The organism is Eoetvoesiella sp. (genome assembly GCF_035555955.1).
GTDB lineage: Bacteria > Pseudomonadota > Gammaproteobacteria > Burkholderiales > Burkholderiaceae_B > Eoetvoesia.
The window spans coordinates 1-51,836 of record NZ_DATMGA010000065.1; the positions used below are offsets into that span (position 1 = coordinate 1).

Here is a 51,836-nt window from a genome sequence, read left to right on the forward strand (position 1 = left end):
CCGTTCGTCAGTGAAATGTCCCGGCAGTACCCGCATGTGTCGCTGCGTGTCTTCGAGGGCGTCAGCAACGTTCTGCACGACTATATGTCCGCCGGGCTGCTGGACTTGTGCATCATGCCTTTCGACGGCGTTCCGACCAGCGGATACACACAGACGCCGCTGGTGCGCGACCCGCTCATCGTGGTGGGCACAGCCGCCGACGGCCTGCATCCCGACCGCCCGGTGTCGATCGGCGACCTGGACAGCAAAAAAATCATCCTTCCGGGGCGCAGCAACCCCTTGCGGCAGCAAATCGAACACGCCCTGCAGCGGCGCGGCATGACCTTCCGGCTGAGCGTGGAAACGGATTCCCTGAACCTGTGCATCGAATTCGCCCGCCAGGGTATAGGCATGACGATACTGCCCGCCTGCGCGCTCCAGCCGCAATGGATCGGGCCCGACGCCAGCTGGACCTGGCTGAAGGGCATTTACGTGACCTGGGCGCTATACAAGAATCAGACCCGCAGCCACTCCGAAGCCCTGCACGAAGGGGCCAGGCTGATCCCTTCGATACTGGCCAGGAGCTTTGCGACGCAAGCCTGGCCCGGAGCGGAATCCGCGGATCCCGCCGTCAGGTCCGGCGGCGAAGGCGGACTGCCCCGGGCCGCCCGACGGCAAAAAAGAAATCAATAACGGCCGGACAGCAGGCTGCCGGCATCCGGCACCTGGCGCTGCAGGCCCAGCACCTTCAGCATCTGGTACACCGTGCTGATGGCCGCCGTGGTCACCGGCAGGCCGAGCTGGTTTTCCACCTGCTGTACCGACTGGAACGAGGGCATTTGCACGCAGGCCGACAGCACGACGGCGTCGACGCCGCTGGTGTTCAAGCGCTTTACATGCTCGGCGGGGGCCAGGGGATTCTGGCGGCCCACTTCCAGGTTGTCGGGAATCTCCAGCGAAACGGCGTCGTGGACTTCAATGCCTTCGTTCTCGATGTAGTCGACCACCAGTTGGGTAAGCGGCTTCATGTAGGGCGTAAGAATCGATACCTTCTTGGCGCCCATGGCATGCAAGCCGTCGACCAGCGCGCCGGCGCTGGACACCACCGGGGCGGCCCCGCCATTGGCCGCGGTTGCCTCGTGCAGACGCTTTTCGGATTGGCGGTGATAGCCCAGGCCCATGCTCATGATGGCCACCAGGCAGGCATAGCCCAGCACATCGACGCGCGCGTCGGACAGCTCCAGCGCGCAACGGTCGGAGTCGGCGTCCATGGCCTTGAGCTCTTCGGCCGTGACTTTCTTCATGCGCATGCGGCTGGAATGGAAGGTGAAACGCTCGCTGAACATGGATTCGCGGCTGCGCAGCATGAGCGGAATCTCGGTTTCCATCGTGGTGTTGGAGCTGGGCACGATTTGGCCGATGCGGTAATTGCGAGACGTAGTATTGGACATATGGCGAGTACCTGAGAGAATAGTGATGGTAGGTTCAACCTATATCATCGGCCATCCAGACAGCGCATACCAATATGGAATTCGTCTTGCAAACCAACTTTTGCCTATAAAAGCTACGTGGAACTACGACAACTACGCTATTTCGTCGCGCTGGCCGAAGAGCTGAATTTCACCCGGGCCGCCGAGCGGCTGCACATTTCGCAGCCGCCGCTCAGCACGCAAATCGCGCAGCTGGAATCGGAATTGGGCGTCAAGCTGTTCCAGCGCAATAGCCGCAAGGTCAGCCTTACCGACGCCGGCGCCGTCTTCCTGCACGACATACGCCTCGTCCAGGGGCGGCTGCGCGAAGCCACGGAACGCGTCAAGCATGTGCACGCGGGCCTGGCGGGCCGCATAGAAATCGGCCTGTCGGGTTCCCACTTTCTGGGTCCATTGCCGAAATTCATCAATACCCTGTCCGACACCCATCCCGATATCGACGTCGTCCTGAACGAAATGGCGCCCAACGACCAGCTCGAGGCGCTGCGGGAACAACGCATCGACATCAGCATTTCGCGCCAATCGGTGGACGACGACCTGCTTTGCAGCCGCCTGCTTTGGCCCGACCCCCTGCTGGTTGCCCTGCCGCCGGGGCACAACCTGGCGCAACGCGAAAAACTGACGCTGGCCGAACTGGCGCACGAACGCTTCATCATGCTGCGGCGCGAAACCTCGCACTTCGCCGACCAGGTTTTCATGGCCTGCGCCGCGCGCGGCTTCCAGCCCAACGTCGTCCACAGCGTCGCCGAGGTTCCCGCCCAGCTAAGCCTGGTCATGGCCGGACTGGGCATCGCCCTGGTTCCCACCTCGACCCGCGGCCTCAAGCCCGAAGCCCTGGCCTTCTGCACGCTGGACGAGCCGGACATCCAGGCCCACGTCCACGCCATCGTGCGCAAAAACCACAAAAAAGCCGCCATCGACACCTTCCTGGCCCTGCTGCAAGCCCGCTAAGCCGCCCCGGCGGTCGCCACAACCCACGGACGCCCTCTCTACAGGCGTCCGAGACCCGAACACTACTTTCCTTTGCTCGCCTGGCACACGCCCGGCGCCGCGCTTGGGCGTTCTTGATTCCCACGGCCCATCAAGCGGGCAGATTGTATTGCTTCGCCTGCTGGCTTCTTCATCGGCCCCAAAAATCCTTCCAGCGCAGGAAAATAGTTCATACAGAACTAGATTCTGTATTTTGGCAGTAACTTTCATGACCGCAAGGCCTTGAGAATGCCAAAATCCAAAATAATCATCCGTAAATACCCTAATAAATAAAGTATTTCCTTGCCCGGAACAAAACAGCCATGCTAAAAAGCATTTGTTCTGTTTATTGAACTTAGTTCTACATAAAGAACAAACGAACAATCTGAATAAACGGCTGTACTGATGAACACCACCTCTCAAACACCCTCGACGGACAGTCTTCAGGATTTTGTCGAAACCATCCCGACGAACGAGCTTCCTCCCGGAAGCCTCAAGCGATTCGTCGCCGGAAACCGGGCCATCGCTCTGGCGAACATCGATGGAAACATCCATGCCTTCGAAGACCGCTGCCTGCATTGGGGGGTGCGCCTGTCCGACGGCTGCCTCGAAGAGAACGTGGTGCGCTGCCGGGCCCATGGCTGGAAGCACGATCTCGTCAAAGGAGAAGTCGCCGCTTCGGAACCCCCTGGCGACGAAGGCCGGCCGCTTGTCACCTTTACCACGCAAATCCGCGACGGCTTCATCTGGGTGGGCACAACCCCCCAACGCCGTCCCTGACCCATTACCGCCGCGTCACGCGGCACACAAAGCACTTGCTGCTAATCAACCGTAAGGAGAAGTTAAATGGAAAGCGCAGGCCAACTCAGCCATTCCGAAGTCATGGACATCGATACCTATTTCAAACGGCTGGTACAGCCCGAAACGCCCCCGGCCATCTGGCGCTGGGAAGATATCGTCAAAGTCATGGACGGCATGGAGCAAGACCCCAAACGCTATCCGACATACCGCCGCGCCGTTTGCCTGGTCAACAATTCCTGGGCCGGGGCGCCGGGCGCATCGCCCGCGATCTTCGCCGGTTTTCAGCGCTTCCGTCCCGGCGAGCACCTGCCTCCCCACAAGCACAACTCGGTGGCCCTGTACTACTGGGTTCAAGGCAAAGGGCGCGCCATCGTCAACGGCACCGAACTGCATTTCAAACAGGGCGACGTCATGACGTGTCCCGCCTGGAACGAGCACCAGTTTTTCAATGATGGCGATGAAGACCTGATCATGTTCTCCATCCACGACTTGCCGATCCTGGCGCAAATGCGCGCGCTGTTCTGGGAAGAACCCATGGGACAAGAAAACATCCAGCATATCGTCAAGTCCGAAGCCGCCTCCTGGAGCGCGGAGGAAACCGAGCAGGACGTGGCCAACCTCAAATCCATCCTCATCAAGACCGCTGCCTGACCCCTGCTTCCGGATGGCGTAGCCCCGCCTCGGACCACGCCATCCGGATCCCAATACCAGAAAGCGCCGCGCCACCACCGTTATTGAAGGGCTTCATCTTGAATTCATCGATCACTTTCCGAACTCACCCGCCGGCGGCGGGAACTCTGAGGCGACCCGGATCCGACGCCCCCTCGCCCGCCGTTGTCATTCTTCCCGCCGTGGCGGGCCTGAATCCTTATTGCGCCGCCGTTGCCGATGCCCTGGCCGAGCAAGGGTATGCCAGCCTGGCCATCGACTATTACGCCAGGCGAGGAGGGGCGCCCGACCTGGACAGCCGCGCCAAGGCCATCGCCGCCGTCGCGTCGCTGTCCGATACGGAAATCCTGGCGGACATCGAGGACGGCGCCCGTTATCTGGCGTCGCAACCCTATGTGGACGAGAGCCGGCTTGCCGTCCTGGGCTTTTGCGTGGGCGGAACGTATGCGCTTCTTGCCGCCTCTAGTATGGATATGTTCAGGTGCGCCATCACGTTCTACGGCCCCCCGAAATATAACGAGCTCAATGCCAATAAGCCGCTATCGCCCATGGATGCCATAGCGAATCTTAAATGCCCTTTGCTGGGCCACTACGGGGAGGCGGATACGCTGATTCCAAAGCAGCATGTCGAAGACCTGCGTACGAGGCTGGAAGCAAAACCGGCCGAAATCTATACCTACCCCGGCGCCGGCCACGCTTTCCACGAGGACTTCAGGCCCGAGGCCTATCGCCCCATTGCGGCCCAGGAAGCCTGGCAGCGCTCCCTGAGGTATCTGCACTGGTATTGCAAAAACTGATACGACACATGCAACCGCCTCGAAGCCGGATCCCCGGCCGGAGGGCGAATCATGGACACAAAACAAACTGGAGACAATTATGTCGCGCATTATCAATGTAGAAGACGTAATCGATGAACAAAAAATAGGGCGGTTCAATATCGTTCTGCTGATTTGGCTATTTCTGGTGTTGATGCTGGACGGCTACGACATTACGGCGGCCGCCTTTGCCGGGCCCGAGTTGGTCAAGCACTGGGGCGTGGCACGGGCCGACCTGGGCCCCATGCTAAGCGCCAGCCTGTTCGGCATTCTGATCGGCTCTTTCATCTTCGGGTATATCGGCGACCGTTTTGGACGCAAGATCGGCACCATACTTTCCTGCCTGGTCTTCGGGGTGTTTACCGTGGCGGTTGCGTGGTCGACCACGCTTGGCGAAATGGCGACGCTGCGCCTGCTTGCCGGCATAGGCATAGGTGGAATCTTCCCGAATGCCGTTGCCCTGAGCGCGGAATACGCCCCCAAAAGGCTGCGCGCAACCATGATCATCCTGATGTTCACCGGGAATACGGTGGGCGCGGCATTGCCGGGACTGGTTTCCATGCTGCTGGTGCCGACCCACGGCTTCCAGATCCTGTTCCTGGTCGGGGGCATCGCGCCTCTGGTTCTGGCGTTCTGTCTGTGCTTCGCCCTGCCGGAGTCCATCAAATTCCTGGCGCTGGACGAAAGCCGCAAAAAGCGCACCCTGCAAATGCTGCGCCGCCTGAAGCCGGATTTCGCCTTCGATGAAAGCGACCGCTTCGTCACCAATGAAGCGGCCGGCAGCAAATTCCATATCCGGCAACTGTTCGAAGGCAGGTTCGCGCTGGCAACCCCGCTGCTGTGGCTGTTGTTCGCCCTGAACCTGATGATCTTCTATTTCATCAACAGCTGGATGCCCACCCTGGCGGCGGCCGCCGACGCCCCCGCCGGCCACGGCGTGCTGGCGCTGACCATCTTCCTTCTGGGCGGAACCTGCGGAGGGCTGGCGCTGAGCCGGCTCGTCGACAAACAGGGCCTGAGGCCTATTTACATCATGTTCATCGTCGCCGTGCCGGTGGTCGCGTCAATAGGCTACCTGACCGTGGCATCGCCCGGGCTGCTGCTGGTTGCCGCTTTCATCGCCGGGTTCTGCGTGCTCGGCCTGCAATTCGGGCTGAACGCCACGCCGGGGCTTATCTACCCCACCTCGTGCCGCGCCAACGGCGCCGGATGGGCTTTCGGGGTCGGGCGCCTGGGCGCCGCGCTGGGCCCGCTCGTGGGGGGAATACTCATCGGGATGAAGCTGCCCATACAAAACCTTTACGTATTTGCCGCCCTGCCCCTGATCGTCGGCGCCATCGCCTGCTTCGTGCTCGACCGGGCTACCCGGCAAGCGCGGCAATCGTCGCCCCTCCCTCTTCCCATTATTGAAACCCAACTGGACTGAAGTCCCGCGCCCAGTCCACACGCACGGATTCCTTGCTCCAGGCAAGGGATCCGCCCCACCCGTTCAAGGATCCTGCATGAAAATCTGCCGTTTCAACGATAATCGATTAGGCATGGTCGAAGGCGACGCCATCGCCGACGTCACCCCCGCGCTTGCCGTCATCCCCCGGTATGGCTACCCTCTGCCCAATTTCGATCCTTTGATCGCCAATCTGGAACCGCTGCAAAAACGCATCCTGGAAATCCAGGCACAGGCCCCCCGCATTCCCCTGGCGCAGGCCACCCTGCTCAGTCCCCTCGCCAACCCCGGCAAAATCATCGCCGCCCCCGTGAACTACCAGAAGCACCTGGAAGAAGTGCTGAACGACAAAGACCTGCACCACGACGTGCGCATCAACCATATCCAGAAAGCCGGCTTGTTCCTGAAAGCGCCGAGCTCGCTCGTCGGCGCCGGCCAAGGGGTGGCCTTGCGCAAGCTGGATCGCCGGAACGACCACGAGGTGGAATTGGCCGTGGTCATCGGCAAGGCCGCCGACAACGTCAGCCGCGACGAAGCCCTGGACTACGTGGCCGGCTATTGCATCGGCCTGGACATCACCATCCGGGGCCCCGAGGAACGCAGCTTCCGGAAATCGCCGGACAGCTATACGGTTCTCGGGCCCTGGCTGACCACCCGGGACGACATCGCGGATCCCGGCCGCCTGGACCTGGAAATCTCGGTCGGCGGGGAAACCCGCCAGAAATCCAATACCTCGGATCTGATCATGGGTGTGGCGGACCTGATCGAATTCGCCTCGTCGTTCTACACGCTGCATCCCGGCGACGTCATCATCACCGGCACTCCCGCCGGCGTCGGGCCCATCCGGCCGGGTGACGTCATGCATGCGCGCATTCAGGGCCTGGGGGCCATGGATTGCGAATGCTACACTTTCCGCAAATGCTCCGGCGCCTGATCGTTACTCAACCACGCCCGAGCTTTTACGGCAATCAGCCAATCACCGAGCTTCCATGTCCATGCCGAATTCTTCCGTAATCGTTGACACAGCCCACAAAGTATCGACCATCGGGCTCGTCCCCGCGGTCGAGCGGGCCACCGCGATACTGAATTACCTGCAGGCCAATACCGATACGTCGGCGTGCACGGTGACGGGAATCGCCAAAGCCCTGAGCCTGCACAAAAGCAGTTGCAGCAACATCTTGCGCACCCTGGAATCCGCAACTCTCGTGGAATACGACCCGGACTCCAAATCCTATATGCTGGGCGCGGCGCTGATCGGGCTTGGCGCCACCGCGACCCGGCGGCGCGACATCCTGCAAATGGGCCAGCGCCCCATCGAGAACCTGGTGCGGCAAACCGGGCTAAGCTGCGTCACCTTCGCCCAGTTGCCCGACAAGAGCTTCCTTATCATCGCCCAGGCCGACAGCACCAAGGACGTCAAGGTCACCATCAATACCGGGCAATATTTTGCGCCCGGCACGCCGGCGCTTGCCCGGATCGCCATGGCCGGCATGACGACGGACGAAGTCGACGCCTACATCACCAGATACTGCCAGCCCCAGTTCACGGCCGTCACCAAAACCGAACGCGCGGCCATCTACCGCGAAATCGAAGCGATACGAACGCTTGGCTATGCCATCAGCCAGGGCGAATACTATGCCGGCAACACGGCCGTCGTCGCGCCCATCTTCACCGCGCAAGACGATGTCTGCCGCGGCATCGCCCTGATCGGCTTTACCAGCCAGATGAACAAGGACGACCTGCCCGCGCTGGGGGAAAAAGTAAGAGGCACCGCCCAGGCCATTACCCAGGCCGTCGGCGGGCACTATAAATTCCCGATTCAGGCCGCTGAATAACAAGCGGGCCCGACGAGGGCGAAGGCCTAGGGCCTGTTAACCCTTATTAAGGAGCCTCGTTAATGGCCCTGGCTGTCAGGCCGTGCCGTCCTTGACCGCCAGGCGCACGCATTCCAGCGCCTGCTCGACCGCCTTGGGATAGAGCTCGTCGTTGCGCCAGTACATGGACACCGACCCGAAGCCGTCCAGCGATATCGGCAGGATGCGCAGTATTTTCATATCGACCAGCATGACCGTCGCGCGGTGCGAGGCCGTGCCGATGGCGTCGCTGTTGTTGAGCAAGGTGATGTTGGCAATGACCGAATTGGACTCGATGTAGTGCGGCGGCAGGGTGTGGCCGGCCGCCGTCAGGGCGGCTTCCAGCGCGTTGCGGATCGGCGTGCGGCGCGGCCAGACGATCCAGCGGTAGGCCAGCACGTCGGCCCAGCCGATCTCCTCGCGCTCGAACAGAGGGTGCCCCGGCCGGGCCACCAGGTCGACGGGCTCCACGTACAGCACCTCGGTGCTGATGCTGGAATCATCGAACAAATCGTTGGCGCTGCGGCCTATGACGATATCCAGGTCGCCCTGCGACAGCAGCGACAGCAGCCTGTCCATGGTACCTTCCAGCAAGTCGATACGCAGATCGGGCATGCGTTCTGCAATGGCCAGGACAGCCCGGGGAGCAGCCTCGGAAGCCGCCGCCCCCGATGCGCCGATGGCCACCCGCCCGCCGCCGCCTTCGCGCAGCACGCCCATGTCGGCCACAGCGCGATCCAGTTGAGCATTGATGCGGCGGGCATGCCCGATAAGCGCTTCGCCATGCGACGTGGGAGTCAGGCCGCGCGCATGCCGCTCGAACAAGGTCAGGCCGATATCGCTTTCAAGCTCTTTCAGCCATTTGGACAAGCCCGGCTGGGTGGTATTGAGTAACGCGGCCGAGTGGCTGAGGTTTCGGGTTTGCGCCAGGCTGAGCAGAAACTTGAGGTTGCGCAGCCGGATGCGGTCGGTCCAGTCAGTTGCCATGCTGTCAGTTCGGTAAATGGAGAACCGCCCTAGCTTACGCCAGTCTCGGCATTTTCTCAGCGCCCGTCTTGCCATATCGGACAGAAATGGCTACATTATCGAAAATGAAGGATATTTTATAAAATCTTTTTCCGAGACAGCCATGACTACTGCTACCCGCGCCAATTATCGTGAAGACGTCGCCGGACGCGCCAACGTCGAAGATACCCCAGAATTGCTCGCCTATTACAGCGAACTTGAAAAACACCAGACCGGAGCCCTCTGGACCGTCGCCAACAAGATCGAGCCCTGGCAGCCCAAATCCAGTTCCGTGCCGGTGCTGTGGCGCTACCGCGACCTGCGCGAACATGTGCTGCGCTCGGCCGACCTGGTCTCGCCCGAAAAAGCCGGACGCCGCGTGGTCTACCTCAACAACCCTGGCCGCCAGGATGTCGCGGCGGCGGTGGGCTGGCTGTACTCGGGCCTGCAAACCATGCGTCCCGGCGAATTGGCCTCGGCGCACAAGCACTCGGCCAGCGCGCTGCGCTTCATCATGGAAGGCAGCGGCGCCTACACCATCGTCGACGGCCACAAAATGACGCTCGGCGCCAACGACTTCGTGCTTACGCCCAACGGCACCTGGCACGAACACGGCGTCAGCGAGGACGGCTCCCAATGCATCTGGCAGGACGGCCTGGACATTCCGCTGATGAACGCCCTGGAAGCCAATTTCTTCGTCGTCCACCCCGAACTGAACCAAGCCGTAACCTATCCCGTGGAAGACACCACGGCCGCCTGGTCGGCCGGCACCGGCCTGGTTCCGGCCAACGACACCTGGGCGCACGGCTACTCGCCGCTGTTCAAGTACGAATGGGAGCCCACCTACGAAGCTCTGGTGCGCTATTCCAAGGTGACCGACGGTTCGCCGTTCGACGGCATCATCATGAACTACATCAACCCCAAGACGGGCGGCCCCGTCATGCAAACCATGGGCGCCAGCATGCAGCTGCTGCGCCCGGGCGAGCACACCAAGGCCCACCGCCACACCGGCAGCTTCCTGTACCAGGTCGCCAAGGGCAAGGGCTACTCCATTATCAACGGCCAACGCTTCGACTGGCAGGAGCACGACATCTTCTGCGTGCCTTCGTGGATGTTCCACGAGCATGCCAACGCCAGCCAAAGCGAAGACGCCTGCCTGTTCTGCTTCAACGACATGCCCGTCATGAATTCCCTGGGCATCTACCGCGAAGAAGCGCTGGCCGAAAACGGCGGCCATCAAAAGGTCTAGCCGCAACCATCCGCATCGTCGGCGCAGCCGCGCCGGATGCGCGGCCCGGCCGGCCAGGCCGCACGCCAATACCTGTATTTCAATCCGGGCCCATCCACAAGCCCACAAGCATTCAAAACAAAGGAAGAACTCATGCGTTTAGTCACATACCGCGCCAATGTCCTGGAAGCCGCCCATCTTGGCGCTCTGGTCGACAACATGGTGGTCGACCTGGAACACCTTGGCGCGCTCAATGGCGTCGACCTGCCCGGCGACATGCTGGAATTCATCGACCGGGGCCCAAGCGCCGTCAAGACGGCCACCATGCTGCTGGAACAGAACCGCGCAAACTGGCCCGTGGGCACAGCGGTTCCCGTGCAGAACGTCAAGCTGCTGGCCCCCATTCCCCGCCCCCGCAAGAATATTTTCGGCATCGGCCTGAACTATGTGGAACACGTCGAAGAATCCAGCCGCTCGCTGGATACCTCGGCCGACCTGCCCAAGCAGCCCATCATCTTCACCAAGCCGCCCACCACCGTCATCGGCCCGGGCGACGCCGTGCAGCACAATGCCAAGCTGACCCAGCAGCTCGACTGGGAAGTGGAACTGGCCGCCATCATCGGCACGCAAGCCACGCGCATCGAAGAAAAAGACGCGCTGTCGCACGTATTCGGCTACAGCATCACCGTGGACATCAGCGCCCGCGACTGCCGCCGCGCCGGCCAATGGGTGTACTCCAAGGGCATGGATACCTACGCGCCCCTGGGGCCCTGCATCGTCACCGCCGATGAAATCCCCGACCCGCAAACCCTGGACCTGTGGCTGACCGTCAATGGCGAGATCAAGCAAAAGTCCAACACCAAGTTCATGCTGTTCAATGTGGCGCACCTCATCACCGACATCAGCGCCGGCATGACGCTGGAACCCGGCGACATCATCGCCACGGGCACGCCTTCCGGCGTGGGCGCGGGGCGCACGCCGCAGGAATGGCTGTGGCCGGGCGACGTCATCGAAGCCCATATCCAGGGCATCGGCAGCCTGCGCAATCCGGTCGTCGCCATCTAACGCGCTGCAGCCATCGCCGAACCCGTCAATCACGCAAGGATAGCCATGCTCAACCTTCCCAACGTCAAGGTCGCAGCCGTTCAGGCGGCGCCGGTTTTCCTGGACACCCAGGCAACCATCGACAAAGCCTGCGCGCTCATCGAGCAAGCTGCGCAGAACGGCGCGTCGCTCGTCGCATTTCCCGAGGTGTTCGTCGCCGGATACCCCTACTGGAACTGGATCATGACGCCCGTGGAAGGCAGCCCATGGTTCGACAAGCTGTGCCGCAGCGCCATCGAGATCCCGGGGCCTGAAATCCATCGGGTCGCCCAGGCCGCCAAGCAGCACGGCGTGCACGTCGTCATCGGCGTGAACGAGCGCAACAAGAACGGCATCGGCACGCTGTACAACACGCTGGTCTTCATCGGGCCGGACGGCAAGCTGCTGGGCCGGCACCGCAAGCTCATCCCCACCTGGGCCGAGAAGCTCACCTGGGCCAACGGCGACGGCGCCTCGCTGCGGGTGTACGACACGTCCATCGGCAAGCTCGGCGGGCTGGCCTGCGGTGAGAACACCAACACGCTGGCGCGCTTCAGCCTGCTGGCCCAGGGCGAGCTGCTGCACGTGGCCAGCTACATCTCCCTTCCGGTGGCGCCTCCCGACTACGACATGGCCGAGGCCATCAAGGTGCGCGCCATGGCCCACTCGTTCGAGGGCAAGGTGTACACCGTGGTGTCGTGCTCGACCATCTCGGATGAAATCATCGCCGCGTTCACGCCCAGCACTCCCAATGCCGAACAGCTGCTGCGGCGCAAGAACAGCGCCTTCTCGGGCGTCATCGGCCCGGACGGGCGCCTGATCGGCGAACCGCTCATCGACCAGGAAGGCATCGTCTACGCGGACGTCGACCTGGGCAAGTGCATCCAGCCGCGCCAAATGCACGACATCGTGGGGCATTACAATCGCTTCGATATTTTCGACCTGCGCGTCAACCGGCGCACCCAGCAGTCGGCGTCGTTCTCGGATCAGTCCGACAATGCATCGCTGGACTACGACGAGGAATCCGCCACCCGGGCGCAGGCATTCGACAACCTTGCCAATACCGCAAAATGATACTTCCCGCCGCCAATGCATCCGCCGCCCCGGAAAAAGCGCCAACCCTGGCGGAACAAGCCTATCAGGGCCTGAAGCGCGACATCATGTCCGGCGAGCTGGCTCCCGGCCAGGCATTGCGGCTCGAATTCCTGAAGCAGAAGTACCAGCTCAGCTTTTCGCCGCTGCGCGAGGCGCTCAACCGCCTGCAAAGCGAACGCCTGGTCGATGCATTCGCGCTCAAGGGCTTTCGGGTCTCGCCGCTGTCGGTCAAGGAAATGCGGGATTCCATCGACACCCGCATCTTCGTGGACTGCGAGGCGCTGAAGCGCTCCATCGAGCGCGCCTCGGATGAATGGGAAACACGGATCGTGGCGGCGCTGCATGCGCTGGACATCGCAACACAACGCCGCAATGGCGGGCAGGCGGGCGAAGATCAATACGATGTGATCGAGCAGCGCCACCTGGCCTTGCACCAGGCGCTGGTGTCGGCATGCGATTCGCGCTGGCTGCTGGATTTCTCGGCCCGGCTGTACGTGCAAACCGAACGCTATCGGCGTCCGATGCTGGCGAACACGGCCGGCTATGGGGCGCAGCGGGATGTTTCCAACGAGCACGAGCAGATCGTCGCGGCCACGCTAAAGCGTGACGTGGCGGCCGCCACTTCGCTATTGGCGGCTCATTACGAGAAGACAGCCTCCCTGATCGAGAGCTCGCTGACCGAGGCGTGACACGATTGCCTTCCTGGCCCGTGCAGCGGTTTTTAACACACGGGCGGCGGGGAGGCTGTGCCGCGCCGGCCCTCGTGACCGGTTCGGCGCACCAAGCGCCGAACACCGCGTCGTCCCGCTCGTCCGCCCCTCCGGGCTCCCTTCGCGGGCGCCTCGCTCGGCCCCGCAAGGGCCATCGCAGCACAGCCTCCCCACCACCCGCTGCAATATCGTTGTGCGTCTCATTGCCGGGACGCTTGGCGTGCTTGGCGTTTTGGCGTACCACTGACCAAAAATTGAAAGACCTCATGCGCCCGCCCGGCGCGGCCCGCCTGCCGGGCCGCTTGGGCATTGAAATTGCGCAAAGCCAAGCATAAGCTCGGCCTGGCACCAGCACAGCCCCATCTAAAGCAAGCCAAAGGCGAAGGCAGGCCCGCAGGGGGCCTGCCGGGAGCCGGGCGCAGCGATGCCTTCTTCGACCAGCCGAAAACCAGCAACGTGATCGCACAAACACAAAAACCAGCGGCATCAAAACACCGGCCGACGGACATCAGCAAAACGACGAGCTACTCAAATGCAGTGGTGTCGGGGCTGGGCTTCGATTTTCCGACTTTCGGGGCTGAGCGAGCCGGAAGCGAAGGGAGCCCGAAGGGGCGGACGAGCGAGGCGATGCGGTGTTCGGCGCGCGGGGCGCCGAACCGGTCACGAGGAGGAAAATTGAAGCCCAGCCCCGGCGCCACGGATCAAAAACGCTCGACACCACGGATTAAGAACACCCGCCATCACCAGACAAAACCCAAGCACCACGAATCAAAAGTTCTTTGATACGCTAGATAGCCAGCCTGTCAACGACGATCCCGCAGCCGGCTCCCGCCAACGCAGGAATCAAACCCCCAGATACTGGTTGACCAGCTCCGGCTGCTCCATAAGCTCTTGCGACGTGCCGTTCCAGACGATGCGGCCTTTTTCGATCATGTGGTGGCGATCCACCAAATGCCGCATCTCTTTCAAATTCTTGTCGATCAACAGAATCGTCTGGCCCTCGGTCTTGAGCTGATGCAGGCAGGCCCAGATCTCCTGGCGGATGACGGGCGCCAGCCCTTCCGTGGCCTCGTCCAGAATCAACAGCAACGGGTTGGTCAGCAAGGCCCGGCCAATGGCCAGCATCTGCTGCTCGCCCCCCGAAAGCGTGCGCGCCGATTGCGTGCGGCGCTCTTTCAGGCGCGGGAAAAGCGCAAACACCTTGTCCAGCGTCCAGTTGCCATTGTGATCGTTGCGCTCCGTCGCCACCAGGTTTTCCTGCACCGACAGCGACCCGAACACATGCCGCCCTTCCGGCACCAGGCCAAAGCCCAGCCGGGCAATACGATGCGGGCGAAGGCCGTTCAGCACCTTGCCGTCGAATTTGACCTGGCCGCCGCGGATGGGCAGCATGCCCATCAAGGTGCGCACCGTGGTGGTCTTGCCCATGCCATTACGGCCCAGCAAGGAAACCACCTGGTGGGTGGGGACTTCCATGTTCACGCCGAACAGGACCTTGCTGGCCCCGTAGCCCGATTGCAAATCTTCCGCCTGCAACATCAACCTTCTCCCAAGTACGCTTCGCGTACAGCCGGATGCTCGCGCACCTCGTCGGGCACGCCCGTAAAGATGGGCTGGCCGTACACCAACACGGTAACGCGGTCGGCCAGCGCAAAAACAATGTCCATGTCGTGTTCGACCAGCAGCATGGCGTACTGCCCCTTCAGCCCCTGAAGAATGTCCTTCATGAGCAGGGACTCTTCAGCCCCCAAGCCCGCCATGGGCTCGTCCAGCAGCAATACCGACGCATTCAGCGACAAGGCAATGGCCAGCTCCAGCTGGCGCTTTTCGCCATGCGCCAGCTCGCCCACTTTTTCGTTGGCGCGGTGCGCCAGCCCGACTTTGGCCAAGGCCTCGCGGGCCGGCTCGCGCAACGCCGGATCCTTGCGCGCATTGCGCCACAAGTTATAGCGTACGGACGACTGCGCCTGCACCGCCATGGCCACGTTGTCTTCGGCGCTGAATTCGTTGTAGAGCTGGCTGATCTGGAAGGAACGAGCCAGTCCGACCGAGGCGCGCTTGTACGCCGGCAGCCGCGTAATGTCGCGCCCGTCCAGCAATACCTGCCCCGAATCGGGGAACATCTCGCCGCTAAGCTGCGAAATGAGCGTAGTCTTGCCTGCCCCGTTGGGGCCGATCAGCGCGTGCAGTTCGCCCTGGCCCACGGTAAGGCTGGCGTCGTTGGTGGCAACCAGAGCGCCAAAGGCTTTGCGCAGGTTGCGGATCTCGAGTTTTGGAGGCTTTACGTTAGTCATAGTTTTTGCTTCCCGCCAGCCAGCCAAACAATCCCCGCTTGGCGTACAGCACTACCAGTATCAATATCGGACCCAAAAACAGCATCCAGTTTTCCGTCCAGGCCGTCAAGGTTTGCTCCAGGCCCAGGTAAACGGCCGCACCCAGTATGGGGCCGTAGATGCTGCCCATGCCGCCCAGGACGATCATGGCCATGAAGTCCCCGGACTTGAGCCAGGCCGCCATGTCGGGGCTGGCATACAGGGCGTAGTTGGCCCACAGCGCGCCGGCCAGGCCGGTGCCCGCCGCCGAAATCACGAAGGCGGTCAGCTTGTAGCGCATGGGGGCGTAGCCCAGATTGATGTTGCGCCGCTCGTTCTGCTTGAAGCCGCGCAGTACCATGCCGAAGGGCGACTGGACGATGCGCCGGCACACCCAGACCCAAATGGCCATCAGCGCAAAACACACGTAGTAAAAGACCGTGGGATCTTCCAGGTCGATCCAGGGCATCACGTTGCGGGCTGTCACGGACAAGCCGTCGTCGCCGCCGTAAAGCACCAGGCCCACCAGCACGAAATACAGCATCTGGGCAAAAGCCAGCGTGATCATGATGAACTGCACCCCCGAGGTGCGCAGCGACAAGAAGCCCATGATCAGCCCGACGACCGCCGCCAGCACCATGGCCAACGGCCAGATGATGAGCGCGGAATGCGAACCGGCCCAGCCGAAAATGGCGTCGCCCGCGTCCATGTGGAAGCCGATGATAGCCACTACGTAGCCGCCGATCCCGAAGAACGCGGCGTGGCCGAAGCTGATCATGGCCCCGTAGCCAAGTACGAGGTCGAGGCTGACGGCCGCCAGCGCATAAATGACGAAGCGCGTCGCCATGTTCGTGATGAAGCTGTTGCTGGTGACGTCCGCAATAAACGGCACCAGCAGCAACAAAACGAAGATGACGCCGACAATGAGGTTTTTTCTGTTCATGTTGACTATCTTTGCGCCGGAATAAGGCCGCGCGGCTTCACCAGCAACACAATGGCCATGAGAATGTAGATGCTGGCCGATACCAGGCTGGAGCTGACCGAGTCGCTGTATTGCGGCGGCAGCAGATGCGACATCCAGATAGGAATGTAGGCCCGCCCGATGGTATCGGTAATGCCCACCAGCAAGGAGCCCAGCAGCGCGCCGCGCACCGACCCGACGCCCCCCACCACGATGACCACGAAGGTGGTGATGAGCACTTTTTCGCCCATGCCGATTTCCACGGCCAGCAGCGGAGCCGCCATGACGCCGGCAAAGCCGCAAAGCAGGGCGCCCAGCGCGAACACCAGCATGAACAGCCGGCGGATGTTCACACCCAGCGCTTCGACGGTTTCGCTGTCGTCCGCCCCGGCGCGCACCAGCATGCCCACCTTGGTCTTGGAAATGAGAAACCACATGCCCAAGGCAACCAGCACGCCGGCGCCGATGAAGGCCAGGCGCATGATGGGGTAGTTCAGTCCGGGCAGAATCGGCACCGAGCCCGAGAACATGGGGGGAATCGCCACGAAGGGGGGGCTGCGCCCGAAAACCATGGTGACCAGCGCGTTGGTGAACAGCAGGACGCCCAGCGTGGCCAGCACGTGGTCGAGGTGTTCGCGGTGGTACAGGCGGCTGATGACCAGCCGCTCGACGATGAGCCCGTAAAGGCCTGCGCCCACCACCGCCGCCAGAATCGCCACGGTGAACGAGCCGGTGGCGGCGACGGCCATGGCCGCGCAAAACGCGCCCACCATGTAGAACGAGCCGTGCGCCAGATTGACGACATTCATGATGCCGAAAATCAGGGTCAGCCCGGCCGACAGCAGAAAGAGCAGGGCGCTGTATTGCAGGCCGTTCATGGCCTGCTCAACCAACATATACATAGCAGTGTCCGGTATGCTTTGCGCCTGCCGGGAGGACGCATCCCCCGGGCAGGCGCAAAGCAGGGCTTTAACTAGGCTTACTTATCCATCTTGCACAAAGAGGCGTAAGGGTCGCCATGATTCTTGACGATGACGTTCAAGGGTTTGTAGTCCAGCTTGCCTTCGGCGTTAGGCTCGACCTGCACCAGATACCAGTCCTGGATGGGGTACTGGTTGGGGCCGAACTTGAAGTTGCCGCGCACGCTTTCGAAGTCGGCCTTGCGCAGCGCCGCACGGAACTGGTCGGGCTTGCCCTTGAGGTCGCCATTGACGGCCTTGAGCGCCGAGCCGATCAGGCGTGCCGTGTCGTAGGACGTGGCCGCGTACACCGTAGGACGACGGTTGTAGGCCTTTTCGAACGCAGCCACGAACTGCTTGCTGGCGGCATTGTCCTGCGAGGCCGTCCATTGTGTGCTCAGGTAATAGCCCTGGCCCGCCTGGCCGGTGGCGGCCAGCATGCGGTCGTCCATGGAGTACAGCGGGGTAACCATCTTGATGGTCTTGTTCAGGCCCGAATTGGCGAACTGCTTGGCAAAATTGATGCCGGCGCCGCCGGGCAGGAATTCGAAAATGCCGTCGGGATGCAGCGAACGGATGCGCGCCAGTTCAACCGAAAAGTCGGATTGGTCGAGCTTGGTGTAGATTTCGGCCAGAATTTCGCCCTTGTAGGCGCTCTTGAAACCGTGCAGGGCATCGCGGCCCGCCTGGTAGGCCGGCGCAATGAGCACCATTTTCTTGACGCCCAGCTGATTGGCCGCCATGGCGGCGGTATCGCTGTACGAGTCGTTCTGCATGGCCACCGAGAAGAAATTGGGGTTGCAGGCCTTGCCGGCGAAGTTGGAGGCGCCAGCGTTCAGGCTGACGTAAAAACCGCCGTCTTTCACGACGCTCGGCGCCACGGCAACCAGAACGTTCGAAAAGTTGATGCCCGTGAACAGGCGCACGCCGGACTGCAGCATTTTTTCGGCCGACTGCTTGCCCGAGCCGGGCTTCAGGCCATCGTCCTCGATCAGGACGTCCACCGGCACGCCGCCCAGCTTGCCGCCGTCTTGTTTGACCGCCAGCATGAAGCCGTCGCGCTCGTCTTCGCCGATATAGCCGGCGGGCGTGGACAACGTGGTGATGAAACCAATTTTTACGGGCTCTTGCGCGGAGGCGACGCCGCTGGCGCATAGCACGGCTGCTGCAAAGCCGCTCAAAGCTAGTTTACGAAGCATGTTATCTCCTTGATTTTCACCGACATTTATCTGGATGCGTCGGTGATGTTAAACGAATCTTTCGAACTCCAGGACTTTCCATAGAAATCGGAATGCCATGCATTTCGAATCCCAAATGGTGCGCAACGGATTTAAAGGGTCAATATTTTCGAAAGTTTATATGTTTTTATAAAAAGCAACAAGAAAGGGATGGACAACCACCACTGCGGGACTACGCAGCCGGCAATGAAATGCCGGCGGTCAATGCCGTGAATCCAGGCCCGCTCCCGGATTCCGGCCAAAATCTCGCCGACGGCCGAAGCCCGACCCGTCAACGAGGCTCGAGACAGTTTTCCTTGCGCCAGCCGTACAGCCACTCCAGTCCGCTATAGAACTGTTCTTGCGACTTGCCCTTCCAGAGCAGGTTCCGGACTGTCCGCTCGACGCCCTTGGCATGGTAGATGCGGCCCATTTCGCGGGTGGACCACACCACACGCGCAGTACGGGGAACCCGCAGCGATTCGTAAAGCCTGAAGGCGGCGTCCAGGTCGCCCTGGCACCGGCCCACCGCCTCGCCCAGGGTCACGGCGTCTTCCAGGGCCATGCAGGCGCCTTGCGCCATGTACTGGGCCATGGGATGGGCGGCATCGCCCAACAGGGTGCACCGGCCGCTGCCCCATTCGTCCACGGGGTCGGCGTCGGCCGTGGCCCAGCGCCGCCAGGAGGTAGGACGGTCGAGCATCTGGCGCGGGCGCGCATGGATGCCTTCGAAATAGGAAAGCACTTCTTCCTTGCTGCCGTCGGTCACGCCCCACTCTTCCTGCTCGCGGCTATGGAAGGTAACGACCAGGTTGTACTGCTGACCGCCGCGCAAGGGGTAATGCACCAGGTGGCAGCGGGGGCCGGCCCACAGCATGGGCGCGTTCACCCGCAAGTCCTCGGGCATGTTTTCCAGCTCGACCACGGCGCGGTACACCACATGGCCGGTTACCCGGTGGTGGCGGCCGATGGTCTTTTCGCGAACCACCGACTTGACCCCGTCGCAGCCCACGACGGCATCGGCGCTATAGACATTGCCGTTGGTGTCGACAACCTCGACGCCATCCGCCTTGACCTTGACGTCGGCCACGTGCGTGGACGTCTTGAACCGGATAAGGGGGTCATGCTGAACCGCTTCGAGAATCGACAAGTGGATGTCGGCCCGATGGATGACCCCGTAGGCGCCGCCGAAACGCTTGCGGAATTTCTCGTCGGTCTCGATGCGCACGACCTCGGTGGCATCGACCGCGTCCATCATGATGATGTGGTCGGTAAACACCGCGCGCCGGCGCGTGGCTTCGCCCGCGCCCAGGGCATCCAGCGCATTGAAGGCGTTGGGCCCCAACTGGATGCCGGCGCCGATTTCACCGATGTGCGCGGCCTGCTCGAGCAGCAGCACCTCGATGCCCTGCCGGGTCAGGGACAACGCAGCGGCCAATCCGCCAATGCCCCCACCGACAACAATAATTTTTTGCTTCGATTTTTGTCCAGTCATTTTCGTCTTCCACATTCAAGTCCGGCGCGCCGCGATATCGGCCACAACCAGCATGAACCCGGGCATTGCCCATGCCCGGATTTCACAACGCACTATTTCTGAAAATCAGGCTGCTGCGCAGGCGCGGCTTTCTGGAAAGCCGGCAGCGCGTTGCAATGCTCGTACACCGCCATGATGCGCGGAAACTTCTGCACATCGCAGCCCATGCGCAAGGCATTGGCCACTTGCGGCACCAGGCAGCAGTCGGCCAGCGACACCTGGCCGCCAACGCAATACTGCCCCGACCCGGTGCGCTCGAGCAGGGCTTCCAGCGAGGTAAAGCCTTCATCGATCCAATGGTGATACCACTCGTTCTTTTTCTCGTCGGAAACGCCCAGCTCCTTGACGAGATAGCGCAACACCCGCAAGTTGTTCAACGGATGCATATCGCAGGAAACCAGGTTGGCGATCTCGAGCACCCGGGCGCGCGGCTGAGGCTCCTGGGGAATCAGGCGCGGCTCGGGAAACTTGTTGTCCAGGTAGTCGATGATGGCCATCGACTGGCCCAGCTGAAAGCCGTCGTCGTCCAGCAACGGCACGCTGGCGCTGGGGTTCTTGGCCACGTAATCCGCTTCCTTTTGCTGCATGACGCGGATGTTGACGGGATGAAAGTTGTAGTCCTGGCCCTTTAGCCCCATCACGATGCGCACACGGTACGACGTGGAGCTATTGAAGAAGCTGTACAGATCCATGTTTACACCACTTTGACGGTGATGCTGCCCAGGCCCTCGACCGAACCCACCATGGTCTGGCCGGCCACGACGGGGCCGACGCCTTCGGGGGTGCCGGTGTAGATGATGTCGCCTTCTTCAAGCTTGAAGTACTTGGACAGGTAGCTGATGGTTTCGGCAACCGACCAGATGAGCTTGTCCAGGCTGCTGCCCTGCTTGCGCGTGCCATCGACGTCCAGCGTAATGGCGGCCTTGTCGATGTTTTGCACCGAGGCGGCGGGATGGATGGGGCCGATGGGGCCGCTTTGGTCGAAAGCCTTGCCCAGTTCCCAGGGGCGGCCCATTTCGCGCATTTTCATTTGCAGGTCGCGGCGCGTCATGTCCAGCCCGACCGCGTAGCCCCAGACATGGCTCAGCGCGTCTTCGACGCTGATGTTCGAACCGCCCTTGCCGATGGCGGCGACCAGTTCGATTTCATAGTGGTAGTTGGAGGTTTCCGAAGGATAGGGGATCTCCAGCGTTTCGCCGTAGGCAACGGGAATGACCGCATCGGCCGGCTTGCAAAAGAAGAACGGCGGTTCGCGATCGGGATCGAAACCCATTTCACGGGCATGGGCGGCATAGTTGCGGCCCACGCAATACACGCGGCGTACGGGAAAGGTATCGCTGCTGCCGACGACGGGCACGGCAACGGTGGCGGGAGGAGTCACGACGTATGACATGGGTGTAGACCTCTTGAAAACGGGAATGGGGAAATGCCGGTTATATGCTCAGCGCAGGAAACGACTTCGACGGCAAGTTGTGCCTGGCCCAATGACATTCCTGGCGCCACAAAGACGCGGGCCGCCGGAATAGTCACAGCGGCCCGGCTCTGGCAAACGCCCAGTTTCGTGGCGCACAGGCTGCTTAGCCTGACTATACGGTTTTTGAGCGATTCTGTGTGGGTTTTGGTATACGATTATTTATGAAATATAAATATGAAACATACAATAAATTACATACCGAACTGGCTTAGCCTTCATTTTTCCTGCCTCAAGCCAGCCCCGCCTCGCGCAATTTCATCAATTGCTCGGGCGTCACGCCAATGGATTCCAGCACTTCTTTGGTGTGCTCGCCCAGCTTGGGTCCCAGCCAGGCGGTCTTGCCCGGCGTGGCGCTAAGCTTGGGCACAATGCCCGGCAGGTCGATGGGATTGCCATCGGGCAGTTGAAACCGCTGGATCATGTCGCGTGCGCGGAAATGCGCGTCGTTGTAGATGTCTTCGGCCGTATAGATGCGACCGCACGGCACGGAAGCCGCTTCCAGCACGCCGAGTATGGTTTCCAGGTCGTGCCTGCCCGCCCATTCCTGGATGGCGTTGTCCAGCATTTCGGTGTGGCGCACGCGCCCGTCGTTATGCTCCAGTTCGGGATTGTCCGCCAGGTCCTGGCGCCCAATTGCCGCCATCAGGCGCTTGAAGATACCGTCGCCATTGCCGGCAATGACGACATAGCGTCCGTCGCCGCACAAATAGGTATTGGAAGGCACGATGCCCGGCAGCGCGGCGCCGGTGCGCTCGCGCACGTGGCCCGTCATGGCGTATTCGGGAATCAGGCTTTCCATGACCGCCAGCACGGCTTCGCTCAGCGCAACGTCGATGAATTGGCCCTTGCCGCCGTTGGCCTTGAGGTGATGCAGGGCCATGAGCACGCCGATGACGCCGTACAGGGATGCCAGAGTGTCGCCCAGGCTCACGCCCACGCGCACCGGCGCGCGGTCCTGGAAGCCCGTTACATAGCGCAGGCCGCCCATGCATTCCGCAATGGCGGCAAAGCCCGGCCGATGGCTGAACGGGCCCGTCTGCCCATAGCCCGAAACGCGCAGCATGATGAGCTTGGGGTTGACCGCCGAAAGCTGCTCCCAGCCCAGGCCCCATTTCTCCAGCGTGCCGGGCCGGAAGTTCTCGATGACGACGTCGGCTTCGGCGGCCAGCTTGCGAACGATTTCCTGCGCCTCGGGCGACTTCAGATCCAGGGTCACCGATTTTTTATTGCGGCTTTGCGCATACCACCACAGCGACGTGCCTTCGTGCAGTTTGCGCCAGCTGCGCAAAGGGTCGCCCCCTTTCGGGGACTCGATCTTGACGACGTCGGCGCCGAACTGGGCCAGCAGGGCGCTGGCATAGGGGCCGGCAATCAAGGACCCAAGCTCAAGAACCCTGACGCCCGCCAAAGCCTGTTCCTGTTTCGCTTCCCGGTTTGATTCCTGAGCTGTCTGAGTCATTGCTTGATCCTGTTTGAGCGAAGGGCGGCATCTCGCCGGCCTGGGCAAATATACGTAAAACCGCAAACCATGCGGCATCCATTATAAGTAGCGCGAACGCCGGATACCGAGGCACCCGGATCGCCCGGCATCAGGCGCGTTCGAACAGCCAGGGTTCTTGCCGGCGGCGCTGCGCCTCGTAGGCGCGGATTTTTTCAATGGCGGACAAGGTAAGGGCAATGTCGTCCAGGCCTTCCAGCAAGCTGCGCTTGCGCGCGGGCTCGATATCGAATTTCCACGCTTTTCCCGACGGAGCCCTGACCGTCTGCGTGGGAAGATCGATCGACAAGCGGTAGCCCACGTTGCGGCTCACGGCATTGAACAATTCGTCCACGATGGCCGTGTCCAGCACAATGGGAAGCAGGCCGTTCTTGAAACAATTGCCGAAGAAAATGTCGGCGAAGCTGGGGGCGATCAAGGCCCGGAAGCCATAATCGTGCAGCGCCCAGGGAGCATGCTCGCGGCTCGAGCCGCAACCGAAATTCTCGCGCGTCAACAGGATCTGCGCGCCCTCATACCTGGGCTCGTTCAAGGAGAATTCCGGATTCGCGCGGCGCGACTTGGGATCCTGGCCCAGCCCGCCGGGGTCGAGAAACCGCAGTTCATCGAACAAATGGGCACCGAATCCCGTACGCGCTATCGATTTGAGAAACTGCTTGGGCACGATGGCATCGGTATCGACGTTGCGGCGATCCAGCGGAGCGACCAGGCCGTCGAGCGAAATGAATGCTTCCATGGTTGCTCCTTACCAGTTCGTTATGTCGACAAAGCTGCCGGCGATGGCGGCAGCCGCGGCCATGGCGGGGCTGACGAGATGCGTGCGCCCTCCCGCCCCCTGCCGGCCCTCGAAGTTGCGGTTGGAAGTCGAGGCACAGCGTTCGCCTTTTGCCAGGCGATCGGCATTCATGCCCAGGCACATCGAACAGCCAGGCTCGCGCCATTCGAAACCCGCAGCGGTGAAAATCGTATCCAGGCCCTCGCGCTCGGCCTGCTCCTTGACCAGGCCCGAGCCCGGCACCACCAGCGCCTGCTTGATGGTCGGCGCCAGGCGCCTGCCCTTCACCATGGCGGCCGCGCTGCGTAGATCCTCGATGCGCGCATTGGTGCAGGACCCAATGAAAACCTTGTCGAGCTGTATTTGCGTCATGGCCTCGCCCGGCTCCAGGCCCATATAGGCCAGCGCCGATTCCATGTTGCGGCGCCGCACGGCGTCCGACTGCAACGCGGGATCCGGAACGCTGCCGTCCACCGGCACGACCATCTCCGGCGAGTTTCCCCAACTGACCATGGGGCGCAAACAGGTGGCGTCGACCTCGAGGGTTCGGTCGAATTGCGCGCCCTCGTCGCTGTGCAAGGTTCGCCAGTACGCCATCGCCGCGTCCCAGTCCGCGCCCTTGGGGGCCAGCGGCCGGCCTCTTACGTAATCGATGGTCTTGTCGTCCACGGCGATGAGGCCGACTCGCGCGCCCGCCTCGATCGCCATATTGCACAGAGTCATCCGGCCTTCCATGGATAGCGAGCGGATCGTGCTGCCGGTGAACTCGATGGCATAGCCAGTCGCCCCCGCCGTTCCCACCTGCCCGATGATCCAGAGAATCAGATCCTTTGCCGTGACGCCGCGTGGAAGCTCGCCATCGACGTTGATTTGCATGGATTTCATCCGGCGGATGGACAGGCATTGCGTTGCCAGCACATGCTCGGCCTCCGACGCCCCGACACCGAAAGCCAGGGCCGCAAAAGCCCCATGCGTGCTGGTGTGCGAGTCTCCGGCGACCACGGTCGTGCCGGGCAGCGTCGCGCCCTGTTCCGGGCCGATGACATGAATGATGCCCTGGCGCTTGTCGCCCAGCTTGTATTCGGTGATCCCGAACTCGTCGCAGTTTTTCGTAAGCTGCCTGACCTGAATGCGCGACAGGGCGTCGACGATGCCCGCTTCGCCCGACACACGTTCCGCATGAGCCGTCGGGACGTTGTGGTCGGCCGTCGCCAGCACGGTTTCGGGGCGTCGCACCTTGCGGCTCGACAAGCGCAGCCCCTCGAACGACTGCGGGCTGGTCACGTCGTGCACGAGCTGGCGGTCGATGTACAAAAGGGAAAGACCGTCCGACGTCTCGTCGACCAGATGACGCTGCCAAAGCTTTTCGAACAAGGTCAATGCTGCTGCCATGGTATTCAACCCGCTAAAGGAAACTGGAAGCCGCGCACGGTGCTGCGACGGTGGATCAACGGCATGAAGGGCTGGCAGCCTGCCTGGCATTGCCCTGCCCGCCTGGCAACGGATAGCGCCGGGTCGACGGACCCGCCTTCACCACTTGCCCGGGGATGTCATGCTTGACCATGGCGGGCAAAAGCCTTGCCAGTTCGAGCAGGCCCTCCAGATCGACGCCGCTTGCGTAGCCCATGGCGTTGAACATGTGCACCAGATCCTCGGTGCAGACATTGCCGCTAGCCCCCGGCGCGAACGGACAGCCGCCCAATCCGCCGAGCGAGGCGTCGAAGCGGTCGATGCCCGCCCGCAACGCGGCCAATGCATTGGCCAGGCCCATGCCGCGCGTATTATGAAAATGCGCCGTGAACACCAGGCCGGGCCAGCGATCGCGCACCACCTGGCAAACCTCGCTGACTTGCCGCGGATTCGCGACACCCGTCGTATCGCATAGCGTGACGCCCTGCATGCCGATATCGGCGAACCGGTCGACGATGTCCAGCACCCGCGCCAAGGGCACATCGCCTTCGAACGGGCAGCCGAATGCCGTGGACAGCGAGGCGTTCAGGAACGCCTTGCCGTCCACCGCCCTGGCGATTTCGGCGAACTGATCCAGCGATTGCCCGGACGTCATGCGCAAGTTGGCCATGTTGTGGCTTTGGCTTGCGGACATCACCATATTGACTTCGTCCACCTTGCAGGCCAAGGCGCGCTCACAGCCCCGCATATTGGGCACCAGCGCCGCATACTGAACTCCGGGAACCCGGTCGATCCGGCACATCACGGCTTCGGCATCCGCCAGGCCCGGAATGGCCTTGGGCGACGTGAACGACGTGACCTCTATCTTGGCCACCCCGGTGCGGCTCAACGCATTGATCAGTGCGATCTTCTGTTCGGTGGGAATGAACTCCGGCTCGATCTGGAATCCATCCCGCACCGACACCTCGTGAATGTAGACGCGGGAACTCTCGGAGGAACTCATGGCCGGCCCCGTGCGCTATGCGGCCCGGACGGCAACTTCCATGCGTCCGATCTGGTCGAATTCCGCAACGATGAGGTCTCCGGCGTGCACCGGGCCCACGCCTTCGGGGGTGCCGGTAAAAATGACGTCGCCCGGATGCAGGGTATAGAAGGAGGAGGCAAATTCGATAAGCGCCGGAATGTCCATGAGCAAGTCCCGGGTGTTCGCGCTTTGCCTGACTTCGCCGTTGACCGTAAGCTGGAAATCCAGGCTGGTCGGGTCGGGAAGTTCGTCCGCCGTGACGAACCAGGGGCCCAGCACGCTGTAACTATCGACCGACTTGCGCAGGCTGCGCTCTTCGGGGCCGCGCACGGTCATGTCCAGGCCTATGCAATAGCCCGCGATATAACTCCATGCATCGGCGCGGGAAATTCCAACCCCCGGCTTGCCGATGACCACCGCCAGTTCGATTTCGTGATCGTTGCGCCGTTCGGGGTGGCGTATGGCCACGCCTTCGCTGGGCCCCGCCATGGAGCTGTTCGCTTTCAGGAACAGCCCGATGCGCTGGATTTCCTCGATCTTGCCGTTGTGGTGGACACCCGCATCGGCGCGGGCCTCTTCAAGATGCTTGGTGTAGTTTACCGGGGCCGCCACCAGCTTGCCGGGATTGGCAATGGGGCTGAGCAACTGCACGTCTTCCAGGGCCAGCCGGGCGGCCGACGGCAGAAGCTCATCGATGCACTGGCGCACCTGCCCAAGATTGGCAATGAATGGATCGAAACTTGGCAGTGGATAACGGCTGGACGGCAAGACATCCAGTGCCGCCGTAACATCGAAAACCGACCCGCCATCGACCACTCCCAGGCGATCCTTGTTAAACCGACATATGCGCATGATGTATCCTCGTTAGAAAAATCATTCTCTGGCATTGCTAAGGCAGCCACAATGCCCTACCCTTAATAGCCTGAATTGCCTTTTTAAATACAGTCCGCAACCCACATCCCATGGCCAACCTCGACCTGTCGGATTTCCTCATCCTGAAGGAAATCTATAAAACCCGAAGCGTCTCGGGCTCCGTCAGCCATGTGGGCCTGAGCCAACCCGCCATCAGCGTGCGCCTGGGCAATCTGCGCACGCATTTCTGCGACCCGCTATTCGTCAAAACCCCAGAGGGGATGATGCCCACCCCCCTGATGCAAACCCTCATCGCCCCCATAGAACAGTTCCTGGATCTGCTTGGGCCGAATCGCGGCCAGCTCGTCCACTTCGACCCTGAAAGCTCGCTGCGCAGGTTCCAGCTGGGACTGAGCCATGTGGCCCAAATAGTCATGCTGCCCGAACTGCTGACCATCTTCGAATCGGCCGCGCCGCACGTCCAGATCGACTCCACCGACCTGAACGACCAAACCCCCCTGGCCATGGCGCAAGGCGAAATCGACCTTGCAATCGGCTATGCCGCGGAAGTGAACACGGGTTTCTACCAACAGCGGCTGTTCGCCGAACATTACTCCTGCATTGCCAGAAAAGAGCACCCGCGCCTTACCGGCCAAACACTAAGCACCGAGCAGCTCCTGAAAGAAGAGTATCTGTCTCTCGTCGCGCCTGGCACCGGCCATTCGTTGCTGGACAAGCATTTGCACACCCAGGGCATAAGCCGCACGATCAAGCTCCGGGTCTCCTCGTTCCTGGGGCTCGAACAAATGATCGTCGCCACCAACCTGCTGGCCATCGTTCCCGCCCGCCTGGCCAATACGCTGGCCAAGAGCGGCAGGGTAAAGGCCTTCGAAATCCCTTTCCCCACCCCCGTCTACGAAGTCCGGCAATACTGGCACGAACGCTATCATCACGACCCGGCCAACCGCTGGCTGCGGCAAATCATTTTCAATACCTTCGTCGACCTGCCTCCGGTTGATCCGGCGCAAGACGGCGATCCCGCGGACAACCAGCACTAGCGTCCGCCACCGCTCGGCGCATCAGGCCGCCGCCCCGCTGACGACGGGATTGGTGCCGCCATTCCAGATCCAGTCCAGGCACTTGTAGGAGTCCTCGGAAGTCCGCCCTTCCAGCCGCATGTTGCGGACGTCGCGCTCGATGCCTTCTTCGTGATAGAACTTCCAGACGTCCCGGCACTCCAGCTGCATGCGCGCCGTACGCATGGCGCGCCGCTTCGAGAACTCGGCGAAAGCGCGTTCATAATCGTACTGCTCGAGCAGGTTGGTAATGCAACCGGCGTCTTCGATGGCCATGCCCGCGCCCTGCGCGTACGACTGCAGCACCGGGTGCGCGGCATCTCCCAGAAGCACGACACGGCCCCGGTTCCATTGCCGAACCGGGTTCCGGTCGGCGATCACCCAGCGCCGCTCCAGATCCATCAGGGCAAGAATGCTCTTCAAGGCCGGGTGGGCGTTGGCATAGACGTGCTGGACGTCTTCTTCGTGGGTCACGTACTGGTCGCCGTGATTGGGCGCCGGATCCTTGAACACCGCGACGATGTTGAACAGCGTGCCGTGCCGAAGCGGATAGTGCACCACATGGTAGCCGGGCCCGCCCCACAGGACGACGTCCTTCTTGTGGGGGAAGTCGGCGGGGATGTCCTTCATGTCGACGATGGTTCGATGCGCGACATAGCCGATGGGGTGCAGCTTGTCGTTGACCAGGGCATCGCGGATCCGGCTCTTGAGGCCGTCGGCGGCGATCAGCGCCGCCCCTTCGAAAGTGCGGCCGTCGGCGCAAGTGACGCGCACGCGGTCGCCCAGATCCTCGTGGCTGGTCACGCAGGCGTTCACCGTGATCTCGACGCCGGGCGCCTTGAGGCATTCGTCAAGCAGGACATTATGGATGTCGGCCCGATGCACCACGACGTAGGGATTGCGGAAACGCTGCTTGTAATCCGGGGTCGTCACGGGAATGTCGATCAGCGTCTCGCCGCTGTCCGCGTCGGTCATGACGACGGAATCCGGGAAGTCGGCGATCGCCCTGACGGCGTCGCCGACGCCTAGGCGGTCGAAGACGTTGAATACATTGGGGCCCAGCTGTATGCCGTAGCCGATGGCGGAAATTTCATGCGCCTGCTCCAGCACGTGGACGGAACGGCCTTGACGGGACAAGGCGATGGCTGTCGTGAGACCACCCAGACCGCCCCCCGAAATCAAAATGGTGTCAGACGTGCTCAACACTGTCTCCTTTATCGTAATGGCATGAAAAGCCGCCGCAAAACCTGGCAGGCTTGTGGCGCCATCGTCGGTGATTTGCTCGCCGACCGTCAATAAAGCAGTGTTGATTGCCGCTATTGGGAATTCGAATACGCAACGCCCACGAACGCCGGAAGATCAGAGATCTGTTAACGCCTCTCGAACGGCTCGGGCTGAAAGGGGGGGCCGCTACCTGCTGGCGAAAGGAGTATTTAAAAATGCGATAAGCCTTATCAAGATTGCCTTATTGCCCACATGAGGACAATGGCCCAGACTGAGCTCGACATCCGCGGGAACCCGCATGGGCACACACGCCGCACCCGGGAAAACCCGAATCAACGCCAAGGAAGACAAAATGGAATTGTTGTCGCAAACGGATAAACCCGCATCGTCTGAGCGCCAGTGTTTCTACGAGAAAATCGGCGGCGCCAACGTGACCCCGCTATGGGAAGTGCTGCACGGCATCATCACCGCCAAGCCCAATACCCCCTGCCTGCCGCATCTATGGAAGTGGCAGCAAATGTGGCCCTGGCTGCTGGAAGCCGGCAGCCTCATCACCGCCCAGGAGGCGGAGCGGCGCGTTCTTGTGCTGGAAAACCCCGGCCTGCGCGGCAAGACCCGCATCACGCACAGCCTTTACGCAGGGCTGCAGCTGATCATGCCTGGCGAAATCGCTCCGGTGCACCGCCACTCCCAGTCGGCGCTGCGCTTCATCCTGCAGGGGCAGGGCGCCTACACGGCCGTCAACGGCGAGAAAGTCACCATGAGCGTCGGCGATTTCGTCATTACCCCCTCCTGGGCCTTTCACGACCACGGCAATACGTCCGACGAGCCCATGGTCTGGCTCGACGGGCTGGATCTGCCCATCGTCGAAGTGCTCGATGCGCAATTCATGGAAAAGGGCCAGGGCCTGTTCCAGCAAACCAGCCAAAGCGCCAATACCAATCTTGCCAGGTTCGGCAACACCATGAAGCCGGTCGAGTACCAGGCGCGCTCTCACACTTCGCCGCTGTTCTGGTACCCCTACGATCGCACCCGCGAAGCGCTCGAAACCCTAAGGGTCAATGACGAGCCGCACGCCTGCTGGGGCCATAAGCTGCAGTACACGAACCCGATCACGGGCGACTGGGCCATTCCCACCATGGGCACGTTCATGCAATTGCTGCCAGCCGGGTTCGCCGGCGCCCCTTACCGCTCCACCGACTCCACCATTTACGCCGTCGTCGAAGGACAAGGCCGGTGCCGTATTGCCGATCAGGTTCTCGAGTTCGGTCCCAAGGACGTGTTCGTCTGCCCCTCCTGGATGCCTTACCGGCTTGAGGCGGACAGCGACACGGTGATGTTCAGCTATTCCGACCGGCCGGTGCAACAGGCACTGGATCTCTGGCGCGAAGCCATGGAATAGCCAAAGCGGCTTTCATAACTAAAACCTCGGAGACTCTACATGCAAAACGCATCCCCCACGCTTCGCCGCCTGCGCGGCCTGCTCGCCCAAGACCGCGCCACGGCAACGTCGAAACAAAAGCGGTCTTTCCTGCAAGTCACGGCAATCGCCGCCGCGCTGGCGCTGGGCGGCCTGCCGGTCGGCAACGCCGCGGCCGCACAGGACACCTTCAAGGTGGGCCTCATCCTGCCGATGACCGGACCGTTCGCCTCCACCGGACGGCAAATCGAGACCGGCGTGCAAACCTACCTCAAGCAATTCGGCACTGAAGTGGACGGAAAGAAAGTCGAGATCGTGCTGCGCGACGACGCCGGCGATCCCGCCAACACCAAACGGCTGGCCCAGGAACTGCTCGTCACTGGCAAGGTCAACGTGCTTGCCGGATTCGGCCTGACGCCGCTGGCCCTGGCCGTCGCGCCCATGGCCACGCAAACCAAGACGCCCATGGTCATCATGGCGGCCCAGACCCTGGTCGTCATCAATGCCACGCCCTATGCCGTCCGCACCAGCGGCACCATTCCCCAGGTAACCATGGGCACCGCCGTGTGGGCCGCCAAGCACGACATCAAAAAGGTCGTCACGCTGGTCCCCGACTACGCGCCGGGCTACGAGTCGGAAAAGGCCTTCAAGGAATTCTTCAGCGGGTCCGGCGGGCAGATCATCGACGAAATTCGCGTGCCGATGGCCAACCCCGACTTCGCACCTTTCCTGCGCAAGGTTCGCGACCTGAAACCCGACGCCCTGTATGTGATGCTGCCGGCCGGCCCCGGCGCAGCCCTTCTCAAGGAATACGCGGCGCGCGGCCTGGCCAAGGCGGGCATCAAATTGCTGGCCCATGGCGCTGTCACCGATGACGACTATCTCAATTCAGCCGGCGACGAAACGCTGGGCACCATCACATCGGACTACTACTCGGCGGCCCATCCTTCCGCCATGAACAAAAAGTTCGTTGCCGACTTCGAGAAGCTCAGCAAGGGCAAACGGCCCAATTTCTTCGGCGTGGCGGGCTACGATGGCATGCACGTCATCTATAACGCCATAAAGACCACCAAGGACATAAAAAGCGGCGATGCCCTGCTGGCCGCCATGAAGGGCCAAAGCTTCGAAAGCCCGCGCGGGCCGGTTACACTCGATCCCAAGACCCGCGATTTCATCCAGAACATATACGTGCGCAAGGTGGAACGCGTCGACGGCCAGCTGTACAACGTCGAGTTCGACACCATCAAGAACGTGCTGAACACGGGCAAGACCGAATAGACGCAAACCACTCTGCAACCAGCTTAAGGAGCCAATCATGTTTCTCAAAAATGCCTGGTATGTTGGCTGCACGCCGGATGAAATCGACGGAAAACCCTTGGGCCGTCGAATCTGCGGGGAAAAGGTCGCCTTCTTCCGGGGGCCGGAAAACAAGGTCGCCGCCGTCGAGGACTTCTGTCCTCACCGCGGGGCGGCCCTGTCCCTGGGCTTCGTCCAGGACGGCAACCTGGTCTGCGGGTACCACGGCCTGGCCATGGGCGCCGACGGCAAGGCCGCCTCGATGCCCATGCAGCGCGTGGCGGGCTTCCCCGCCAACAAGACCTTTCCGGTGGTCGAGCGCTACGGTTTCATCTGGATCTGGCCCGGAGACCCCGAACTCGCGGACGAATCGCTCATTCCCCACCTGGAATGGGCGGACAACCCGGACTGGGCCTATGGCGGCGGCATGTACCATCTGAATTGCGACTATCGCCTGATGATCGACAACCTCATGGACCTGACCCACGAAACCTACGTCCATCCGGAAAGCATCGGCCATCACGCCATCGACAAGGTTCCCGTCAACACGGTCGTGCAGGGCGATAGCATCGTTACCAGCCGGTACATGAGCAATATCGTCGCCCCGCCCTTCTTCCAGCTGCAATTGCGCTACAACGGCATGCCCGCCGACGAGCCCATGGACCGATGGCAGATCTCGCGATTCACGCCTCCGGCCAACATTCTGATCGACGTCGGCGTCGCCTTCGCGGGCAAGGGCGGCTTCGAGGCCGCTCGCGAGGACAAGATCGGCACCATCGTGGTCGATTTCATGACCCCCGAAACCGAAACGTCCCACTGGTATTTCTGGGGCATGGCGCGCAACTGGAAGCCGGACGACGCCGAAATCACGGAGATCATCCGTCAGGGCCAGGGCAAGATCTTCCACCAGGATCTGGCCGTGCTGGAAGCCCAGCAAAAAAACCTTTCCGAGTATCCGGGCCGTCACCTGCTCATGCTGAACATCGACGCGGGCGGAGTGCAGTCGCGGCGCGTGCTCGAAAGGCTGGTCAAGAAAGAGAACCTGGCGGACATCGAAACCGCCTGAACCCCATCCTGGGAGCGTCCTCTACCCTCGCTCCCAGTACCCCGCCATCATGTCGCATCGCCGAAAACAAGCTGGCTGGTAAGCGCCGATACATCGGGCAGCTTGTCTATGGTCAACACCGTTTCAGCCAGCCGCGCCTGCCGCTCGGCGTCAAGCACACCTTCTGCGCAGATACGGAATTTTTCTTCCACATCGGCATCGGTCATGGGCTTGTCCGGACCCCCACGGTAGTTTTCGTCAGCCCATTGGATCAGGGTACGGCCATCGTCAATGTCCACTTCGATGCGCGAGCGAATCTTGTCGTATCCTTTGGCATCGATTTCAAGATCGTTGTGCAATTCAACAAGACCTTGCATTGCCTGCATTTCCGGCGACTGGATGAAGGCATCACTGAACTCATGATGGCTGGCGCGCCCCTTGAGCACCAGCATGGCCAGTAGCGCGGGCATCGAAAATTTAGCCTCGAGGTGAGTCCGTGCCAGCGGATACCGGATTGGTTCGAGAATATTCTTACCCGCATGCAAGCGGATCGCCCTGACTCGACCAGCCTTCAGACCATGCTGCTGGATCAACGCCAGCATGGCATCCATGGTCTGGTGGGTAAGAATGCCGGAAGGAAACGGCTTGATGCTGACGCCAGGCTCTATGATGGTAAGGATTCGTCCGAAACCTTCCCGCGCTTTCGACTCATCCAGGCCCTCTCCCATAACGGAGAAAAACCCCCACGGCCCATCAAGGGCCTGAGAGTCGGCCGTGTACCCGCGAGCGGCAAGCAATGCAGCGGTAACCCCGTTTTCCGCCGCCCTACCGACATGCAGCGGCTTGGTCATCGTGCCGAAATTGACGCGGATCCCCGCAGCCAGGCTTGCTGCAATGCCCAGCGCATTGGCGGTTTCCTTACGGCCAAGGCCGAGCAATTTTGCGGCCGCTACACATGCTCCGAAAGTGCCTACGGTCCCACTGGAGTGATGTCCGCGACGATAATGGCGCGGCCGCATCCACTCGGAAATCTTGCACTCGACTTCGAATCCGGCCTGGAATGCAAGCATGAACTGCCGGCCGCTCACCGCACCGATACGCTGCGCCACCACGATGGCGGCAGTCAACGGCGGCACGGTGGGGTGGGTCAACAGCCCGTATATATGCTCAGGATCCCTCGACACTTGGGTGTCGTCCCAATCATGCGCATGCCCTGCCGTTCCCAGTACGCGCGCCGCCAGAGCGGCGGGTACCTTGATGTCGCCCGCACCCAGCAATAGTGCTTCAGGCCGCCCTCCTTGCTCTCTGGCCTGCTCAACCAGAATACGCGTGCACGGCTCAGAGGCACCAGCCAGATATAAACCGACGGCGTCGAGCATGCAGCGGCGTCCAATTTCAAGCGCCTTTTCAGGCAGCATTTCGTAGGAAAGTTGATCTATGAAATCAACGGCCTGAACGGTAATCCCGGGCAGCGGCTGAGTGGATGGGCTTGGCACGATCATTTCGGATTTTCCCCAAAAATGAAAACAGTTATATATGGTTTATTGATATTTGATTGTTTATTGTCGACAATAATATAGGTGACAATTCTTATAAAGCGAAGCATCCAAACGCAAGCTATTGGAATTGCCCACGCTCAAAAAATGGAGAACCCAGAGTCAAGCCGTCGCGGTATTGGCCGGCTGTGGCACCTGCAAAGACTTCATGAGCCGTTCTTGACCGCGCCTTACGTGCTCGGTCATGGCAAGAGCCGCCCGATCTGGATCTTTGGTAGCCAAAGCATCCACAATCAGCTGGTGCTCTTGATTCGACACGGAGAATCCCCCTCCCCGCGTCAAACCCCTACGCCGGATAAGTAGTGTTTCGTTCATGAGCCGGCGGTAGATTTCCAGCAGCTTCTGATTACCCGCCATTTCGGCGATACGATCATGGAAGCTCATATTGAGGGAAAAATATTCCTGAATATTCCCGCTGGAATAACAACGTTCCATGGCAACGATCCGCCCCTGCAATTCACTGATTTGGCCTTCTGTTATTTGGGGAGCCAGTATGCGTCCGATCAGATCATCGAGCCCAGCACGAACTGTATAGATCTCTGTCGCTTCCGGGATGCTGATTTCACGGACATACACGCCTCGATTGCGGGTAAAGCGAACGAGCTTGGCTTCTTCGAGCCCCCGAAAAGCCTCGCGGATGGGGCCTCGGCTTACGCCCAGTTGCAAAGCGAGCTCAGCTTCACCGAGCTTGTCGCCAGGTTCGAACGTACCGTCGAGAATCATTCGGCATATTTCTTGTTGAATAGCCCCAGGAAGGGAACTAGACCGAAGTATGCGCAACGTCGACACGTCGTTATTCAAGACTATCTCCTAGACTCGCTCTCATTTTCGTCGAACGGCAAGTTTGGATGCGCGGTTCCATGCATATGGGCGCAAAGTGTCCAGCGCGCTGGAAACCGCACCCCAAATACTCTTTGTCACTGGCACAACCGTCGATTTTATCAAGTTTCCCTGCTGGTATTAGACGCCGCCAGCCCAATTGAATGGTCGTACGGCCATTTCGCAAGCCATTACCACCATAAATCATGATGCTTCAAGAGCAAGCATTGCCTGCATCTTCCCTGAGCGTATATTAACTCAATAAACATATTGTAGACAATAGTATTGAAAACATTTTGATTACCGTGTAGATTAATCCCTAGGAGTCAAGCAGCGGCACAAAAACACCATCTCGGAGAATTGCATGGGGACACGCAAACTCGCAATCCTGGACGACTATCAAAATGCGGCGCGAACGGCGGCGGATTGGTCCGCCATCCAGCAGCACGTGGATATTCAAGTATTCACACAGCCCTTTTCCAGCGAGGACGATGCCGCCGAAGCCCTGCGTGATTTCGACATGATCGGCTTATTGCGCGAGCGCACACCCCTTCCGGCCTCCCTTATTGCCCGACTCCCAGCCCTGAAGTTCATCTGCGCCACTGGAACGCATAACCGTACGCTGGATTTAGCGGCGGCGCACAAACACGGGATCACGGTGTCCTGCACACGCAGCGGGTCCAGTGAATTTCCGACAACCGAACTAACCTGGGCCTTGATCCTCGCTGCGGCCAGGCACCTGCCGCAAGAGGATCGCGCGCTGCGTTCGGGAAGGTGGCAAACAACGCTTGGCTCCACCCTGAATTCAAAAACCCTGGGCATTGTCGGGCTTGGCCGCATTGGTCGACAGGTAGCACACGTCGGACGCGCCTTCGGGATGAACATTCTTGCCTGGAGCCCTCGCCTGACTCCCGAACGCGCGCAGGAAAGCGGCGCCTCCCTGGCCACCAAGGACGAGCTTTTCAGCCGCAGCGACGTCATCAGTCTGCACGTCGTGCTCAACGACGCTACACGCGGTCTCGTCGGTGCAACGCAGATCCAACGCATGAAGCGAGGCGCGCTTCTCGTCAACACGTCTCGGGGCCCTCTCATCGACGAAAAAGCGCTGATCGAGGCGCTCGAAGCCAGGAAAATCAATGCCGCACTCGATGTCTTTCATCAAGAACCTCTATCACCAAGCCACCCCCTCCTGTCTCTGGACAACGTGGTGCTTACCCCCCATCTAGGCTTTGCCGTGCAGGAGGTGTACTCCGTCTTCTATCACGATATGGTCGAAAACATTTCCGCCTATCTCGCGGGGCGGCCAATCCGGCTGCTCGACGATCCATCAACCCACTAGTCACTACAGACGGAGGAAGACGCTCTTCAAGCAGAAGACATTCCCCGCTCCTTATGGCTCTTATGGATAAGGTATCTCGAAGATGAAGCCGAACCTCGAAAACAACCACGGCCCGGCACTCGCAAGCCTATCTTTTTCCCGCCACATCCCTGCCTTTCTGTCGGGCGAGGATTCACCGCGCCATCTTCTGGAGCGATGCCTGGAGGAAATCGCCCTGCGCGACGATGCAATCCATGCCTTCGTCAATCTGAATATCGATGGTGCCCGCCACGCAGCTGACGACGCCAGTGTCCGCTACCGGGCCGGGCGACCGATTTCAGCGGTGGACGGGATGCCTTTCGGCATCAAAGACATTATCGAGACTCGCGATCTGCCAACCGAGATGAACAGTCCGATATTTGCCGGCTTCCAACCAAGACGCGATGCTGCCTGCGTTCTGGCTCTCAAGCGTGCCGGCGGCGTGCTCCTCGGCAAGACCGCAACAGCCGAATTCGCCTGCGGCCGCTCGCCTCGCACCCGCAATCCGGCCGATACGACACTGACTCCGGGCGGATCATCCAGTGGATCGGCCGCCGCCGTAGCCGCAGGCATGGTTCCCGCCGCGCTTGGAACTCAAAGCCAGGCATCCACCATTCGGCCCGCCTCCTACTGTGGAGTGTTCGGCTTCAAGCCCACACACGGCCTGCTGTGTATCGACGGCGTCGCGCCGCTGGCGCCCACACTCGATCACCTTGGGATCTTCACCCTGAATCTGGCCGATGCCTGGGCGATCACGACAGCAATCGCTGCCGCCGCGCCGGGACGGATCGGCCTGGATCTCGCCACGAACACGCCGCTTCCCGCACCATCGGCGCCCAGCACGCTGGTGCGCCTCGACACCCAAGGCTGGCAGGAAACCGACGAAGCATCCAGGATCGCCTTCGAAAACATGCTGCATGCTCTGCAATCGGCTGGCGTCGCCATTGCGGATCGCCGCTCCGATCCGGAAATCGACAAGCTCGAAGATCTTCTCCTTGAAGCGGACAAGGCATCGATCCCCATCTATGCCTATGAAGCGCAATGGCCGTTGCGCGCCTACGCTGCGACCGGAGAATTCCTCGTCGGCGAACGGATCCTCGAACTCATTTCAATCGCCGACAACACATCCCGAACCCAATATGAAGAAGCTCTGAGTATCCGCGACAAGCTGCGCACCGCCATCCTCAAGCTGCGCACTCGCACGCAAGGGTTCATTACGCTGGCGTCGTCGGGCCCCGCCAAGGCCGATATCGCCTACACGGGAAGCAGATCTTTCGCCGTGCCTGGAACCCTGTCAGGCATCCCCGCCGTTTCACTGCCCTTGCTGCAGAGCGGAGGCCTCCCCCTCGGACTGCAGTTGCTGGGATTCCCGGGCGAAGACGACCGCACCATCGCTCTGGCGCGATGGCTTCATGCATCTACAACCGAATTCAAGCGAGACATACCATGACAAGCACCGTTTTCAAATCCTACGACCAGGCGAATCTTGATCGCGAATACGATAATGCCGCCAAAATCTCCCCCGACACACTCAAGGCCTATCGCGCGCGATGGGCGCAACAAAGCGGCCACGCGCGCGACACCATTGCCTGCGACCTGGACCTGCCTTACGGAAACGCCCCCGGCGAGCGCCTCGACATCTTTCGCCCCGCCGAGCCGAAATCCGCGCCAGTGCATATCTATATTCACGGCGGCTACTGGATCAGCAACGACAAAAAAGACTGCTCGTATGTCGCGCATGGTTTCGTCGGCGCCGGCTTCGTCAACGTGATCATCAACTACGGACTGATACCCAGCATCAACATGGCCGAACAAGTACGGCAATGCCAGGCCGCAGTTCGCTGGGTCGCCCGGAACATCCATCGTTACGGCGGCGATCCCGACCAGATTTACGTCACCGGCCACTCAGCCGGAGGCCATCTAGCCTTGATGCTGCTCTGCGACCCGCAACTCGAAGCCGGAAGCATCAAGGGCATAACCAGCCTTAGCGGCCTATACGATCTCGAGCCGGTGCGGCTCAGCTTCGTCAACCAAAAAATAGGCTTGAGTCCGAACGATGCGGCAAGCCTGAGTCCGGTCATGCAGACTCCAAGCGACCCCTCATGCCGCCTTTTGCTGACCGTAGGCGACAAGGAAGGCGAGGAATATCTACGGCAAATGAACGACTTGGCCACAGCCTGGCGCACTGTCATGCCGAACTTGACAAGCGTCGTCATCCCAAACACCGATCATTTCAGCATGCGGGCCGCACTGGATGATTCCACCAGCCATATTTCCCGGCTCATTTGGGAAAAGATGGGGGCTGGCCACCCATCAGGCCATGCCGCCAAGTGACCCAGGAGAACAGCAATGCCCATCATTGATGACCATCAACTCGCCGTCTGGCGCGAGATACTCCAATTATGCAAAGTGCAGACCGGTGAAAACCTGATCGTCTTGACAGGTGAGACCAGCCATCCGAAAAACATCGACCTCGCGATGCGCGCGTCGGCGGCAATGGGTGCGCATCTCTGCCGCATCGATGTCCCGCCCGTCGTCGGCGGCGGCGCTTTCGGACAACGATCCGATGTCGCCGCAACACCGATTTCGGGCCACCGCATGGTGATCGATACGCTCAAAAGAGCCGACATGGTACTCGACCTCGTAGGCCTGCTGCACTCGCCGGAGCAACTGGAAATCCTGGCGGCGGGCACGCGCATGCTGATGATCATAGAACCTCCCGATGTCTTGGCCCGCCTGACGACAAACGCCGACGACAAGCACCGGGTCCTGGCAGCGGCACGGCAACTGCGAGCCGCCAAAGTCATGCACGTGAGCTCGGATGCCGGCACGGATCTGACGATGCCTGTCGGCCAGTTTCCCATCGCTTCGCAATGGGGATATGCCGACGAACCAGGACATTGGGATCACTGGCCCAGCGCATTCGTCTCGACCTGGCCAACTGAAAACCTGTCGCATGGACGCCTCGTCATCGATGAGGGAGACATGATGTTCCCGTTCAAGTCCTATGTGCAATCAAAGATCGTACTCGACATCACGGACGGATTCATCACCAGTATCCAGGGCGGATTCGACGCCAAATATCTGCGCAAGCATCTGGAATCATTCAACGACCCAAACGCATTCGGCATCTCGCATGTCGGCTGGGGCCTGCACCCCAAAGCCAGTTGGGGAGCTCTGGGGCTACGCGACAAGGTTCAGTCTCACGGCATGGACTCGCGCTCTTTCATGGGCAATTTCCTTTTCTCGACCGGCCCAAACTCGGAAGCCGGGGGCTCCAATCACTCACGCTGCCATATCGACATCCCCATGGCCGACTGCTCCGTATCGTTGGATGGAGTGCCCATAACCGACCATGGCGAGGTTCTACCATCAAACACTGGATCCACCCATGCCTAGTGCTTCGATAACCCTATCTTCGACACCCGCGGCGGCACGACACAGCGATTTCCCGCTGATCGAAGCCAGCAACGTCACCGTCGGCTTTACAACAGGCTCTTGGCTACGGCCCATCTATCAGGAGGTCCTGTCCAACGTCAGTCTCACTGTGCGCAAAGGCCGCTTCGTGACACTTTTGGGACCATCCGGTTGTGGGAAGAGCACACTGCTGAAAACCCTCGGCGGCCTCGTCGCCCCATCAGGCGGCAGCATCATGATCAATTCGCAGCCGGTCTCCCATGCACTGGAAGACCACGAAATCGGCCTGGTGTTTCAGGATGCCGCGTTGCTGCCATGGAAAAGCAGCCTGGCAAATGCGGCATTTCTATGCCAGTTGGTGCGCGACAGGCACACCACCCAATCCGCTCTGCAGCGAGGCCGAGAAATGCTGTCGCTTGTAGGACTTTCGGGCAGCGAGAACAAGCTCCCCAACCAGCTTTCAGGAGGCATGCGGCAACGGGTTTCGATTGCGCGAGCCCTCGCGCTGGATCCCGAAATCCTGCTGATGGACGAACCATTCGGGGCGCTCGACGCCATCACGCGCGACCAACTGAACTTTGCGCTACTCGATATCTGGTCGCAGACGCAGAAAACCGTCATCTTCGTTACGCACTCCATTTCGGAAGCCCTGCTTCTTTCCGATGAAATTCATGTAATGGGCGTAAAGCCGGGCCGGATAATTGAAAGCATCGAGGTCGACCTGCCCCGGCCTCGAACCATGGAAACATTGGAAGAGGCGCGCTTCAAATCCTACGAACGCGAGTTGCGCAAATTATTGATGACCGGACATGGTGAATGAACATGACGACAACCAACACCAAGGGAAATCCCGACATCTCCGTGGCCGCCATCACCCGACGCGGATGGCGGGAAATCTCCCCTGCAGTCTTTGCGGTCGTCGGCACTCTCATCCTTTGGGAGTTGGCCGTCAAATGGTTGAAGGTTCCAGAGATCATCATCGCGGCGCCCTCATCCATCGGCCATTCCCTCGTTCACAACGCGAAATTATTGGCCGACTCTTCCGGCGTCACTCTGGCCATCATCGTATACGGTTTTGCATTGTCGGTAGTGTTGGGCATCGTGCTTGCATTGCTGCTCGTGCGGTTCCCAACCGCGTCACGGGCGGTCTATCCCTTGGTCGTACTGTTCCAGACCGTGCCTAAGGTCGCACTGGCACCGATCTTCGTAATCTGGTTCGGCTACGACTTGTCGCCGAAGATACTGCTGATCATCGTCATCAGCTTCTTCCCAATCAGCCTCAACATGATAGCCGGCTTACGCAGTGTCGATCCAAATCTGCTGCTTCTGATGCGATCCATAGGGTGCTCCAAAACAGAAACCCTGCTACGTGTCATGGTGCCAAGCGCCCTTCCCAGTCTGTTCGCAGGCCTCAAGATCGGCGTGACCTTTTCCGTGATCGGCGCGATTGTCGCCGAATTTTCCGGTGCCAATCGCGGACTGGGCTATCTCATACAGTTTGCATCAAGCCAGCTTGACACACCACTCGTGTTCGCAAGCCTGGTTGTCGTATCCGCAATGGGCGTGGCGCTTTTCTATGCCGTCGCGCTGCTCGAGCACTTCATCATCCCCTGGGCGTCCAGCTCGGAAATCTAGTCCAACAAACCAAGGAGGCGGGACATGAAAAACTTCAGGAAAATCGGTTGTACCCTTTTCGCTATATCGGCAATACTTTGGGGAAGCAACGCTCTAGCCAACGACAAAGTCACCGTTCAACTCGACTTCGTCCTGCGAGGAAACCACGGCATCTTCTATGTCGGCAAATCAGAAGGCTTCTTCCAGAAGCAAGGTATCGATATCGTGGCCATCAACAAGGGCACCGGCTCCGTCAATACCATGCGCCAGGTCGGCTCCGGGGCCAGCGAATTCGGATTCGGAGATTTACCGACCCTGGCTATCGCGCGCTCGCAAAAAACCCCTGTGGTCGCCATTGCGGCCGTCAATCAGAAGAATCCCACCGCCATTATTTCGCTGGCCAAGACAAAGCTGGATACCCCCAAGGATCTGGAAGGCAAATCTATCGGCGTATTTGCCGCCGGCTCGACTTTCTTATTCTATAAAGCATTTGCCTCCGCGAATAAGCTTGACACGAGCAAAATCGAAGTCCGCACCATTACACCGCCCGCGGAAAATTTCCTGTTGCTCGGCCGCGTCGACACCATACCCGGTTATATCGACGCGGAATTGCCAGAGCTTGAGGCCAAGGCAGGAGGCCCCGGTTCGTTGCACGTGCTTCTAGGATCGGAAAACGGGGTTGCCGCCTTTGGCTCGGGCTTGCTCACCTCCGAAAAAATGATTGCGGAAAAACCCGATCTGGTTCGCCGCTTCGTCCATGCCTACCTGCAGGCGCTGGCGTTCACCATCAAACATCCCGGCAAGACCGCCGATGCCATCATCGCGGATAATCCAGAATACGCCAATCGGCGCAACGTCCTGATCGCCCAACTCAAGGCCGATATCGCCAAAACATTCACTAGCGACGCCACTCGCGAACACGGGCTTGGTTACATGTCCGACAGTACGGCAAAAGCCACTATCGACATGCTGGTGGAACAAAAGATGATTCCAGCTCCCATTGATGCTTCAAAAGCATTCGACAACCAGTTCATCCTGGACGCGCCAAAGATGTAGCCGCCAAACGGCTCGAAGCCGAGAGGCCCCCCTAATTCGATCTTTTCCCTCTCGCCCACACCGGAATCGTCAAGCTATGGTCGCGTCGCCTTGCCCGCTGCGCCGCAAGCCCTCGGCAACCAAGCCCGAGCGCTTGGCGAATTCCAGGTAGGCTTCCAACAGCCTGGATCCGGCCTCGCGGCCCTGAGGGCAGCCCATTGCCTGCTCGATGACGGTAAAGCGGTCGTCCAGCACGCGGTATCCCGCGTGCTCTTTTGCATGCGCTTGAAGCGGCTGGCGCACGCCGGCGGCGGCGTCCAGGCCCAGATCCGCAAATTGCTCCATGGCATCCTCCGAAAGAGGCAGGCGCACGATGGCGGCATGTTTGAGCGTGCGGGTCAGGAAAAGGTCGTATGCCGCCCCCTTGCCCACGGCAACCTGCACTCCCGGCGCATCCAGGTCTTTCACGCTTCGAAAGGCGGAATCCCCGCGAACCAGATAAGTGCCCTCAATAAACACGTAGGGCGCCGTATACGCGATGCTTTCCGCCCGCTTGGGATCAATGGCCAGAAAAGCGACATCCCATACGTCGGCCTGGGCGATCTCGACGACCTTGCCGGCGGTGTCGAAAGCATGAAATTCGACTGCAACGCCCAGGCGCTGGGCAAGGCCCCGGGCCAGATCGGCACTGACCCCGCGCGGTTCGCCGGAAACAGGATCGCGCTGTGCCAGAACCGGGTTGCCGAAGTTCATCGCAGCACGCAGTTTTCCGTGAGGCGCCAACTGTCGAATCGCCTGCGCATCGGCGTGCCAGTCCGGCTCGGTGAAATCATGACTCGTCATACCACATTCCTTTGATACTGGATGAATTTTGCATTATCGGGCCATCCAGCCGCCCCGTGCGAAAAAAAAGCCCCGAGGGAAAATCCCTTGGGGCTTTGTGCATTCAATGCGAAGCGGACTGGCGACACGCATGGCGCCGCCACCGGCCTGTATTAGATGACGCGTGCGGCTTCGAGCAGACGCACCACCGTCCACGACTTGTCGCGGCTGATGGGGCGGCCTTCTGCGATTTCCACAGTGTCGCCTTCGTTGTATTGGTTGGTTTCGTCATGCGCCTTGTACTTGTTGGAGCGGATGATGATTTTGCCAAAAACAGGGTGCTTGACACGGCGCTCGACGCGAACGACGACCGTCTTGTCCATCTTGTTGCTGACAACCTTGCCAATAAGGGTGCGTTGGTTCTTGACTGCTTGGGTGTTTTGAGTTTCGCTCATTTTACTTTCCTGCCTTCTCAGTCAAAAGGGTGCGGACGCGCGCGATATCGCGGCGAACCTTGCCCAGTTGGCTGGTATTGGAGAGCTGCTGAGTGGCACGCTGCATACGCAGGCCAAATTGTGCTTTGAGCAGGCTCTCGAGCTCGGTCTTGAGCTCGGCGGCATCTTTGGAACGGAGTTCGCTGGCTTTCATGAGGTCTCCTTAAGCGCCAATGTGACGCGACACGAAGGTCGTGGCGATCGGCAGCTTAGCGGCGGCCAGGCGGAAAGCTTCACGTGCAAGCTCTTCGCTTACACCTTCCATTTCATAGAGCACCTTGCCGGGTTGAATTTCTGCGACCCAGTACTCGGGATTGCCTTTACCGTTACCCATACGAACTTCGGCAGGCTTCTGCGAAATGGGCTTGTCCGGGAAAATGCGGATCCAGATACGGCCGCCACGTTTGATGTGGCGGTTGATCGCACGACGGGCAGATTCGATTTGACGAGCGGTCAGGCGGCCACGACCCGTGGCTTTGAGGCCGAACTCGCCAAACGATACCTGTGCACCGCGAGTAGCCAAGCCGGTATTGCGGCCCTTTTGCTCTTTGCGGTATTTTCTGCGTGACGGTTGCAACATGTTTATTCTCCTTCAGGCGCTGGCGCAGCGGCGTCAGGCTTGCGGGGTCCACGGCCACGGCCGCCCGCGGGGCGACGGCTGTCCGGACGGTCGCCACGAGGCGCACGGCGGGGACGGCGTTCGTCGTCGCGAGGCGCTGCGGTTTCAACGGGCATTTCGCCGTTGGGCAGCATGTCGCCTTTGTAGACCCATACTTTGATACCGATGATCCCGTAGGTCGTTTGCGCTTCGGCAGTACCGTAGTCGATATTGGCGCGCAGGGTATGCAGAGGCACGCGGCCTTCGCGATACCACTCGGTGCGGGCGATTTCAATACCGTTCAAACGGCCCGAGCTCATGATCTTGATGCCCTGGGCGCCAAGACGCATGGCGTTCTGCATGGAGCGCTTCATGGCGCGGCGGAACTGGATGCGCTTTTCGAGCTGCTGGGCGATCGAGTCGGCGATAAGCTGAGCGTCGGTTTCCGGCTTGCGGATTTCCTCGATGTTGACGTGCACGGGCACGCCCATCAGGCGCTGCAGATCGGACTTGAGGCTTTCGATGTCCTCGCCGCGCTTGCCGATTACCACACCCGGACGAGCCGAGTAGACGGTAATGCGTGCATTCTTGGCCGGACGCTCGATGACCACGCGGCCAACGGAAGCGCTTTTCAGCTTTTTCTTGAGGTATTCGCGTACGCGGATGTCTTCGGCCAGCATGCCGCCGAAGGCCTTGTCGTTAGCGTACCAACGCGAACTCCAGTTGCGGTTGACCGCGAGGCGGAACCCAATCGGGTGTACTTTTTGTCCCATTGCGACTCCTTAAGCCCCGACCTTGACCACGATGTGGCAGGTCTGCTTCTCGATACGGTTGCCACGGCCCTTCGCACGGGCGGAGAAGCGCTTCATCGACTGGCCCTTGTCCACGTAGACCGTGGTGACCTTGAGTTCGTCGATATCGGCGCCGTCGTTGTGCTCGGCGTTGGCGATCGCGGACTCAAGCGCTTTCTTGAGGATGCCCGCGGCTTTCTTGGGTGTGAACGTCAGGATATTCAACGCCTGAGCCACCGACTTGCCACGGATGAGATCCGCGACAATACGGGTTTTCTGGGCGGAAATATGGACGCCACGAATGATTGCAGTAGTTTCCATCACTTACCTCTTCGACTTCTTGTCCGCCGCGTGACCCTTGAAGGTACGGGTCAGGGCGAACTCGCCGAGCTTGTGACCGACCATGTTCTCGTTGATGTAAACGGGAACGTGCTGGCGGCCATTGTGCACAGCAATCGTCAGCCCGATGAACTCGGGCAGGATGGTTGAACGGCGCGACCAGGTTTTGATCGGCTTCTTGTCTTTGCCCTCGACGGCGGCATCGATCTTTTTGATCAGATGCGCATCGACGAACGGGCCCTTTTTAATTGAACGTGCCATTTGGTTCGCCCCTTACTTGCGCTTGCGACGCGAGACAATCATGTTGTCCGTGCGCTTGTTACGACGAGTCCTGTAGCCCTTGGCCGGTGTGCCCCATGGGCTGACCGGCTCACGGCCCTCGCCTGTACGGCCTTCGCCGCCACCATGCGGGTGATCGACCGGGTTCATGGCGACGCCACGCACCGTAGGACGAATACCGCGCCAGCGGACAGCACCGGCCTTGCCGATTTGACGCAAGCTGTGTTCTTCGTTGCCCACTTCACCGATGGTTGCGCGGCAATCGATGTGGACGCGGCGGACTTCGCCCGAGCGCAGGCGAACCTGAGCATAGACGCCTTCGCGAGCCATCAGGACAGCCGATGCGCCAGCCGAGCGCGCCAGTTGGGCGCCCTTGCCAGGCAGCATTTCGATGCAGTGGATGGTGGTTCCAACGGGAATGCTGCGGATGGGCAGCGTGTTGCCGGCGCGGATGGGAGCATCGGTTCCGGACAGCAGGCTTGCGCCAACCTCGAGACCACGAGGAGCGATGATGTAACGACGTTCGCCGTCGGCGTAGCAAAGCAGGGCAATGTGCGCAGTACGGTTGGGATCGTATTCGAGGCGTTCGACCTTGGCAGGAATGCCGTCTTTGTTGCGACGGAAGTCGACCAGACGGTAATGCTGCTTGTGACCGCCGCCACGATGACGGACAGTGACGTGGCCGTTGTTGTTACGGCCCGAGCCACGGGTTTGCTTTTCGAGCAGGGGAGCGTGCGGCGCACCTTTGTGCAGGCCGGGCGTTACCACCTTGAGCATGCCGCGGCGTCCCGCCGAGGTTGGCTTGACTTTAACGAGTGCCATTTAGTTCACCTCCGTAAAGTCGAGTTCCTGGCCGTCCTTGAGCGAGACATAAGCCTTGCGCTCGTTGTTGCGGCGGCCCATGAAACGGCCAAAGCGCTTTTGCTTGCCTTTTTGGTTCAGAACCTGAACGGACTCGACTTCGACTTTGAACAGTAGCTCGACGGCCGCCTTGATTTCAGGCTTGGTAGCATCAGCTGCGACACGGAAAGCGACTTGCTGGTTTTTTTCGGCAACGAACGTGGCTTTTTCAGTCACGACCGGAGCGAGGATAATTTGCATTAAGCGTTCGGCGTTCATCCCAACATCTCCTCGAGTTGAGCGATAGCCGGCTTGGTGATCAGCACTTTCTTGTAGTGGATCAGCGACAGCGGATCGGCATAACGCGGTTCGACCACGGCAACATGCGGCAGGTTGCGGGTGGCGAGGTAAACGTTTTCGTCGAGCACGTCGGTGATGATAAGCACCGACTCGAGGCCCATGCCCTTGAGCTTGGCCGCAGCCTGCTTGGTCTTGGGGGTATCGAGCTGGAAGCTGTCGACGATGGCGATGCGGTCTTCACGAGCCAACTGCGAAAGAATCGCACGGATGCCGGCGCGATACATTTTCTTGTTGACCTTCTGGGTGAAGTTTTCGTCGGGCGAATTCGGGAACGCGCGACCGCCTCCACGCCAGATGGGCGAGGAAGTCATACCGGCACGAGCGCGGCCCGTGCCTTTTTGGCGCCATGGCTTCTTGGTGCTGTGCTTGACTTCGGCGCGGTCTTTCTGGGCGCGGTTGCCGCTGCGGGCATTGGCCTGGAAGGCGACGACGATCTGGTGCACCAGCGCTTCGTTGAAGTCGCGACCAAAAACGGTGTCGGGAGCGGCAACGGTGGACGAGGATTGGCCCTGGTCATTCAGGAGCTTGAGTTCCATATTTAGGCTCCTTTCTTGGCGGACATCTTGATGGCCGGGCGCACGATGACGTCGGAATTCTTGTGGCCGGGGACAGCGCCCTTGACCAGCAACAAACCGCGCTCGGCATCGACACGGACGATGTCAAGATTTTGAACGGTGCGGGTGACGTCACCGAGGTGGCCCGCCATTTTCTTGCCAGGGAAGATGCGGCCGGGGTCTTGCGCCTGGCCGATGGAACCTGGAACCCGGTGCGAACGCGAGTTACCGTGCGAATTGCGCTGCGAGGTGAAGTGGTGGCGCTTGATGGTGCCGGCAAAGCCTTTACCAATCGTCGTGCCGGTTACGTCCACTTTCTGGCCCGCTTCGAATACGCTTTCGACGGCCACGACAGCGCCGGCTGTGAATTCAGCGGCTTTGGCGGGGTCGAGACGGAATTCTTTGAGGATGCTACCGGCTTCGGAGCCGGCTTTGGCATAGTGCCCGGCCTCGGGTTTGGTCACGCGCGAGGCGCGACGGCTGCCGTAGGCTACTTGCACGGCCGCATAACCATCGATTTCTGGTGACTTGACTTGGGTAACGCGATTGTTCGACACGTCCAGCACGGTTACCGGGATGGACTCGCCTTCCTCGGTAAAAATACGGGTCATGCCAACCTTGCGCCCCACGAGCCCCAGCCGATGCGCGGCAGGCGTAGGTGTCGAGTTCGACATCATTTTCTCCATTCCCGACTGCGATTGGTCGGGGCTAATTTTCATACATATAAAACCAAAAGATTTTTTTGGTTAAGCTAGCACTTTAACATGGGTTGACACCAGCAGGCAAGCCAAGCATACGGAAAAACCCTAGCGCTGTTGTTTTCACCTATGAACAAGGCGTTAATCTCGTATAGTTGTCGATTGCCAAAAGCCAACAGGAGCCTACATGCCACCCGTTTCCGGGCGCCTTGCGTTGCGCGGCCCCACCCTGTCCTTCGTCGCCGACCCGTTCCAGGCCGGCGACCAGGCCTCCATGCGCTATGAGTCCGACGGACTCGTCCTCGTTGAAAACGGCAAAATAACGGCGGCCGGCGACTACGCCAGCCTGAAGCCGCAGCTCGGGCGGCTCAAGCCGGTGCATTACCCCGATGCACTCATCCTGCCCGGCTTTATCGACACCCACGTCCATTATCCGCAAACACAGATGATCGGCGGCTACGGCGCCCAGCTCATCGACTGGCTCAACAAATACACGTTCGTCACCGAGCAGCAGTTCGCTGATTCCGAACACGCCTCCGCCGTTGCCGGCATTTTCCTGCAGGAATGCCTGCGTGCCGGCACCACCACGGCCGCCGTGTACTGTACGGTTCACCCCGAATCAGTCAATGCCCTATTCCACGCCGCCACCCGGCGCGGCATGCGCATGATTGCCGGCAAAGTGCTTATGGACCGCAACGCCCCCGCCGCCCTCCTGGACACGGCGCAATCCGGCTACGACCAGTCCGAGGCCTTGATTGCCAAATGGCATGGCAAGGGTCGCCTTTCGTATGCGGTGACGCCGCGCTTCGCCCCCACCAGCTCACCCGCCCAGCTCGAGGCCGCGGCCGCGCTATGGAAAAAGCATCCCGGCACCTACATGCAAACCCACCTGGCCGAGACCCTGCAGGAAAACGAATGGGTCAAAAGCCTGTTCCCCGAACGCGCCGGCTACCTGGACGTCTACGCCCATTACAGCCTGATCGGCCCGCGCGCCGTTTTCGGCCATGCCCTGCATCTGCAGGAAGAAGAATGGCGGCATCTGGCCGCAAGCGGCTCCGCCGTCGCGCACTGTCCCACCTCCAACAGCTTTCTGGGCAGCGGCCTGTTCGACTTCACCCGGGCCAGGCAGCCGCAAGCGCCCGCCCAGGCCATTCGCACCGGACTGGCCACCGACGTCGGCGGCGGCACCACTCTTTCCATGCTCAGGACCATGGGCGAAGCCTATAAAATCGGCCAGTTCGGCCATTATTCGCTTTCGGCGCCCAAGGCCTTCTACCTGGCAACCCGCGGCGCGGCGCACTCGCTGTACCTGGAAGACAAGATCGGCTCCATCGCGCCAGGCATGGAGGCCGACCTGCTGGTGCTCGACATGAAGTCGACGCCCATCATCGACTTTCGCATGAACTATTGCGAATCGCTCGAAGACGCCCTGTTCGTGCAAATGACCATGGCCGACGACCGCGCGACCCGGGCGGTGTATGTAGCGGGCAAACTGGCTTATTCGCGCGGCTGAAAAGTGTCAGAGGCAAAGAGGGTATCAACCTAGCAGCAGCACCCCGCCGCTCCATGTCAGCTTCAGCCCCGCAAAGAACAGGAAGACATACATAAGGCGATTGAAGGCCTGCGCGTCGACACGGTCGTGCATCCAGACACCCAGTTTGACGCCGACCACCGCAACCGGCGCCAGCACCAGGGAGGTCAACAGGTTCTCGGTATCGAGCTGACCCAATAGCGCATAGGGAATGAGCTTCACGTAGTTGACCACCGCGAAATAGATGGTGATGGTGCCCACCATGATGCTCTTGTCCAGATTCTTGGGCAGGATGTAGATCATGAGCGGCGGGCCTCCCGCATGGGCGACGAAGCTGGTATAGCCGGATACGCCCGACCAAAGACTAGCGCCGACGCGGTCGGGCAGGCGCAATCCCGGCCGGCTCCTCATCCAGCCCTTCAGCCAGTAGTTCAGCGAAAAAATCAAGGCCAGCAGGCCAATGAGCATCTTCATAAACTCTTCATTGACGAACTGAAAGGTAAGCGCTCCCACCACAATGCCGACGATGGCGCCAGGCAGCAGCTTGAGCATGAGCGCCCTATCCCACTTATGCAGCCAGGCGCGCACGCCCGCAATATCCATGACGCACAAGATCGGCAACATGATGCCGGCTGCCTGCAGCGGCGAAACGGCTAGCGCCAGGAGAGGCACGGCAAGTATTCCCAGGCCGCCAGCAAAGCCGCCTTTGCCAATGCCCACGATAAGCACGGCGGGCACGGCAACCAGGTAGAAGGCAAGACTGTCAACAATGGACATTACAAATCCCGAATCGGAACCGCAGGGCAAACATGCGCCAGCATACCGTAGAAAAGGCCATTTCCACGCTATCCCGCCGCGTGCATGGCGACCCAAAAGCAGGCGCTTTATCCCAGGAACCGGGTAGGCAAAAAAAACGCCATGTATCACTTACATGGCGTTTTTTCAACCGCGGCAAGCGCAGTAGAGCGGCTTATTGCAACGCGATCTCGACATCGACACCGGCCGGCAGGTCCAGACGCATCAGGGCGTCGACGGTCTTGTCGGTAGGATCGACGATGTCCATCAGGCGCTGATGGGTACGCATTTCCAATTGGTCGCGAGCCGTCTTGTTGACGTGCGGCGAACTGAGCACGTCGTAGCGGCGAATACGCGTCGGCAGAGGCACCGGACCGCGCACAACCGCGCCAGTACGTTTTGCGGTTTCAACGATTTCGGCTGCGGACTGATCGATCAGCTTGTAATCGAACGCCTTCAGGCGGATGCGGATTTTCTGGTTTTTCATGGTGTTTCCTAAAGAACGAACGGCGAAGGCGCGAAGCCTTCGCCTATGACAAGTAATTTACTTGATGATTTTGGCAACCACGCCGGCGCCCACGGTACGGCCGCCTTCGCGAATGGCGAAGCGCAGGCCCTCTTCCATGGCGATCGGGGCGATCAGCTTGACCGTCATCGCCACGTTATCCCCAGGCAACACCATTTCCTTGTCCTTGGGCAGGTCGATCGTGCCCGTTACG

The 51,836-nt window shown here is 60.6% G+C and carries 57 protein-coding genes; 25 read left to right on the forward strand and 32 right to left on the reverse strand.

The genetic code is table 11. The annotated features are described in order from the left end of the window. Nucleotides 1-672 (forward strand): LysR substrate-binding domain-containing protein (locus tag VNT00_RS14680; RefSeq protein WP_325588759.1); only part of this gene is annotated, 672 nt, incomplete at its 5' end. Here VNT00_RS14680 and VNT00_RS14685 read toward each other — a convergent pair. Beyond that, nucleotides 666-1,430, reverse strand: a complete 765-nt coding sequence (locus VNT00_RS14685; RefSeq protein WP_325588761.1) for a maleate cis-trans isomerase family protein — start codon at nt 1,428-1,430, stop codon at nt 666-668. The genes VNT00_RS14680 and VNT00_RS14685 overlap by 7 nt on opposite strands. A 117-nt stretch (nt 1,431-1,547) precedes the next feature. Between VNT00_RS14685 and VNT00_RS14690 the strand changes: the two genes are divergently transcribed. The 7 genes from VNT00_RS14690 (at nt 1,548) to VNT00_RS14720 (ending at nt 8,002) form a co-directional block, all read left to right on the forward strand. Next, nucleotides 1,548-2,420 carry a LysR substrate-binding domain-containing protein gene (locus tag VNT00_RS14690; RefSeq protein WP_325588763.1) on the forward strand — a complete coding sequence of 291 codons (873 nt, stop codon included), beginning with the start codon at nt 1,548-1,550 and terminating at the stop codon, nt 2,418-2,420. 423 nt (nt 2,421-2,843) lie between these two features. After that, nucleotides 2,844-3,218 (forward strand): Rieske (2Fe-2S) protein, encoded by a 375-nt coding sequence (locus VNT00_RS14695; RefSeq protein WP_325588765.1) that lies wholly within the window; start codon nt 2,844-2,846, stop codon nt 3,216-3,218. A gap of 66 nt (nt 3,219-3,284) precedes the next feature. Then, nucleotides 3,285-3,890, forward strand: coding sequence for a cupin domain-containing protein (locus VNT00_RS14700; RefSeq protein ID WP_325588767.1), 606 nt, complete (start codon nt 3,285-3,287; stop codon nt 3,888-3,890). Nucleotides 3,891-3,988: 98 nt separating this feature from the next. Then, on the forward strand, nt 3,989-4,705 hold the full coding sequence (locus VNT00_RS14705) for a dienelactone hydrolase family protein (RefSeq protein ID WP_325588769.1): 717 nt from the start codon (nt 3,989-3,991) through the stop codon (nt 4,703-4,705). Between the two features lie 79 nt (nt 4,706-4,784). After that, the gene (locus VNT00_RS14710; protein WP_325588770.1) at nt 4,785-6,149 is read left to right on the forward strand and encodes an MFS transporter; all 1,365 of its coding nucleotides are present in this window, start codon (nt 4,785-4,787) and stop codon (nt 6,147-6,149) included. Nucleotides 6,150-6,225: 76 nt separating this feature from the next. Next, on the forward strand, nt 6,226-7,101 hold the full coding sequence (locus tag VNT00_RS14715) for a fumarylacetoacetate hydrolase family protein (RefSeq protein ID WP_325588772.1): 876 nt from the start codon (nt 6,226-6,228) through the stop codon (nt 7,099-7,101). 55 nt (nt 7,102-7,156) lie between these two features. Then, nucleotides 7,157-8,002 carry an IclR family transcriptional regulator gene (locus VNT00_RS14720; protein ID WP_325588774.1) on the forward strand — a complete coding sequence of 282 codons (846 nt, stop codon included), beginning with the start codon at nt 7,157-7,159 and terminating at the stop codon, nt 8,000-8,002. Between the two features lie 75 nt (nt 8,003-8,077). On the opposite strand, the gene VNT00_RS14725 is transcribed toward VNT00_RS14720, so the two are convergent. Beyond that, entirely contained in the window at nt 8,078-9,007 is a 930-nt protein-coding gene (locus VNT00_RS14725; RefSeq protein WP_325588776.1) for a LysR substrate-binding domain-containing protein, read from the reverse strand. A 142-nt stretch (nt 9,008-9,149) separates the two neighbouring features. Between VNT00_RS14725 and VNT00_RS14730 the strand changes: the two genes are divergently transcribed. From VNT00_RS14730 to VNT00_RS14750, 5 genes are all read left to right on the forward strand, one after another. Then, nucleotides 9,150-10,274 carry a cupin domain-containing protein gene (locus VNT00_RS14730; RefSeq protein WP_325588778.1) on the forward strand — a complete coding sequence of 375 codons (1,125 nt, stop codon included), beginning with the start codon at nt 9,150-9,152 and terminating at the stop codon, nt 10,272-10,274. Between the two features lie 132 nt (nt 10,275-10,406). Then, nucleotides 10,407-11,318, forward strand: a complete 912-nt coding sequence (locus VNT00_RS14735; protein WP_325588780.1) for a fumarylacetoacetate hydrolase family protein — start codon at nt 10,407-10,409, stop codon at nt 11,316-11,318. A gap of 45 nt (nt 11,319-11,363) precedes the next feature. Then, nucleotides 11,364-12,410, forward strand: coding sequence for a carbon-nitrogen hydrolase family protein (locus tag VNT00_RS14740; RefSeq protein ID WP_325588782.1), 1,047 nt, complete (start codon nt 11,364-11,366; stop codon nt 12,408-12,410). Continuing rightward, nucleotides 12,407-13,120, forward strand: coding sequence for a GntR family transcriptional regulator (locus VNT00_RS14745; RefSeq protein ID WP_325588784.1), 714 nt, complete (start codon nt 12,407-12,409; stop codon nt 13,118-13,120). The genes VNT00_RS14740 and VNT00_RS14745 overlap by 4 nt, the downstream gene beginning before the upstream one ends. A gap of 330 nt (nt 13,121-13,450) precedes the next feature. Further along, the gene (locus VNT00_RS14750; RefSeq protein WP_325588786.1) at nt 13,451-13,924 is read left to right on the forward strand and encodes a hypothetical protein; all 474 of its coding nucleotides are present in this window, start codon (nt 13,451-13,453) and stop codon (nt 13,922-13,924) included. 60 nt (nt 13,925-13,984) lie between these two features. On the opposite strand, the gene VNT00_RS14755 is transcribed toward VNT00_RS14750, so the two are convergent. The 13 genes from VNT00_RS14755 to VNT00_RS14815 form a co-directional block, all read right to left on the reverse strand. Further along, a complete protein-coding gene (locus VNT00_RS14755) occupies nt 13,985-14,680 on the reverse strand; it encodes an ABC transporter ATP-binding protein (RefSeq protein ID WP_325588788.1) in 696 nt (231 codons plus the stop codon). Further along, complete coding sequence (locus VNT00_RS14760) at nt 14,680-15,435, reverse strand: ABC transporter ATP-binding protein (protein ID WP_325588790.1); 756 nt, start codon at nt 15,433-15,435, stop codon at nt 14,680-14,682. The genes VNT00_RS14755 and VNT00_RS14760 overlap by 1 nt, the downstream gene beginning before the upstream one ends. Next, the gene (locus tag VNT00_RS14765; RefSeq protein WP_325588792.1) at nt 15,428-16,396 is read right to left on the reverse strand and encodes a branched-chain amino acid ABC transporter permease; all 969 of its coding nucleotides are present in this window, start codon (nt 16,394-16,396) and stop codon (nt 15,428-15,430) included. The genes VNT00_RS14760 and VNT00_RS14765 overlap by 8 nt, the downstream gene beginning before the upstream one ends. A 5-nt stretch (nt 16,397-16,401) precedes the next feature. Next, nucleotides 16,402-17,316, reverse strand: a complete 915-nt coding sequence (locus VNT00_RS14770) for a branched-chain amino acid ABC transporter permease (protein WP_325588794.1) — start codon at nt 17,314-17,316, stop codon at nt 16,402-16,404. 77 nt (nt 17,317-17,393) lie between these two features. Next, on the reverse strand, nt 17,394-18,572 hold the full coding sequence (locus VNT00_RS14775; RefSeq protein WP_325588796.1) for an ABC transporter substrate-binding protein: 1,179 nt from the start codon (nt 18,570-18,572) through the stop codon (nt 17,394-17,396). A gap of 310 nt (nt 18,573-18,882) precedes the next feature. Further along, a complete protein-coding gene (locus tag VNT00_RS14780) occupies nt 18,883-20,085 on the reverse strand; it encodes a 3-hydroxybenzoate 6-monooxygenase (protein WP_325588798.1) in 1,203 nt (400 codons plus the stop codon). A 92-nt stretch (nt 20,086-20,177) separates the two neighbouring features. Continuing rightward, complete coding sequence (gene maiA / locus VNT00_RS14785; RefSeq protein ID WP_325588800.1) at nt 20,178-20,816, reverse strand: maleylacetoacetate isomerase; 639 nt, start codon at nt 20,814-20,816, stop codon at nt 20,178-20,180. 2 nt (nt 20,817-20,818) lie between these two features. Beyond that, nucleotides 20,819-21,517 carry a fumarylacetoacetate hydrolase family protein gene (locus VNT00_RS14790; RefSeq protein WP_325588802.1) on the reverse strand — a complete coding sequence of 233 codons (699 nt, stop codon included), beginning with the start codon at nt 21,515-21,517 and terminating at the stop codon, nt 20,819-20,821. 310 nt (nt 21,518-21,827) lie between these two features. Beyond that, nucleotides 21,828-23,057: a CaiB/BaiF CoA transferase family protein gene (locus tag VNT00_RS14795; protein ID WP_325588804.1), complete on the reverse strand. Its 1,230-nt coding sequence runs from the start codon at nt 23,055-23,057 to the stop codon at nt 21,828-21,830. A gap of 130 nt (nt 23,058-23,187) precedes the next feature. Beyond that, nucleotides 23,188-23,832 (reverse strand): 3-isopropylmalate dehydratase small subunit, encoded by a 645-nt coding sequence (gene leuD, locus VNT00_RS14800; RefSeq protein ID WP_325588806.1) that lies wholly within the window; start codon nt 23,830-23,832, stop codon nt 23,188-23,190. 9 nt (nt 23,833-23,841) lie between these two features. Further along, nucleotides 23,842-25,263, reverse strand: a complete 1,422-nt coding sequence (leuC, locus tag VNT00_RS14805; protein WP_325588808.1) for a 3-isopropylmalate dehydratase large subunit — start codon at nt 25,261-25,263, stop codon at nt 23,842-23,844. 55 nt (nt 25,264-25,318) lie between these two features. Next, nucleotides 25,319-26,284: a hydroxymethylglutaryl-CoA lyase gene (locus tag VNT00_RS14810; RefSeq protein ID WP_325588810.1), complete on the reverse strand. Its 966-nt coding sequence runs from the start codon at nt 26,282-26,284 to the stop codon at nt 25,319-25,321. A gap of 15 nt (nt 26,285-26,299) precedes the next feature. Beyond that, a complete protein-coding gene (locus VNT00_RS14815; RefSeq protein ID WP_325588812.1) occupies nt 26,300-27,157 on the reverse strand; it encodes a fumarylacetoacetate hydrolase family protein in 858 nt (285 codons plus the stop codon). A gap of 110 nt (nt 27,158-27,267) precedes the next feature. Between VNT00_RS14815 and VNT00_RS14820 the strand changes: the two genes are divergently transcribed. Continuing rightward, nucleotides 27,268-28,215 (forward strand): LysR family transcriptional regulator, encoded by a 948-nt coding sequence (locus VNT00_RS14820; protein ID WP_325588814.1) that lies wholly within the window; start codon nt 27,268-27,270, stop codon nt 28,213-28,215. 21 nt (nt 28,216-28,236) lie between these two features. On the opposite strand, the gene VNT00_RS14825 is transcribed toward VNT00_RS14820, so the two are convergent. Beyond that, on the reverse strand, nt 28,237-29,436 hold the full coding sequence (locus VNT00_RS14825; RefSeq protein ID WP_325588816.1) for an FAD-dependent monooxygenase: 1,200 nt from the start codon (nt 29,434-29,436) through the stop codon (nt 28,237-28,239). A gap of 373 nt (nt 29,437-29,809) precedes the next feature. On the opposite strand from VNT00_RS14825, the gene gtdA reads away from it, so the two are divergent. Genes gtdA through VNT00_RS14840 form a run of 3 tightly spaced genes read left to right on the forward strand, consistent with a single transcriptional unit; the run spans nt 29,810 to nt 33,239 of the window. Continuing rightward, the gene (gtdA, locus tag VNT00_RS14830; RefSeq protein WP_325588818.1) at nt 29,810-30,859 is read left to right on the forward strand and encodes a gentisate 1,2-dioxygenase; all 1,050 of its coding nucleotides are present in this window, start codon (nt 29,810-29,812) and stop codon (nt 30,857-30,859) included. 39 nt (nt 30,860-30,898) lie between these two features. Then, nucleotides 30,899-32,155 (forward strand): ABC transporter substrate-binding protein, encoded by a 1,257-nt coding sequence (locus VNT00_RS14835; protein WP_325588820.1) that lies wholly within the window; start codon nt 30,899-30,901, stop codon nt 32,153-32,155. A gap of 37 nt (nt 32,156-32,192) precedes the next feature. Continuing rightward, nucleotides 32,193-33,239: an aromatic ring-hydroxylating dioxygenase subunit alpha gene (locus tag VNT00_RS14840; protein ID WP_325588822.1), complete on the forward strand. Its 1,047-nt coding sequence runs from the start codon at nt 32,193-32,195 to the stop codon at nt 33,237-33,239. 47 nt (nt 33,240-33,286) lie between these two features. Here the strand turns inward: VNT00_RS14840 and VNT00_RS14845 are convergent, their stop codons facing one another. Together VNT00_RS14845 and VNT00_RS14850 are read right to left on the reverse strand one after the other, a co-directional pair. Beyond that, nucleotides 33,287-34,720 carry an MmgE/PrpD family protein gene (locus VNT00_RS14845; protein ID WP_325588824.1) on the reverse strand — a complete coding sequence of 478 codons (1,434 nt, stop codon included), beginning with the start codon at nt 34,718-34,720 and terminating at the stop codon, nt 33,287-33,289. 156 nt (nt 34,721-34,876) lie between these two features. Further along, entirely contained in the window at nt 34,877-35,563 is a 687-nt protein-coding gene (locus VNT00_RS14850) for an FCD domain-containing protein (RefSeq protein ID WP_325588870.1), read from the reverse strand. 394 nt (nt 35,564-35,957) lie between these two features. Between VNT00_RS14850 and VNT00_RS14855 the strand changes: the two genes are divergently transcribed. From VNT00_RS14855 to VNT00_RS14885, 7 genes are all read left to right on the forward strand, one after another. After that, nucleotides 35,958-36,932: a D-2-hydroxyacid dehydrogenase family protein gene (locus tag VNT00_RS14855; protein WP_325588826.1), complete on the forward strand. Its 975-nt coding sequence runs from the start codon at nt 35,958-35,960 to the stop codon at nt 36,930-36,932. Between the two features lie 82 nt (nt 36,933-37,014). Then, nucleotides 37,015-38,400, forward strand: coding sequence for an amidase (locus VNT00_RS14860; protein ID WP_325588828.1), 1,386 nt, complete (start codon nt 37,015-37,017; stop codon nt 38,398-38,400). Continuing rightward, the gene (locus VNT00_RS14865; RefSeq protein WP_325588830.1) at nt 38,397-39,284 is read left to right on the forward strand and encodes an alpha/beta hydrolase; all 888 of its coding nucleotides are present in this window, start codon (nt 38,397-38,399) and stop codon (nt 39,282-39,284) included. The genes VNT00_RS14860 and VNT00_RS14865 overlap by 4 nt, the downstream gene beginning before the upstream one ends. A 15-nt stretch (nt 39,285-39,299) precedes the next feature. Then, on the forward strand, nt 39,300-40,349 hold the full coding sequence (locus tag VNT00_RS14870; RefSeq protein WP_325588832.1) for a 2,5-dihydroxypyridine 5,6-dioxygenase NicX family protein: 1,050 nt from the start codon (nt 39,300-39,302) through the stop codon (nt 40,347-40,349). Next, nucleotides 40,342-41,187, forward strand: coding sequence for an ABC transporter ATP-binding protein (locus VNT00_RS14875; protein ID WP_325588834.1), 846 nt, complete (start codon nt 40,342-40,344; stop codon nt 41,185-41,187). The genes VNT00_RS14870 and VNT00_RS14875 overlap by 8 nt, the downstream gene beginning before the upstream one ends. A 2-nt stretch (nt 41,188-41,189) precedes the next feature. Beyond that, complete coding sequence (locus VNT00_RS14880; RefSeq protein ID WP_325588836.1) at nt 41,190-42,002, forward strand: ABC transporter permease; 813 nt, start codon at nt 41,190-41,192, stop codon at nt 42,000-42,002. A gap of 24 nt (nt 42,003-42,026) precedes the next feature. Further along, nucleotides 42,027-43,037 (forward strand): ABC transporter substrate-binding protein, encoded by a 1,011-nt coding sequence (locus tag VNT00_RS14885; protein ID WP_325588838.1) that lies wholly within the window; start codon nt 42,027-42,029, stop codon nt 43,035-43,037. Nucleotides 43,038-43,106: 69 nt separating this feature from the next. Here the strand turns inward: VNT00_RS14885 and VNT00_RS14890 are convergent, their stop codons facing one another. The 11 genes from VNT00_RS14890 to rplC all read right to left on the reverse strand — a co-directional run bounded on the left by VNT00_RS14890 (nt 43,107) and on the right by rplC (nt 48,767). Continuing rightward, entirely contained in the window at nt 43,107-43,859 is a 753-nt protein-coding gene (locus VNT00_RS14890; protein ID WP_325588840.1) for an ABC transporter substrate-binding protein, read from the reverse strand. A 152-nt stretch (nt 43,860-44,011) separates the two neighbouring features. Continuing rightward, nucleotides 44,012-44,293 carry a 30S ribosomal protein S17 gene (rpsQ, locus tag VNT00_RS14895; protein ID WP_325588842.1) on the reverse strand — a complete coding sequence of 94 codons (282 nt, stop codon included), beginning with the start codon at nt 44,291-44,293 and terminating at the stop codon, nt 44,012-44,014. A 1-nt stretch (nt 44,294) separates the two neighbouring features. Continuing rightward, entirely contained in the window at nt 44,295-44,486 is a 192-nt protein-coding gene (gene rpmC / locus VNT00_RS14900) for a 50S ribosomal protein L29 (protein WP_325588844.1), read from the reverse strand. 9 nt (nt 44,487-44,495) lie between these two features. Beyond that, entirely contained in the window at nt 44,496-44,912 is a 417-nt protein-coding gene (gene rplP / locus VNT00_RS14905; RefSeq protein ID WP_165023282.1) for a 50S ribosomal protein L16, read from the reverse strand. 2 nt (nt 44,913-44,914) lie between these two features. Beyond that, nucleotides 44,915-45,703 carry a 30S ribosomal protein S3 gene (gene rpsC, locus VNT00_RS14910; RefSeq protein WP_325588848.1) on the reverse strand — a complete coding sequence of 263 codons (789 nt, stop codon included), beginning with the start codon at nt 45,701-45,703 and terminating at the stop codon, nt 44,915-44,917. 9 nt (nt 45,704-45,712) lie between these two features. After that, nucleotides 45,713-46,042 (reverse strand): 50S ribosomal protein L22, encoded by a 330-nt coding sequence (gene rplV, locus VNT00_RS14915; protein WP_227683226.1) that lies wholly within the window; start codon nt 46,040-46,042, stop codon nt 45,713-45,715. A gap of 3 nt (nt 46,043-46,045) precedes the next feature. Beyond that, on the reverse strand, nt 46,046-46,321 hold the full coding sequence (gene rpsS, locus VNT00_RS14920; protein ID WP_325588852.1) for a 30S ribosomal protein S19: 276 nt from the start codon (nt 46,319-46,321) through the stop codon (nt 46,046-46,048). Between the two features lie 12 nt (nt 46,322-46,333). Then, nucleotides 46,334-47,161, reverse strand: coding sequence for a 50S ribosomal protein L2 (rplB, locus tag VNT00_RS14925; RefSeq protein ID WP_325588854.1), 828 nt, complete (start codon nt 47,159-47,161; stop codon nt 46,334-46,336). After that, nucleotides 47,162-47,458, reverse strand: a complete 297-nt coding sequence (rplW, locus tag VNT00_RS14930; RefSeq protein ID WP_325588856.1) for a 50S ribosomal protein L23 — start codon at nt 47,456-47,458, stop codon at nt 47,162-47,164. Then, nucleotides 47,455-48,075 (reverse strand): 50S ribosomal protein L4, encoded by a 621-nt coding sequence (gene rplD, locus VNT00_RS14935; RefSeq protein ID WP_325588858.1) that lies wholly within the window; start codon nt 48,073-48,075, stop codon nt 47,455-47,457. Before rplD ends, rplW begins: the two co-directional genes overlap by 4 nt. Before the next feature lie 2 nt (nt 48,076-48,077). Beyond that, on the reverse strand, nt 48,078-48,767 hold the full coding sequence (gene rplC, locus VNT00_RS14940) for a 50S ribosomal protein L3 (protein WP_325588860.1): 690 nt from the start codon (nt 48,765-48,767) through the stop codon (nt 48,078-48,080). Between the two features lie 211 nt (nt 48,768-48,978). On the opposite strand from rplC, the gene guaD reads away from it, so the two are divergent. Continuing rightward, nucleotides 48,979-50,304: a guanine deaminase gene (guaD, locus tag VNT00_RS14945; protein WP_325588862.1), complete on the forward strand. Its 1,326-nt coding sequence runs from the start codon at nt 48,979-48,981 to the stop codon at nt 50,302-50,304. A gap of 24 nt (nt 50,305-50,328) precedes the next feature. Here guaD and VNT00_RS14950 read toward each other — a convergent pair whose 3' ends face one another. The 3 genes from VNT00_RS14950 to VNT00_RS14960 all read right to left on the reverse strand — a co-directional run. Then, on the reverse strand, nt 50,329-51,099 hold the full coding sequence (locus VNT00_RS14950) for a sulfite exporter TauE/SafE family protein (RefSeq protein ID WP_325588864.1): 771 nt from the start codon (nt 51,097-51,099) through the stop codon (nt 50,329-50,331). A 193-nt stretch (nt 51,100-51,292) separates the two neighbouring features. Continuing rightward, nucleotides 51,293-51,604 carry a 30S ribosomal protein S10 gene (gene rpsJ, locus VNT00_RS14955; protein WP_113932175.1) on the reverse strand — a complete coding sequence of 104 codons (312 nt, stop codon included), beginning with the start codon at nt 51,602-51,604 and terminating at the stop codon, nt 51,293-51,295. 57 nt (nt 51,605-51,661) lie between these two features. Continuing rightward, a partial coding sequence (locus VNT00_RS14960) for an EF-Tu C-terminal domain-related protein (RefSeq protein WP_491700826.1) occupies nt 51,662-51,836 on the reverse strand: 175 nt, incomplete at its 5' end.

Coding starts and splice junctions, on each gene's coding strand:
- VNT00_RS14685 (WP_325588761.1), bottom strand. CDS start 1,430: ATGTCCAATACTACGTCTCGCAATTACCGCATCGGCCAAATCGTGCCC.
- VNT00_RS14695 (WP_325588765.1), top strand. CDS start 2,844: ATGAACACCACCTCTCAAACACCCTCGACGGACAGTCTTCAGGATTTT.
- VNT00_RS14700 (WP_325588767.1), top strand. CDS start 3,285: ATGGAAAGCGCAGGCCAACTCAGCCATTCCGAAGTCATGGACATCGAT.
- VNT00_RS14710 (WP_325588770.1), top strand. CDS start 4,785: ATGTCGCGCATTATCAATGTAGAAGACGTAATCGATGAACAAAAAATA.
- VNT00_RS14715 (WP_325588772.1), top strand. CDS start 6,226: ATGAAAATCTGCCGTTTCAACGATAATCGATTAGGCATGGTCGAAGGC.
- VNT00_RS14720 (WP_325588774.1), top strand. CDS start 7,157: ATGTCCATGCCGAATTCTTCCGTAATCGTTGACACAGCCCACAAAGTA.
- VNT00_RS14725 (WP_325588776.1), bottom strand. CDS start 9,007: ATGGCAACTGACTGGACCGACCGCATCCGGCTGCGCAACCTCAAGTTT.
- VNT00_RS14730 (WP_325588778.1), top strand. CDS start 9,150: ATGACTACTGCTACCCGCGCCAATTATCGTGAAGACGTCGCCGGACGC.
- VNT00_RS14735 (WP_325588780.1), top strand. CDS start 10,407: ATGCGTTTAGTCACATACCGCGCCAATGTCCTGGAAGCCGCCCATCTT.
- VNT00_RS14740 (WP_325588782.1), top strand. CDS start 11,364: ATGCTCAACCTTCCCAACGTCAAGGTCGCAGCCGTTCAGGCGGCGCCG.
- VNT00_RS14745 (WP_325588784.1), top strand. CDS start 12,407: ATGATACTTCCCGCCGCCAATGCATCCGCCGCCCCGGAAAAAGCGCCA.
- VNT00_RS14755 (WP_325588788.1), bottom strand. CDS start 14,680: ATGTTGCAGGCGGAAGATTTGCAATCGGGCTACGGGGCCAGCAAGGTC.
- VNT00_RS14760 (WP_325588790.1), bottom strand. CDS start 15,435: ATGACTAACGTAAAGCCTCCAAAACTCGAGATCCGCAACCTGCGCAAA.
- VNT00_RS14765 (WP_325588792.1), bottom strand. CDS start 16,396: ATGAACAGAAAAAACCTCATTGTCGGCGTCATCTTCGTTTTGTTGCTG.
- VNT00_RS14770 (WP_325588794.1), bottom strand. CDS start 17,316: ATGTATATGTTGGTTGAGCAGGCCATGAACGGCCTGCAATACAGCGCC.
- VNT00_RS14775 (WP_325588796.1), bottom strand. CDS start 18,572: ATGCTTCGTAAACTAGCTTTGAGCGGCTTTGCAGCAGCCGTGCTATGC.
- VNT00_RS14780 (WP_325588798.1), bottom strand. CDS start 20,085: ATGACTGGACAAAAATCGAAGCAAAAAATTATTGTTGTCGGTGGGGGC.
- maiA (WP_325588800.1), bottom strand. CDS start 20,816: ATGGATCTGTACAGCTTCTTCAATAGCTCCACGTCGTACCGTGTGCGC.
- VNT00_RS14790 (WP_325588802.1), bottom strand. CDS start 21,517: ATGTCATACGTCGTGACTCCTCCCGCCACCGTTGCCGTGCCCGTCGTC.
- VNT00_RS14795 (WP_325588804.1), bottom strand. CDS start 23,057: ATGACTCAGACAGCTCAGGAATCAAACCGGGAAGCGAAACAGGAACAG.
- leuD (WP_325588806.1), bottom strand. CDS start 23,832: ATGGAAGCATTCATTTCGCTCGACGGCCTGGTCGCTCCGCTGGATCGC.
- leuC (WP_325588808.1), bottom strand. CDS start 25,263: ATGGCAGCAGCATTGACCTTGTTCGAAAAGCTTTGGCAGCGTCATCTG.
- VNT00_RS14810 (WP_325588810.1), bottom strand. CDS start 26,284: ATGAGTTCCTCCGAGAGTTCCCGCGTCTACATTCACGAGGTGTCGGTG.
- VNT00_RS14815 (WP_325588812.1), bottom strand. CDS start 27,157: ATGCGCATATGTCGGTTTAACAAGGATCGCCTGGGAGTGGTCGATGGC.
- VNT00_RS14820 (WP_325588814.1), top strand. CDS start 27,268: ATGGCCAACCTCGACCTGTCGGATTTCCTCATCCTGAAGGAAATCTAT.
- gtdA (WP_325588818.1), top strand. CDS start 29,810: ATGGAATTGTTGTCGCAAACGGATAAACCCGCATCGTCTGAGCGCCAG.
- VNT00_RS14835 (WP_325588820.1), top strand. CDS start 30,899: ATGCAAAACGCATCCCCCACGCTTCGCCGCCTGCGCGGCCTGCTCGCC.
- VNT00_RS14840 (WP_325588822.1), top strand. CDS start 32,193: ATGTTTCTCAAAAATGCCTGGTATGTTGGCTGCACGCCGGATGAAATC.
- VNT00_RS14845 (WP_325588824.1), bottom strand. CDS start 34,720: ATGATCGTGCCAAGCCCATCCACTCAGCCGCTGCCCGGGATTACCGTT.
- VNT00_RS14855 (WP_325588826.1), top strand. CDS start 35,958: ATGGGGACACGCAAACTCGCAATCCTGGACGACTATCAAAATGCGGCG.
- VNT00_RS14860 (WP_325588828.1), top strand. CDS start 37,015: ATGAAGCCGAACCTCGAAAACAACCACGGCCCGGCACTCGCAAGCCTA.
- VNT00_RS14865 (WP_325588830.1), top strand. CDS start 38,397: ATGACAAGCACCGTTTTCAAATCCTACGACCAGGCGAATCTTGATCGC.
- VNT00_RS14870 (WP_325588832.1), top strand. CDS start 39,300: ATGCCCATCATTGATGACCATCAACTCGCCGTCTGGCGCGAGATACTC.
- VNT00_RS14875 (WP_325588834.1), top strand. CDS start 40,342: ATGCCTAGTGCTTCGATAACCCTATCTTCGACACCCGCGGCGGCACGA.
- VNT00_RS14880 (WP_325588836.1), top strand. CDS start 41,190: ATGACGACAACCAACACCAAGGGAAATCCCGACATCTCCGTGGCCGCC.
- VNT00_RS14885 (WP_325588838.1), top strand. CDS start 42,027: ATGAAAAACTTCAGGAAAATCGGTTGTACCCTTTTCGCTATATCGGCA.
- VNT00_RS14890 (WP_325588840.1), bottom strand. CDS start 43,859: ATGACGAGTCATGATTTCACCGAGCCGGACTGGCACGCCGATGCGCAG.
- rpsQ (WP_325588842.1), bottom strand. CDS start 44,293: ATGAGCGAAACTCAAAACACCCAAGCAGTCAAGAACCAACGCACCCTT.
- rpmC (WP_325588844.1), bottom strand. CDS start 44,486: ATGAAAGCCAGCGAACTCCGTTCCAAAGATGCCGCCGAGCTCAAGACC.
- rplP (WP_165023282.1), bottom strand. CDS start 44,912: ATGTTGCAACCGTCACGCAGAAAATACCGCAAAGAGCAAAAGGGCCGC.
- rpsC (WP_325588848.1), bottom strand. CDS start 45,703: ATGGGACAAAAAGTACACCCGATTGGGTTCCGCCTCGCGGTCAACCGC.
- rplV (WP_227683226.1), bottom strand. CDS start 46,042: ATGGAAACTACTGCAATCATTCGTGGCGTCCATATTTCCGCCCAGAAA.
- rpsS (WP_325588852.1), bottom strand. CDS start 46,321: ATGGCACGTTCAATTAAAAAGGGCCCGTTCGTCGATGCGCATCTGATC.
- rplB (WP_325588854.1), bottom strand. CDS start 47,161: ATGGCACTCGTTAAAGTCAAGCCAACCTCGGCGGGACGCCGCGGCATG.
- rplW (WP_325588856.1), bottom strand. CDS start 47,458: ATGAACGCCGAACGCTTAATGCAAATTATCCTCGCTCCGGTCGTGACT.
- rplD (WP_325588858.1), bottom strand. CDS start 48,075: ATGGAACTCAAGCTCCTGAATGACCAGGGCCAATCCTCGTCCACCGTT.
- rplC (WP_325588860.1), bottom strand. CDS start 48,767: ATGTCGAACTCGACACCTACGCCTGCCGCGCATCGGCTGGGGCTCGTG.
- guaD (WP_325588862.1), top strand. CDS start 48,979: ATGCCACCCGTTTCCGGGCGCCTTGCGTTGCGCGGCCCCACCCTGTCC.
- VNT00_RS14950 (WP_325588864.1), bottom strand. CDS start 51,099: ATGTCCATTGTTGACAGTCTTGCCTTCTACCTGGTTGCCGTGCCCGCC.
- rpsJ (WP_113932175.1), bottom strand. CDS start 51,604: ATGAAAAACCAGAAAATCCGCATCCGCCTGAAGGCGTTCGATTACAAG.